Below are 57,524 nucleotides of genomic sequence, written 5' to 3' on the forward strand. Positions count from 1 at the left end.
GACTCTGTCGGGGATCTTGGTGTTCGGCTGCGGGTGATCATGGTGGTGCGCCAGTCTCGCGGGTGCATGATGATCGCGAGATGTCCGAGGAGTGCGAGATGTCGGTCCGTCCCCGTCCGGGTGCCGAGGTCCCGGATTTGACAGCGAGGATGGCGCGGGCCAGCAACCCCGTTGGTACGACGGCGATGTGGGTGCGTGACCGTCTCGACGGCCTGTGGCGGGACGAGGACTTCGCCGACTGGTACCCGCGCGACGGCAGGCCCGGGCTGTCGCCGGCCCAGTTGGCCACGGTGAGCGTGCTGCAGTTCGTGCTGGGCCTGTCCGACCGCGATGCCGCCGAGGCCGTGCGCTGCCGCATCGACTTCAAATACGCCCTTGGCCTCGAACTGGACGACCCCGGCTTCCACCACAGCGTGCTGACCGACTTCCGCGACCGCCTGCTCCAGGACGGCCGGGCGGACCGCCTCCTCGACCTCGCCCTGGCACGACTGAAAGGGGCTGGCCTGGTCCGAGAGCGCACCACCCAGCGCACGGACTCCACCCACGTCCTGGCCACCGTCCGCGACCTGACCCGCCTCGAACTGGTCACCGAGGCCGTGCGCGCGGCCCTGGAAGAACTCGCCCGCACCGCCGACCACGCGCTGGACGGCCTGGTCGGCGAGGACTGGGGCCGCCGCTACGGCCGACCGGTGCGCCTGGGCAAGAACCCCACCCGGCCCAAGACCCGGATCAACACCACCGGCGACGACGCCCGCCGCCTGCTCGAACACCTCGGCCGCAACCACCCCTCCCTGCTCGGCAGGCCCCAAGTCCAGGTCCTGCGGCAGATCCTGGTGCAGAACTACTACTGGGACCCCGTCGGGCGCCTGCGCTGGCGCGACGATGACGACGCCAGCGGCCTGCCGCCCTCGGCCCAGCGGATCGTCTCGCCCTACGACCCGACGGCCCGCTACGCACGCCGCGGGCAGGTCACCCGCTGGACGGGGTTCCTCGCCCATGTGACCGAGACCTGCTCCGACGACGGACCCAATGTGATCACTGACGTGGCCACTATGCCGGCGACCAGCGCCGACACCGAGGTCCTGCCCGGCATCCACAGCCGGCTGGAGCGGCGGAGCCTGCTGCCCGACGAGCATCTGGTCGACGGCGGCTACACCTCCCTGCCCCACCTGGAACAGGCCCAGCGTGGACACCGTGTCACCGTCGTCGGGCCACTGCCGGGCAACCCCACCCGCCAGCACCGCCGCGGCGAGGGCTTCGCCCGCGACGACTTCCGGATCGACTTCGACCGCAAGGAGGTCACCTGCCCGCAGGGCCAGGTCAGCGCCGGCTGGCACGGCCCCTACCCGACCTCCTCACCGACCGCCGCTCCACTGATCATCGCCCGCTTCACCAAGAGCCAGTGCCAGCCCTGCCCGGTCCGGGCCAAGTGCACCAGTTCCCGCGACGCCCACCGCTCCGTGGGCTTCCCTCCGCGCGAGCTGCTCGAACTGCAGTTGCGCAACCGCGCCGACCAGCAGGATCCGGCCTGGCACAAGCGATATGCGGTCCGCTCCGGAATCGAGGGCACCATCTGCGAGTTCGCCCACGGCCATGGCATGCGCCACTGCCGCTACCGCGGGCAGGCCAAGGCACACCTACAGCACGTACTCACCGCCATCGCCGTCAACGTCGAACGCCTCAGCAAGCAGGCCCCCGGCGAAAGCGCGCCCCCACGACCGCCGACAGCCTTCCAGGACCACCTCGACCAGCAAGGCATCCCGCGCCTACGTTCCTGGCGAGCCGTCAGCTGAGAGGACGGCAACCAAGATCCCCGACAGAGTCAAGCTGAGTACTCGTACGGATACCCACCGCCACCATACCCGCTAAGCTGCTGAGCCGCCTGACACGGACAAGCGACAAAGGGGGCACGGGGTCATGGGTGGGGGGACGGATCGGTGGGCGGCGCTGGCGGGGGCGGGGGCGGCGGATCTGAGGGTGGTGGACGCGGGGTTGCGGGCCGCGTCGCGGGTGGCGGAGGAGTTGGGGCAGGGGACGGCGCACGCGCGGGAGAGGCTGGCGGAGGCGCATCGAGGGGTGGCCGCGGCGGCCGAGGGGTTCGCGTTCGTCGCCGCCCTCGGCGAGGCGCACCGGTCCTGGCACGACCGCCTCGGCAGGATCCGTGACGACTGCCACGACATCGCCGGCCGCATCAGCGCCACCGCCGACGCCCACACGCACAACGACGCCGCCACCGCCTCCTCGTTCGGCGCCGGCGTGGCGGGGCGGTGAGCCGCGCGTGGTGACGAGGCAGCAGCTCCAGCGGCTCCGGCTCGCCGAGCTGACCACCGCCGCCGACGGCTGGGGCGCGCTGATGGGCGCGATGGACGCCGCCCGTACGCGGACGGACCACGGCATCGCCGCACCGGTCAGGGCGGAGCAGAAGGGAGAGGCCGCCGACGCCATGGCCGCCCGGCTCGACCGGCTTGGCCGCAACTACCAGTACGTGTACCAGGAGAGCGGCTACCTGCGGTCGATCCTCGCCGCGCTGGCCGACGAACTGGCGCCGTACCAGCGGGCGTTGAACGCCGCGCTGGACGAGGCACACGAGGCCGGCTTCACCGTCGGCGACGACGGCAGCGTCAGCTATCCCGCGGCCACCACACCGGCCCCCGGTTCCAGCGGCGCCGGCACTGCGCGCGGCGGCGACCTCCAGGCGCCCTACCTTCCCGGCCACACCCCGCAGGACCAGCTCAACCCCAACCGCGCCAAGGCCCAGGAGATCGCCGACCGCATCGCCGGCGCCGTCCGCGCCGCCACCGAGACCGACGAACGCTACGCCCGCCTGCTGACCAAGGTCACCGCCCAGCCCGACTACGCCGTCACCGACGCCACCTGGGCCGATGTCGCCGCCGACGCCACCGCCACCCGCGCCCTCACCGCCCGCGCCCTCCACCTCGACGCCATCCCCTCCACCAACGACCCGAAGGCCAACGCCCAGTGGTGGAACGACCTCGGCCCCGAACGACAGCAGGAATACCTCGCCCTGTACCCCGACCGCATCGGCGCCCTGGACGGCCTCCCGGCGGCGGTACGGGACCGGGCGAACCGGGTGGTGCTGGCGGAACAGCGCGGACTCGTCGAGCAACAGCTCGCCGAACTCGGCCCGTTGGGCCCGGAACCGCCCTTCGGCGACCCGCGTATCCCCGCCACGACGGCCGCCTGGCGCCACTGGGAGGAACGCCGGAAGGCCCGCGAACCACTGGAGGGCCGGCTCAAGGGCATGCAGGCGTTGCAGGACCGGTTGGATGCGGGCGACCGCGGCGAGAGCGCCGACGCGTATCTGCTGCTTTTCGACCTGAAAGGCAACGGGCACTCCGCGGTCTCCTTCGGAAATCCGGACGCGGCGGACAACGTGGTGACCTACGTTCCGGGCACGGGGAGCAAGCTGAGCGACATCGATGGTCACCTGAAGCGCGCCGCTGATCTCCAGAACGCGGCTCAGCGGGCGGACCCCCAGAGGAGAACGGCGTCGATCGTGTGGCAGGGGTACGACGCTCCGCAGGGCGTTTTCAGTGATGCCATGGAGGCGAAATTCGCCGATTCGGCGGCTCCCTCCCTCGACCGTTTCCTGGGTGGCGTGCGCGTCGCTCACGAGGACGCGCCGTTCACCTCCACCTTGCTGGGGCACAGTTACGGCACGCTGGTGGCGGGGAAGGCGATGACGGTGGAGTCGACGCCGCCGGTGGATCAGGTGATCTTCGTGGCGAGTCCGGGGGTGGGTGTCGATCACGCCCGTGACCTGGGCCTGCCGCCGGAGAAGGTCTGGTCGGCCACCGCTCGGAACGACCTGATCAACCTCGCGCCTCCGGACCCCGGACCGTTGGCTCCGCTCAACCCGAACGCGTACGCTCGCTGGTTCGACGACCACAGCATTCTCTACGGCAACGACCCGACGTCCAGCGCTTTCGGCGGACGGATTTTCCAGGTTCCGCCCGGAAAAGCCCCGGGAAGCGATGGGTTCATGCCCGCGCATTCCCAATACTGGGAGGGTGATTCCCTGCAGAGTCTCGCACGCATCGTCACCAAGGGGAAGCCCAACTGATGGCTCGTTTCGCGAAGGCAGCCGCGGTCGTCTGCTTGATATTGCTCGTGGGTTCGTGCGGCGTCATCTCCGGGAAGAACGAGAAGAATCTGAAGATGAACGAGAAACAGGCGGCGGCACGTGCTGAGGAAATCGTGCTTCAGGCCGTCGAGGGTATGCGTCCGAAGCCGCGCCTGGAACCGCAGATGTCCATGACCGGAAAATGCCTGGACCCCATGGACGGCGGTTCCGAGGACCGGGTGCAGGTCGAGCGTTCCTACTGGCTCAAGGACGTTCCCGGATCCGTCGCTGCCGACCTGGTCAAACAGGCGCGGGACGCGTGGGTCGCGCACGGATACAAGGTGCAGAATGAGCGGGAATGGGACGAACCGTTCCCCGCTGTCAACATGCGAACGGTTCCCGACGACTTCTGGATGAGCGCCGAGGCCGGTCCGTTGCACAAGACCGGGCGGGACGGTCTGGCGTCGATCACCGTGACCTCGCCGTGCTTCTGGCCGGAGCCGTCCCCTGGTGCTTCCGCCCGGTCGGCCGCCGCCCGCAGGCATGACGTGCTGGACTGCTCCAGCCGCGTCTACGACGCCCTGCGGGCCACCGCCGTCTCCCGGGGGGAGGACGTCCTCCAGGAACGGCCCGATCCCGACCGGCCCGGCACCCTCGTGCACCACGCCTGGCAGGTGGACCGGGTGTGCCTGCCCGAACCCGGCTCGGCCGTGCCGCGCGTCGCCGGCGCGCTTCGCGATCTCGCCTTCCAGGTCCGCACTCTCGGCCCCGACCCGGCCGCCCCCTCCGGCCTCCTCGCCCGGCACCCGCAACGGGGCCTGGCGGTAAGGGCGTTGTGGAGCGGCGACCGCCAGGTGCTGAAGGTCGGCGTGACCGGCGCGTAACCGCGTGCCGGCTACTCCGCCAACTCGTCCTCCGGCACCGTGATCACCCAATGCGTCCTGGCCCGGGGGCGCAGGTAGGCGAGCCAGTAGAGGGCGGCGACGGCGGTGATGGCGGCGGTGATGAGGAGGTCGCGGGTGGTCTGCTGGGTGAGGACCCAGATGAGGGCGACGAGGAGGAGGGCGGGGAGGACGGGCCACAGCGGCATGCGCCAGACGCCGGCGCGTTGCTTGTGGGGGCCGCGGCGGGCGGCGAGGGCGGCCAGGGCGACGAAGGCGTAGAGCGCGGCGACGGCGACGCCGGTGACGCCGTTGAGGGTGTCCACCGGGACGAAGCAGAGCACGGCGCCGGGGACGCCCACCGCGAGGGTGGCGATCCACGGGGAGCCGAAGCGCTTGCTGAGGTTGCCGAAGGCGCGGTTGACCGGGGTGGGCCAGGCGGCGTCCCGGGCGGAGGCGTAGAGCACGCGGGAGTTCTGGATCACCATCACGATGGCGGCGTTGATGATGGCCAGCGCGATGCACAGGCTGATGAAGGTGCCGACGCCGGAGTTGCTCCACTTCTGCACCATGCCGGCGATGTCCCCGGCCGCCAGGGTGTCGAGGTCCGGGGCGCCCAGGGTGATGGCGACCACCGGGACGAGGACGACCGCGGCGCCGATGCCCAGCGTCCACAGCACCGTACGGGAGACGGTGCGCCGCGGGTTCTCCATCTCCTCCGACAGGTACACCGCGGTGGAGAAGCCCTGCAGGATGAAGAGCGCGGCGGCGAGTCCGGTGACGATCACGCCGCCGGTGACCGCGGTGGAGGCGCCGTGCGGGCCGGCCATCACCGGGTGGATCAGCACCGAGGCGGAGCGGTGGGCGTGGCCGAAGCCGAGCCCGGCGACGACCGCGGAGGCCACCACCTCCAGGACGAGGAAGACGCCGGTGATCCACGCGTTGGCGCGCAGGTCGAGCAGGCCCATCACGGTGGCCAGCAGCATCACCGAGGCGCCCATCACCTTGGGGTCCACATGGACGACGGGGGCCAGGTAGTCGGCGGTGCCCAGCGCGATGATGGGCGGCACGATCATGACGACGATCAGCGCCTGGACGAAGACCAGCCACCCGGAGAACCGGCCCGTGAGCGTGGCGACCATGGCGTACTCGCCGCCCGCGCTCGGGATCAGGGTGCCCAGCTCCGAGTAGCAGAACGCCACCGCCACGCAGATGACCACGGCGATCACCAGGGTGAGCGCGGTGCCGGTGCCCAGCGAGGCGAACGAGCCGGGGACGATGACGAAGAGGGAGGACGCCGGGGTCAGGCAGGACAGGGTGAGCAGGGTGCCGCCGACCACGCCGATGGAGCGGGTCAGCTTCCGGGGCTGGTCGCCCGGCGTGGTGATGAAGGGCGCGACGGCGTCGGTGCCCGCGTCGTCGGCCGGGCGCAGCATCTCGGTCATGGGCGTCCCAATCGGGCATCGGAAAGGGTGCGTGGGGGAGCGCTATCGCCTCCGTAAGGCTGGCCTGGGAATGTGCTCTTCCGCTCCCGGGAGGACATGAGACAGCCGCCGTTAAGAACACGTCAACCCCCATCTCACAACGGAATCCGTCGTCTTCACGGTGATCCGCAACCGATACTGAGGTCCGGTCCGGCGTCGACTGCCAGGAGCGGCAGGCCACCGGGAGTCCCGGCCCGGCGCTGCGGATCGCGCTGCGGACACCGGCCGAGCGCCCGGATTTTTTCCGCCGCCGGTCAGCGAGGCCGGTCCGGGGCCCCCGCGTCGTGGGGCTGGTGGGGCGGTGGAACGCTGCTGAGGCGCTGGATGCGTTGAGTGATCCCATGGCCCAGGCTTGCGGCCGGACACGATGAGTTGCCAAGCTGTTGCAGCCGGTCAACGCCCAGTGGAGGGTCACGTGCCTTTTGGTGAGCAGCCCGCGTACCTCCGGGTCGCCGACGACCTCCGGAGCAAGATCCTCGACGGCGTGCTCGCCCCGCACACCCGGCTGCCCTCACAAGCACGTATCCGCCGCGACTACGGCGTCTCGGACACCGTGGCGCTGGAGGCCCGCAAGGTCCTGATGGCCGAGGGGTTCGTGGAGGGGCGCTCCGGCTCCGGCACCTACGTCAAGGAACGGCCCCGCCCGCGGCGCGTCTCCCGCTCCGGCTACCGCCCCGGGTACGGGGCCAGCACCTTCCGCCAGGAGCAGGCGGACGAGAACGTCAAGGGCACCTGGGAGGCGGTCTCCACCCAGGAGGGCGCCAGCGCCGCGGTGGCCGCCCGGCTGCGGATCGAACCCGGCGACCGGGTCATGCGCACCCGCTACCTGTTCCGCACCGAGGGTGAGCCCGCCATGCTCTCCACCTCCTGGGAGCCGCTCGCCATCACCGGCCGCACCCCGGTCATGCTCCCCGAGGAAGGGCCGCTCGGCGGCAAGGGCGTCGTCGAGCGGATGGCCGCGATCGACATCGTGGTCGACAACGTGGTCGAGGAGGTCTCCGCCCGCCCCGGCCTCGCCACCGAGACCGGCGAACTCGGCGGCGTCCCCGGCCACGCCGTCCTCGTCGTCTCCCGCACCTTCTACGCCTCCGGCCGGCCGGTGGAGACCGCCGACGTGGTGATCCCGGCCGAACGCTTCCGCGTCGCCTACCACCTCCCGGTGAAGTGACCCCGCCCGGACGGTAGGAGGGCGCCCGACGTCCGTGCGCGCCCGGCCCCGTACCGTCCGCTCCCGCGCGCCCCGGCCCGTTCCCGCGGTGGCTGCTCGGGCAGTCCCGTACGTCCTTCCGGGCGGTTCCGGTGGTCCGTGGGCCGGGCCTGACGGACAGCGCCGCCGGGGCGGGCGGGAAGTGGCGGCCAGCCGCGATCCGCCGCGCGGCGGTGGAAGCCGCCCGTCGGCACCCCGGATCGGCGGGGTGCGGGCCCGCCCGCCGGGGCCCCGGGGAGCCGCCGGGCCGCCGGGACAGGCCCGCGCGGCGGGGATTTGGCCGCCCGGCCTCCGGTGTTGTAAGAATCACAGATCTCCGATTATCGGAACTGGATCTCGGTTTTCCCTTACGATGCCGGAGTTTGTGCAAGGCGACGGGGAAAGAAAGGGGAACCAACGTTTTGTCGGGTTCCAACTACCGCCGGTCACTCGGCACCGTCTCGCTGACGGCCGTCGGCCTCGGATCGATCATCGGCTCCGGCTGGCTCTTCGGTGCCGCCAAGGCGTCCCATCTGGCCGGCCCCGCCGCCGTGCTGGCCTGGGTGATCGGTGCCGTCGTCGCGCTGACCATTGCCCTGACCTACACCGAGCTGGGCTCGATGTTCCCCAAGGCCGGCGGCATGGTCCGCTACGGCCAGTACTCGCACGGCTCGCTCGCCGGCTACCTGGCCGCCTGGGCCAACTGGATCGCCATCGTCTCGGTGATCCCCGGTGAGGCCACCGCCTCCGTGCAGTACATGAGCTCCTGGAAGTGGGCCTGGGCGCAGGGCCTCTACAACGGCAAGGAGCTGACCGGCTCCGGCGTCGCCCTCGCCAGCGTGCTGCTGATCATCTACTTCGTGCTCAACTGGTTCGCGATCACGCTCTTCGCCAAGACCAACACCGCGATCACCGTCTTCAAGATCGTGGTGCCCACGCTGACCGCCGCCACCTTGATGCTGGCGCACTTCGACACCCACAACCTGCACAGCGCGGGCGGCTTCGCCCCGCACGGCTGGAACGCGGTGTTCAACGCGGTCGCGGTCTCCGGCATCGTGTGGGCGTACAACGGCTTCCAGTCGCCGCTGAACATGGCGGCCGAGGCGCGCAACCCGCGCCGTTCGCTGCCCAAGGCGGTCATCAGCTCGATCCTCATCGCGCTGGTGATCTACGTGGCGCTGCAGATCGCCTTCCTGATGGCGGTGCCCTCGCAGGATCTGGCCAAGCACGGCTGGTCCGGGCTGACCTTCAACTCCCCGCTGGCCGACCTGGCCATCGCCTGGGGTGTCAACTGGCTGGCCATCCTGCTCTACGCGGACGCCTTCATCTCGCCCTCCGGCACCGGCATGATCTACGCGGCCACCACCTCCCGCATGATCCACGGCGTCCAGGAGAACGGCCACCTGCCGGGCATCTTCGGCAAGGTCGACCCCAAGACCGGCGTGCCGCGCCCGGCGCTGCTGCTCAACCTGGTGGTCGCCTTCATCTTCCTGGCCGTCTTCCGCGGCTGGGGCTCGCTGGCCGAGATCGTCTCGGTGGCCACGGTGATCTCCTACATCACCGGCCCGGTGGCCGTGATGTCGCTGCGCCGGGTCGCCCCGGACCTGCCGCGTCCGGTGATGCTCAAAGCGATGCCGGTGATCGCGCCGCTGGCCATGGTCTTCGGTTCGCTGGTGCTCTACTGGGCCAAGTGGCCGCTGACCGGCAAGGTCATCCTGATCATGGCGATCGGTCTGCCGGTGTGGGCCTGGTACGAGCTGCGCAAGCCGTGGGCCGAGCTCAAGCCGCACCTGAAGGCCGGCGTGTGGATGGTGGCCTACCTGTTCGTGATGGCCTTCACCTCCTTCGTCGGCAGCACCCAGTACGGCGGTCGCGGCTGGCTGCCGGAGGGCTGGGACCTGCTGGTGGTCGTGGTGATCGGCCTGGTCTTCTACTTCTGGGGCGTCCGCAGCGCCTGGGTGAACCCGTCGCTGACGCAGGCCCGCGCCGAGGCCGAGGCCGCGGCGGCTGCCGCCGACGGCGACACCGCCGTCGCCACCTCCGCCTGACGGCCGGTACGAGTCCACCACCGGTGGCCCGGGTCCTGTACGGACCCGGGCCACCGGCTTTTCCGCGTGCGGAGTGCGCCCGGTGTGCGCCCGGTGGACGTTCGCGGCGTGAACCGTTCGCTCCGGGCGAGCGGATCATCACGATTCGTGTGCGGCCGGTTCCCCCGTACGGGGAGCGGCGTAGGCTCCGGCATATGCGGATCGCCGTTTCCTCGGACATGGATGAACCGGTCGCCCGGGTGCTCGTCTACGAGCTGCGCAAGCGCGGCCACGACGGCGACGGCCACGGGGCGCTGCGTGGCGCGGGCCCCGAGGGCGCCGGCCGGCCGGACTGGGCCTGGTCCGCCGAGTCCGCCGCCCGTGAGGTCGCCGAGGGCCGCGCCGATTCCGCCGTCGTCTGCCGCTGGACGGGCACCGGGAACAAGGTGCCAGGCGTCCGCGCCGCCCTGTGCGCCGACGCCCGCACCGCCGAGGGCGCCCGCCGGTGGAACGACGCCAACGTCCTGGCGCAGAGCCTGCGGCTGACCTCCGAGCCGCTGCTCAAGGAGATCCTCGACGTCTGGTTCGCCGCCGTGCCCGACCCCGACGCCCGGACCGCCGCCAACCTCGCCCACCTGCGCGAACTGGACGGTGACGCCTGATGGAGGAACTGCGCTGGGCCGTCATACGCCAGGACGACCACGGCAACCGCTACCGCGTCGGCCGCTACGCCACCCGTGAGGAGGCCGAACGCATCACCGCCCGCTTCGCCCCCCGAGGCGGCGGCGACCACTACCTGATCGAGCCGATAGACCCCCGCCAAGCGACCTGACCCGAGGCGGTCCCGGTTCCCCGGCGCGCTCGGGCCGTGCGCTCGGGGGTTTTGCCTGGTTCCGCGGCGTGTGGTGCGCGTCCGCCATGTGGTCGGTCGTCGGGGGATGTGGCTGGGCCCGGTCGCCGGGTGCCGTTCCCGGTGCGCCCGTGGCGCGGGCCGGGCTCGCCCGTCGGTTTTCCGCCCGCCCCGTGGCGTGCGGCGCCCCCACCTGCTGATCCGCCGCGTGGCGGGCCCGTTCCCCGGTGCGCCGGTGTCGGCATCCGGGCCTCGCCCGTCGGCGTTCCGCCCGCCCCGCGACGCGCGCACCCGTGCCCAGCCACGCCCCGCGGCGCCCCCGCCTCCCCACCCGCCCGCGGGCGGGTCCCGTTCCCCGGTGCGTCCGGGCCCGGGGCGGCGCCTAGGGTGGCCGGCATGACGATGACGCGTGTGGTGGTGGGGGCGGCCGTGGTGCGGGGCGGGAGGTTGCTGGCGGCACGGCGGAGTGCGCCGGCGGAGTTGGCGGGGCGGTGGGAGTTGCCCGGGGGGAAGGTGGAGGCGGGGGAGACGCCGCGGCAGGCGCTCGTGCGGGAGTTGCGGGAGGAGCTGGGGGTCGAGGCGGAGCCGCTGGCGCGGGTGCCGGGGGAGTGGCCGGTGGGTTCCGGACTGGTGCTGCGGGTGTGGACCGCCCGGCTGCTCTCCGGCGAGCCGACCGCCCTGGAGGACCACGACCGGCTGTGCTGGGTCACCCCCCAGGAGGCCGGCGCGCTGGACTGGCTCGACCAGGACCGTCCCGCCGTCGACCACGTGGTGCGGGAGCTGTCCGGCTGACCCGGGGCGCCCGGACGGAGCAGCGCGGCGCGAGCGCGGGCGGATGGCGCACCGATCATGGGGGTAGGGGCAGTCCGCCCCGGTTCGACCGAGTCCTCGGGAGGTGCGCCGGATGAGCACCGCACCCGAGGGCTCCCCGGCCTCCGAGGACGGGCCGCAGTGGGTGCCGGACAACCGGACGCCGACCGGCGGGCTGCTGGACACCCTGCGGGTCGGCGTCGTCATGCTGGACACCCGCGGCCGGGTGGTGCTGTGGTCCCCGTTCGCCGAGGAGATGCTCGGCTGGGCCGGCGAGCACATCGTGGGGCGCCGGATGGACACCGTCATCAGCCCGTGGAACGTCGGCGCCGGAGGACGCCGTTCCCGCCGGGTCCCCGGCCCCGGCCCGGCCGAGCAGGTGCTGGCCGAGCTGCTGCGCACCGGACGCTGGGCCGGGGTGCTGCCGCTGCGCCACCGCGACGGCCACGTGGTCCGCTCCGACGTCCGCGCCTCCCTGCTGGTGGACGGCGACGGACGCCCGTTCATCCTGGTCTCCCTCGCCGAGACCCGGCTGCTGCGCACCCTCGAACGCGATCTGGCCATCTCCGACGCCGTCTTCGACACCTCCGCGCTGGGCATCGCGGTCTTCGACACCGACCTGCGCTTCGTGCGCGTCAACGAGGCGTTGGCCAGGATGAACGCCCGGCCGCGCGAGGACCACATCGGCCGCACCGTCGAGGAGCTGTTCCCCGGCCCCACCGGGGTGGAGCTGGCCCGGGTGCAGCGCGAGGTGCTGGCCACCGGCCGCACCGCGGTCGACCGGCTCAACGAGGCGCCGCCGGGCGCCACCGGCTTCCGTTCCGCCTCCTACGCCCGGGTCACCGACCGGGGCGGCCGGGTGCTCGGCATCTCCTGCGTCGTCATGGACGTCACCGACCGCTTCCTCGCCTCCGAGAAGGTGGAACGGGCCCGGGTCCGGCTCGCCGTGCTCAACGACGTCGGCGGGGTGCTGGCGGAGATGATGGACGTCGACCACCGGGCCCGCGCCCTCGCCGAGGCGCTGGTGCCGGGGTTCTGCGACTACGCGGGGATGCTGGTGGTGGAGGACATCGCGGACGGCGGCGAACTCCCCCGGCAGCCGCTGCCGCCCGGCACCGATCTGGTCATCCTCGGGGTGGCCACCGCGCCCGGCCAGGAACGGGTGGGCGCGCTGCTGCGGCAGGGCGGCCGGCTGAGCTTCCCGGAGGGGTCACCCCTGTCGGACGTGCTGGCCGGCGGCCCGGCCTGGTTCGCCGAGAGCCCCGAGGACCTGCGGGCCGGTGCCGAGGTACGGGTGCTCGACCGGCGCATCGCCGCCGCGCTGGAACTGGGCGTCGGCTCGCTGCTGGCGGTGCCGCTGCGGGCCCGGGAGGAGGTGCTGGGGCTGCTGGTGGTGGGGCGTTCCGCCGACCGCCAGCCGTTCGACCGGGACGACCTCTCGCTCGCCCACGAACTCGCCGGACGGGCCGGCGGCGCGCTCGACAACGCCCGGCTCTACGCCCGGCAGCGGGAGGACGCCCTGATGCTCCAGCGCAGCCTGCTCCCGCAGTCCCTGCCCGACCTGCCCGGCGTCCAGATCGCCTACCGCTACCTGCCCGGGAGCACCGGCTCGGCGGCCGGCGGCGACTGGTTCGACGTGGTGCCGCTGGCCGGCGGCCGGGTCGCCTTCGTGGTCGGCGACGTGATGGGCCACGAACTGCGCGCCGCCGCCACCATGGGCCGGCTGCGCACCGCCGTCCGCACCCTCGCCGCGCTCGACCTGGCCCCCGACGAACTGCTGCGCCGGGTCAACGACATCTCCGACGACTTCGCGGCCGGCCCCGACGAGCCGATGATGGCCACCTGCGTCTACTGCGTCTACGACCCCTCCACCCACACCTGCGTCCTGGCCAAGGCCGGGCACCTGCCGCCGCTGCTGATCGCCACCGGGGTCACCGGCGAGCACACCGTGCGCCCGGTGGAGCTGCCCTCCGGGGCGCCGATCGGGGTGGGCGGCGTGGAGTTCGAGTCCGTCGAGGTGCCGGTGGCGGACGGCGCCGTGCTGGTCCTCTACACCGACGGCCTGGTGGAACACCGCGGCGAGGACATCGGCCACGGCCTGGACCGCCTCGTCGAGGTGCTGCGGCACCCCTTCGACTCGCTGGAGGACGCCTGCGACGCGGTCCTCGACGAGCTGGTGACCGACCGTGAGCTGGACGACGTGGCGCTGCTGATGACCCGGCTCGGCGCGCTGCCGGAGGGCAGTTCGGCCTCCTGGGTCTTCCCCGCCGAGGCGGGCGCGGTGCGCCAGGCCCGGGCCCGGGTGCGGGACACCCTGGCCGCCTGGCGGTTGAACGCCCTGTGCGACGAGACCGTACTCCTGGTCAGTGAGCTGGTCACCAACTCGCTGCGGTACGCGCACGGGCCGATCGGGGTGCGCATGGTCCGCGGGCCGTCGCTGCTGGTGGAGGTCTCCGACCCGCTGCCGGATCCGCCCCGCGCCCGCACCGCCTCGCACGACGACGAGGGAGGCCGCGGGATGCAACTGGTGGCCCGGGCGTCGCGGCGCTGGGGCACCCGGCAGGGTCCGCTGGGCAAGACGGTGTGGTTCGAACTGGCACTCCCGGGTAGCGGATCCGGTTGAGGCCGAGATGATGCTGTGATCGACAAGACCATGTCGTTGGAGGTGGGCATGCCCAATACTGCGAATGTGCTGAATACTCGGACCGGGTCGGTCCGGGTGCCTCGGGTCCTGTAGTTTCCCGGGGGGAGACCCCGGACCCACGAACTGGAGGGGTCGTGCGCTGCATACGCTTGAGCGGGTCGCACTCCGCCGTGCCCCGGGGCGGGGGCCGGTTCCGCCACTCGCGGACCGGGCGGACAGGGGCGGTACATGGCTGAGCCGCTCTACCCGGACGACGCCGCGGCCGGTGCCCCCGGCGGGCCCCGCCCGGAGCCCGCGGACCGGCCCGACCACCCCCGCCGGTCGGTGATGAACGCCGACCCCGACCGGTGGGACGCCGGGGAGCAGGTCTCCCTCGCCGCCTTCGAAGCGCTCTTCCGCCACTCCCCGATGGGCCTCTTCCTGGCCGGCCCCGATCTGAGGCTGCTGCGGGTCAACGAGCGCTTCGCCCGGGTGTACGGGCGCCCCGCCGAGGAGTACCCGGGGCGCGCCCCGCACGACTTCCTCGCCCGCGTCGAGGCCGACCGCCTCACCGCCGCCCTGCGCCAGGTGCTCACCACCGGCGAACCCGTCACCGACATGCAGGTCGTCGGCACCAGCCCGGCCGTCACCGGACGCCGCCGCTGGGCCATCTCCCTGTACCGGCTGCTCGCCGGGAACGGCCGGCCGATCGGCGTGGCCGGGGTCGCCACCGATGTGACGACCCGTCAGCGCGCGGAACGCGAAGCCGCGCACACCCGCCGCGACCTCGACCTGCTCAACGAGGCCGGCGCGCGCATCGGCAACTCCCTGGACCTGGAGACCACCGCCCGCCAACTCCTCGACGTGGCCGTGCCGCACTTCTGCGACCTGGCCGCCGTCGACCTCTACCAGGCGCTGCTCACCGGCGACGAGGACCCGGCGGCCAACCCCGACGGCAGCGCCGAGATGCGCCGGGTCGCCGGGGCCAGCGCGGTCTCCGGCGCCCCCGACACCCCCGAGCGGGTGCTCGGCGAGAACGCGGTCGCCATCGGCGCCGTCCACCGCTACCCGTTCAACTCCACCGCGGCCAAGGCGCTGCGCACCGCCCGGGTGCAGACCATGGGCACCCGCGAGCGGGACCAGCCCGAGCCGGACGGCGAGCGCCCGGCCGCCCCCACCGGGGTGGTCCACTCCACCCTGGTGGTGCCGATGGTCGCCCGCGACACCGTGCTCGGCCTGGTGCACTTCTCCCGCGCCAAGGGGAGCGAGCCCTTCGGCGAACGGGACATCGCGCTCGCCGCGGAACTCGCCGCCCGCGCCGCCGTCTGCATCGACAACGCCCGCCTCTACCGCCGCGAGCACGAGCGCGCCCTGCTGCTCCAGCGCAGCCTGCTGCCGCCCGGCAACCCCGAGGCCGCCGGGCTCGACATCGCCTGCCGCTACCTGCCCGGCAGCACCGCCGCCGAGGTCGGCGGCGACTGGTTCGACGTCATCGAACTCCCCGGCCACCGCACCGCGCTGGTCGTCGGCGACGTGATGGGACGAGGGCTGCGCGCCGCCGCCGCCATGGGCGAACTGCGCACCGCCGTGCGCACGTTGGCGCTGCTCGACCTCGAACCGGCCGACGTGCTCAGCCAGTTGGACGAGATCGCCCGCGGCCTGTCCGGCCCCACCGCGGGGTCGCGGCGGGTCAAGGACCGCGACGACCCCGACCTGGCCGAGGTCTACCTCGCCACCTGCGTCTACGCGGTCTACGACGCCGTCACCCGGCGCTGCACCATCGCCAACGCCGGCCATCTGCCGCCCGTCCTGCTCCAGCCCGGCGACCCGGCGCTGATGCTGGACGTGCCGCCGGGGATGCCGCTGGGGGTGGGCGGCGAGCCGTTCGAGGAGGTGGAGATCGAGCTGCCGGACGGCGCGCTGCTCGCGCTCTACACCGACGGCCTGGTCGAATCCCGGCACCACCCGCTCGACCAGGGGCTGGAGGCGCTGCGGGACGCGCTGGACGAGGTGCCGCTGCCGCTGGAGGACACCTGCGACCACGTACTGGCGAGCCTGCACACCCAGCACGGCGAGGACGACGTGGCGCTGCTGATGGCCCGGGTACGGGCGCTGCCCGCGGACGCGGTCGGCGACTGGACGCTGCCGCCGCAGGGCCAGTCGGTGGCCCAGGCCCGCGAACTGGCCCGCGGCCGGCTGCTCGCCTGGGGCCTGGAGGACCTGCTGGACACCACCGAGCTGCTGGTCAGCGAGTTGGTCACCAACGCGCTGCGGCACGGCAAGGGCGACATACGGCTGCGCCTGCTGCTCGACCGCACGCTGGTGTGCGAGGTGTGGGACGCCGACCTCGTCCAGCCGCGCCGACGCCGCGCCCGCGACACCGACGAGGGCGGCCGGGGGCTGCAACTGGTCAGCCTGCTCAGCCAGAGCTGGGGCAGCAGACGCACCCCGTACGGCAAGACCGTCTGGTTCGAACTGGCCCTGCCGGACGGGGAGGCCAAGGCACCCGACCTGGCCGAGGCGCTGCTCAGCATGTTCTGAGGCGCCTCACCGGCGGCGCCGGATCACCGAGCCGAGCCACACCAGCGGGTCGTACTTGCGGTCCGCGACCCGTTCCTTCAGCGGGATCAGGGCGTTGTCGGTGATCCGGATGTTCTCCGGGCACACGTCGGTGCAGCACTTGGTGATGTTGCAGTAGCCCAGGCCGTGGTCGTCCTGGGCGGTGGCCCTGCGGTCGAGCCCGGTGGCGGCGGCGGAGTCCAGCGGGTGCATGTCCAGTTCGGCGACGCGCATCAGGAACCGGGGCCCGGCGAACGCCGCCTTGTTCTCCTCGTGGTCGCGGACCACATGGCAGGTGTTCTGGCACAGGAAGCACTCGATGCACTTGCGGAACTCCTGCGAACGCCCCACGTCCTCCTGGCTCATCCGGTACTCCCCGGGGGCGAGCCCGGCGGGCGGGACGAAGGAGGGGATCTCGCGGGCCTTGGCGTAGTTGAACGACACGTCGGTGACCAGGTCGCGCACGACCGGGAAGGTACGCATCGGGGTGATGGTGACCGTCTCGTCCTCGGCGAAGACCGACATCCGGGTCATGCACATCAGCCGGGGGCGCCCGTTGATCTCCGCGCTGCACGAACCGCACTTGCCCGCCTTGCAGTTCCAGCGCACCGCCAGGTCGTGGGCCTGGGTGGCCTGGAGCCGGTGGACGACGTCGAGCACCACCTCGCCCTCGTTGACCTCCACCTGGTACTCCTGGAGCGACCCGCCGCCGGCGTCGCCGCGCCAGACGCGGAACCGGCCGGTGTAGGTGCCGGTGCCGGTCGCCGGGGCCCGGGAGCCGGACGCGGAGGGCCGGGAAGGCGCGGTGGTCATCAGGCGAGCTCCTCGTCGGTGAGGTACTTCAGCAGTTCGTCCTTCTCGAACAGGGCCAGCAGATCGGGGCGGATCGGCGGCATGTCGCGGCGGGTGAGCCGGATCTGGCCCACCAGCGGATCGGCCGCCGCCAACTCGCCCGTGGGATCGGCCAGTTGGCACACCAGGTTGGACCTGCGCCAGCGGCGGTCCATCTCCGGGTAGTCGTCCCGGGTGTGGCCGCCGCGGGACTCGGTGCGCTCCAGCGCGGCCCGGGCCACGCACTCGCTGACCAGCAGCATGTTGCGCAGGTCCAGCGCCAGGTGCCAGCCGGGGTTGAACTGGCGGTGCCCCTCCACCCCGACGCTGCGCGACCGGGTCCGCAGCGCCGCCAGCCGGTGCAGCGCCTCCCGCATCTCCGCGTCCCGGCGGATGATCCCCACCAGGTCGTTCATGGTCTGCTGCAACTCCTGGTGGAGCGCGTACGGGTTCTCCGGACGACCCCCCGCGTCACCGGCCTGCGCCTCGGCGCTGAACGGGCGCAGCGCCTCCGCCGCCGCCAGGTCGATCTGCTCGTCGGTGACCCGGGGGCGTTGCCCGGTGGTGAGCGCGGCGGCGTACCGGGCCGCGTGCAGCCCCGCGCGGCGGCCGAAGACCAGCAGGTCGGACAGGGAGTTGCCGCCGAGCCGGTTGGAGCCGTGCATCCCGCCGGCCACCTCGCCGGCCGCGAAGAGCCCGGGGACGGCGGTGGCCGCCGCGGTGTCCGGGTCCACGTCCACCCCGCCCATCACGTAGTGGCAGGTGGGGCCGACCTCCATCGGCTCGGCGGTGATGTCGACGTCGGCCAGCTCCTTGAACTGGTGGTACATCGACGGCAGCCGGCGTTTGATCTCCTCGGCCGGCATCCGGCTGGAGACGTCCAGGAAGACGCCGCCGTGCGGTGAGCCGCGGCCCGCCTTCACCTCGGCGTTGATGGCCCGGGCGACCTCGTCGCGGGGGAGCAGCTCGGGCGGGCGGCGGTGGCGCTCCGGGTCGGTGTACCAGCCGTCCGCCTCTTCCTCGCTCTGCGCGTACTTCTCCTTGAAGACGTCCGGGACGTACCCGAACATGAACCGCTTCCCCTCGGAGTTGCGCAGCACCCCGCCGTCACCGCGGACCGACTCGGTGACCAGGATTCCCTTGACCGACAGCGGCCAGACCATGCCGGTGGGGTGGAACTGCACGAACTCCATGTTGATCAGCGGCGCCCCGGCCAGCAGCGCCAGCGCGTGGCCGTCCCCGGTGTACTCCCAGGAGTTGGAGGTCACCTTGAACGACTTGCCGATGCCGCCGGTGGCCAGCACCACCGCGGGGGCCTCGATCAGGAAGAAGCGCCCGCTCTCCCGGACGTAACCGAAGACCCCGGCGACCTTCTCGCCGTCCTTGACGATCCGGGTGACCGTGCACTCCTGGAAGACCTTCAGCCGGGCCTCGTAGTCGCCGGTGGCGCGGTGGTCCTCCTGCTGGAGGGAGACCACCTTCTGCTGGAGGGTGCGGATCAGCTCCAGGCCGGTGCGGTCGCCGACGTGGGCCAGGCGCGGGTATTCGTGGCCGCCGAAGTTGCGCTGCGAGATGCGGCCGTCCGGCGTGCGGTCGAACAACGCGCCCCAGGTCTCCAGCTCCCAGACCCGGTCGGGGGCCTCCTGGGCGTGGAGTTCGGCCATCCGCCAGTGGTTGAGGAACTTGCCGCCGCGCATGGTGTCGCGGAAGTGGACCCGCCAGTCGTCGTGCGGGTTGGCGTTGCCCATGCTGGCCGCGATGCCGCCCTCGGCCATCACGGTGTGCGCCTTGCCGAAGAGCGACTTGCAGATCACGGCGGTGCGCAGGCCCTGTTCCCGGGCCTCGACGGCGGCCCGCAACCCGGCCCCGCCCGCGCCGACCACCACCACGTCGTAGGTGTGACGTTCGACTTGCGTCATGCTGAGGCCGCATCCCCTTCTAGAAGAACCTCGGGTCGGCGAAGGTGCCGCCGGCCACCAGATAGACGTAGAAATCGGCGACCGCCACGCTCACCAGCGACGCCCAGGCCAGCGCCATGTGGTGGGCGTTGAGGCGGCTGACCGCCGTCCACATCCGGTAGCGCACCGGATGCTTGGAGAAGGTGCGCAGCCGGCCGCCGACGATGTGCCGGCACGAGTGGCACGAGAGGGTGTACGCCCAGATCAGCGCGATGTTGGCGAGCAGCACCAGGGTGCCAAGGCCCATGTGCCCCCAGGCGCCGCCCGGGTCCCGGAAGGCGAGCACCGCGTCGTAGGTGAGCACCCCGGCCACCAGCACCGCGAAGTAGAAGAAGTAGCGGTGGAGGTTCTGCAGGATCAGCGGCAGCCGGGTCTCGCCGGTGTACTTGGCGTGCGGTTCGGCCACCGCGCAGGCGGGCGGCGAGGCCCAGAACCCGCGGTAGTACGCCTTGCGGTAGTAGTAGCAGGTCAGCCGGAAGCCCAGCGGGAAGATCAGCACGATCAGGGCCGGCGAGATGGACCACCACGGCCCGAACAGCGGCCAGTCGGCGCCGCCCTTCATGGGCACGCAGTCGTGGGCCAGGCACGGCGAGTAGAACGGCGAGACGTAGGGCGCCGCGTAGTAGTCGGCGCCGGCGAAGGCGCGCCAGGTGGAGTAGGCGACGAACGCCGTCAGCGCCGCGACCGTGGCGGCCGGGGCCAGCCACCACCGGTCGGTACGCAGATGGCGGCCCGGGACGGCGGCGCGCCCGGGGGCGTGGACACCGCCGCCCGGGCCGGGGGACGGTTGGGAGGACTCGATGGTGGCCAAGGGGACTCCGTGGGCGGTCGGGGGGCGGTCCGTTTCCCGGGGCAGGCCCCGGGCGGCACGCCGGCCGGGGCCGACGGAGGTCAGGGTGCGCGCCGGTCCCGGGCGCCCAGCCCCTCCTCCTCGGCGTCCACCCACAGCGAGCGGTCGTAGGGGGCGTCCGGCACGGTGATCATGGTGTCCACGGCCGGGTCGGCGGCGCGGCCGGCGGTGCCGGAGCGGCCGGCCGGGGCCGATTCGCCCAGCAGCGCCAGGTCCTCGCGCAGGTGGGCCGCGTCGGAGCGGACCCGCCGCATGTCGAGGCTGGGGCCGACGTGGGATTCGAGCGAGGCCAGGCAGCGGTCGAGTTCGTCGAGCCGCCGTCGGGTCGCCGTCAGTTCGTCCTGGAGAGACATGGCTTAGGCACCTCCGCGGGGGCGTGCGGGTGGCGACAGTCGCGCCCAGAGAGTGTTGCGCGTCACATGTGCGTTTGGGAAGAGAGTAGCCCGGATCCGGACGCATTGGCCGGTTCCGGGCGCGCTGCCTGCGGTGACGCGCGCCCCCGGGGCCCATGGGGCGCCCGGGACGGCGCGCGGTGGGGTACGGAGGCGGGCGCGGCGCGCCGCGTCGGCCGGGCGGGTGGCCCGGTGGCGGCAACCGGGTGGCGCGGCGCCCGGTGACCGACGTGTCGCCGCCGGGCACGCGAGGGGGTCACCTTCAGTAGATGCGATAAGCCGCAAATACCGCGATCAGTGCAGATCCCCGGCCGATGCGCAGCGCAGGCGGGGGCAGTTCCGGAGGCTGGTTCCCTTGCACCCCACCCCTGACCCGGCGCCGTACGCCGCGACCGGCCCCGGGCTGCCGCCGCCCCCGCGCACCCGACGGGCCGGTACGCCCGAGGACCGGGCGCCCCGTTCACGCGCCCCGTTCCGCCGCGCGCCCCGCGTCCGCCTCCAGCGCCGGCCGCGCGCCCTCGCCACGGCCGCCGCCGGGGCCTGCGCCCTGCTGCCCGCGCTGGCCGGCTGCAACCCGCCCACCGGCGCCCCCGACCGCACCCCGGCCGCCGTCGACATCGCCACCGTCCCGCGCTCCTCGGTACGCGACGGCGGCACGCTGCGCTGGGCGGTGGACGCGCTGCCGGCCACCCTCAACACCTTCCAGGCCGCCGCCGACGCCCAGACCACCCAGGTCGCCACCGCCGTACTGCCCACGCTGTTCACCGTCGACGGCCACGGCCGGCCGCAGCGCGACCCCGACTACCTGCTCTCCGCCGACGTCGTCCAGCGCACCCCGCAGCAGGTCGTGGTCTACAAGCTCAACCCCAAGGCGGTCTGGAGCGACGGCCGCCCCGTCGGCGCCGACGACTTCGCCGCCCAGTGGCGGGCGCTCAACGGCGACGACGCCTCCTACTGGAGCGCCCACAACGACGGCTACGACCGGATCGCCGCCGTCACCCGGGGCGCCGACGCCCACCAGGTGAAGGTCACCTTCCAGCGCCCCTACGCCGCCTGGCAGTCGCTGTTCACCCCGCTGTACCCCGCCTCGGTCACCGGCAGCCCCGAGGCGTTCAACACCCGCTCCCGCGACCGGCTGCCGGTCAGCGGCGGCCCGTTCCGCCTGGCCCGTACGGGGGGTGGGGAGCACGGCGTCACCCTGGTCCGCAACGAACGCTGGTGGGGCGCCCCGGCCAAGCTCGACCGGCTGGTGCTGGTCGCCGTCGACCGCGACCGGCGGGTCGCCGCGCTCTCCGCGGGCCGCGCCGACGTCGCCGAGGTCGACCCCGCCGCCCTGCCCGAGGTGGTCAAGGACCGCTCGCTCACCGTGCACCGGGCGCCCGAGGCCGGGTACACCCAGCTCACCCTCAACGGCGGCAGCGGGCCGCTCGCCGACGAACGGGTCCGCCGCGCCATCGCCCGGGCCATCGACCGGCAGGCCCTCGCCGACCTGGTGCTGCGCCCCGCCGGACTGCCCGCCCGGCCGCTCGGCAACCACTTCGTCATGGCCTCGCAGACCGGCTACCAGGACAACAGCGCGGCCATCGGCAAGCCCGACGTGAAGTCCGCCCAGGCGCTCCTCGGCGACGCCGGATGGCAGCCCGGCAAGGCCGCCGCCGCGGCCTCCGCGGCGGCCAAGGCGGCCCCCGGCCCCCGCCGCCCCTCCGGCCCGCCCGGCGGCGACGAGGACACCGCCGCCGGCTCCCGGCGCGACGCCGAACGGCTGGCCGGCCGGGACGCCGTCGTCGAGCCCGACGCGGTCCGCACCGACCGCGCCGGCCACCCGCTGGCCCTGCGGTTCGTGCTCCCCGCCGACGACCCGACGCTGCTGAGGGTGGGCGACCGGATCGCCCACATGCTGGCCGGGATCGGGGTACGCACCCGGATCGACCGCGTCGACGGCGAGGGGTTCTTCAAGGACCACGTCGCGGCCGGCGACTTCGACCTGGCGCTGTACTCCTGGCCGGGCAGCGCCTACCCGGTCAACGACGCGCGGCCGGTCTACGCCAAGCCGGTGCCCGGCGCCGACGGGTCGCTCACCGTCCAGCAGAACTACGCCCGGGTCGGCACCGACCAGATCGACCACCTGCTCGACCAGGCCGGCGCCGAGCTCGACCCTGTCAAGGCCCGCTCGCTGGCCCGCCGCGCCGACGCCCGGCTGTGGGCGGTGGCCGGCTCCCTCCCGCTCTACCAGCGGCCCCAGCTGGTGGTGGAGAACAAGGCGGTCGCCAACGCCGGCGCCTTCGGCTTCGCCACCCCGCGCTACCAGGACATCGGCTTCCGCAAGGGCGTCCCGCTGCACGCCGCGGGCGGCCCCTCCGGCGCCCCGTCCGGCACCCCGGAACCCGGCGCCGGCCCCGAACCCGAGGGCGCCGCCGACCAGGCCCCCGGCGACTTTGCCCGGCACGGCGGCCACCCCGCCTCCGGCCGCCCCCACGGCCATCCGCACGGCCACCGCCACCCGCTGCGCCACCAGGGCGAGTGACCAGGGCAACACCGCAGTTCACGGCCGGGGCCCGGCTCGGCGCCCCGGCCCCGTACCATGGAGGCAGGCCGTGGCGTGACTGAGCCCGGCAGGTGAGCGCGCGTCGCCCAGGAACGCGCCGCCGTCCATGAATCCGGGAGAAGCGCCGCAGTATGCCCACGCGCCACGACATCCGTAACGTAGCCATCGTCGCCCACGTCGACCACGGCAAGACGACCATCGTCGATGCCATGCTCAAGCAGGCCGGCGCCTTCGCCGCCCACCAGCTCGACACCGTCGACGACCGGGTCATGGACTCCAACGACCTGGAGCGCGAGAAGGGCATCACGATCCTCGCCAAGAACACGGCGGTGAAGTACCACCCCAAGGGCGGCGGCGAGCCGATCACCATCAACATCATCGACACCCCCGGCCACGCCGACTTCGGCGGTGAGGTCGAGCGCGGTCTGTCCATGGTCGACGGCGTCGTGCTGCTGGTGGACGCCTCCGAGGGCCCGCTGCCGCAGACCCGTTTCGTGCTGCGCAAGGCGCTCGCCAAGCGGATGCCGGTCATCCTGTGCATCAACAAGACCGACCGCCCCGACTCGCGCATCGACGAGGTCGTCAACGAGACCTACGACCTCTTCCTCGACCTCGACGCCGACGAGGACCAGATCGAGTTCCCCATCGTCTACGCCTGCGGCCGGGACGGCATCGCCTCGCTGACCAAGCCGGAGGACGGCACCGTCCCCGCCGACTCCACCAGCCTGGAGCCGTTCTTCTCCACCATCCTGGAGCACATCCCGGCCCCGGTGTACGAGGAGGACGCGCCGCTCCAGGCGCACGTCACCAACCTCGACGCCGACAACTTCCTCGGCCGCATCGCGCTGCTCCGCGTCGAGCAGGGCGAGCTGCGCAAGGGGCAGACCGTCGCCTGGATCAAGCGTGACGGCTCGGTCCAGAACGTCCGCATCAGCGAGCTGATGATGACCGAGGCGCTCACCCGCAAGCCCGCCGAGAAGGCCGGCCCGGGCGACATCTGCGCCGTCGCGGGCATCCCGGACATCATGATCGGCGAGACGCTGGCCGACCCGGAGAACCCGGTCGCCCTGCCGCTGATCACCGTGGACGAGCCGGCCATCTCGATGACCATCGGCACCAACACCTCGCCGCTGGTCGGCCGGGGCGCCAGCGGCAAGGGCGCCGACAACAAGGCCGCGGTCAAGGACCGCAAGGTCACCGCCCGCCAGGTCAAGGACCGCCTCGACCGCGAGCTGATCGGCAACGTCTCGCTGCGCGTGCTGGACACCGACCGCCCGGACGCCTGGGAGGTCCAGGGCCGCGGCGAGCTGGCGCTGGCCATCCTGGTGGAGACCATGCGCCGCGAGGGCTACGAGCTGACCGTCGGCAAGCCGCAGGTGGTCACCCGGGAGATCGACGGCAAGGTGCACGAGCCCGTCGAGCGCCTCACCATCGACGTCCCCGAGGAGCACATGGGCGCCGTCACCCAGCTGATGGGCGTCCGCAAGGGCCGCATGGACAACATGTCCAACCACGGCTCCGGCTGGGTGCGCATGGAGTTCGTCGTCCCCTCCCGCGGTCTGATCGGCTTCCGTACCGAGTTCCTGACCCAGACCCGCGGCACCGGCATCGCCCACTCCATCCACGAGGGCCACGAGCCCTGGTTCGGCCAGCTGACCACCCGCAACAACGGCTCCCTGGTCGCCGACCGGGCCGGCGTGGTCACCGCGTTCGCCATGACCAACCTCCAGGAACGCGGCGTGCTCTTCGTCGAGCCGGGCACCGAGGTGTACGAGGGCATGATCGTCGGGGAGAACTCCCGCTCCGACGACATGGACGTCAACATCACCAAGGAGAAGAAGCTCACCAACATGCGGTCGTCCACGGCCGATGTGACCGAGTCGATCGTGCCGCCGCGCAAGCTGTCGCTGGAGCAGTCCCTGGAGTTCTGCCGCGACGACGAGTGCGTCGAGGTCACCCCGGAGACGGTGCGCATCCGCAAGGTCGTCCTGGACCAGAAGGAGCGTGGGCGCGCCGCCGCCCGCGCCAAGCGGTGACGCTGCGCTCGGCCTGAGCCGTGTTCCGCCCCGACGGGGGCGCCCTTCATGAAGGGGCGCCCCGTCGGGCGTTTTTCGAGCCGGTGAGATCCGGCAGGCCGCCGTGGGCGAGCCGACGCAGGAACGGGGCGGCGTTCGCGCCGTGCGACCGCGTCAATCCCGCGCCCCCGCCATCCGGAACCACACCGACTTCCCGTCGCCGCCGTACGTCCGCACCCCCCAGGCATCCGCACACGCCGCCACCAACGGCAGCCCCCGCCCCGACTCCGCGAGCCCGTCCCCGTGGCGTTCGGCCACCCCTCGCAGGGGCCCGGTGTCGAAGACGTGCACCTCCAACTGGTGCGGCACCCAGTCCATCGCCACGTACACGTCCGCCGTGCTGTACCGGTACGCGTTGGTGACCACCTCCGACAGCAGCAACTCCGCGGTGTCCGTGAGGCGTTCGAGGCGCGCCGTCCCGAGCACGCACCGGATCGTCGCCCGTGCCACCCGCACCGCCCGCGGGTCGTGCGGGATGTACAGGCCGTACGACCAGGATTCGGGGAGGGGTTCGTGGTGATCGGGTGGCATGGCGGCCTCCGGCTGCGCTAGAGCGTTATGTGACTGGCGCCATACGTAACGGAGCGCGCTGCTCTGTATATGTACAACCTCTTTGGATGAACGAGGAGTTGTGGCACACTGCACGCTCACTGGGAGGGTGATGCATGGGGCTGAGGGTGAATCCCACGTACCGGCAACGCAGGTTCGGGGCCGAGGTTCGGCGACTGAGGGAACGTGCAGGTATGTCGGTCGCCGAGGCGGCAGCACTGATGGGGATGCGGCAGCCGCACCTGAGCAACGCCGAGGCGGCTCGAACCGGTCTTTCGCCGGATCGAGTCCGATTGCTGGCTACGACAGTAGGTGGCATAAGTACCACGTACATTGAGGCGTTGATCGAACTGGGTCAGAGCTCCGGCAAGGGCTGGTGGAGTACGTACCGTGGCCTGCTGGACGATCCCCACCTCGACTTGGCGGAGTTGGAGTCAGGCGCCACCGGGCTCGACAACTATGAGCCCATGTTCATCCCCGGACTGTTGCAGACTCGTGGCTATGCGGAAGCCATCTACCGGGACGGCTACGCCAACCTCTCCGAGGAAGACAAGGAGGCGGCTGTCCGGTTTCGGATCGATCGACAGGACGTGCTCAGGAGTGAGGCTCCGCCGGAATTCCACGCCATCGTCCACGAAGCTGCGCTTCACCTGGGGCTGCGGGACCGGACGGTCATGCGCGACCAGTTGATCCACCTGATCGAGGTGTCCAGGCTGCCCAACGTGACGATCCAGGTGCTTCCCTTCGAGGGGCGTGTTGGGTTCGGGTCCGGCTTCATGGTGATCAGGCCGATTGTCCCCGAGCTGGCGACGGCGGTGGTGTCCCATATCGAGCGGGATCTGTACCTGGAGGGGACGCAGGCGGTCGGCAAGTACCAGGGCTGGTTCGGTAAGTTGAGCGAACAAGCGCTGCCGCCGATCGACGCGAGCGTTCCGCCGGATGCCCGCCTCGGAAAGAACTCACTCGGGCTGGTGCAGCGGCTCCTGTACCCGTTGCTCTAGGAAGGTACCCATGTCGCAGCTCGTGTGGCAGAAGTCGAGCTTCAGCGAAGCAGGCGCGACGAACTGCCTCGAAGTCGCCTCCTCCACCCCCGACACCACCCACCTCCGCGAGAGCGACGACCCCCACACCGTCCTCACGACCACCCCTGCGGGGCTGGGGGCGTTGATACGGGCGATCAAGGCGGGGGCCTACGACGACGGCATCGGCACATGACCGCCGTGCTGGATGCCGGGCGCTCCGCGAGCACGCAGCGGTGGACATAGACTCCGGAGCGCGAGGAATGTCAGTGGAGCCGAGGGGTGAGGACGCATGAGCAGCCAGCCGGTGACCAAGGGTGATGGCCCGCTGATTCCCATGCCTGAGCTGGATGCGGAATCCCTGCGTGCCGCCGTGGAAATGATCGTTCCGATGCGCCGGCCGGAGTTCGACCGGCACATGGCACGCGCCATGCACCAGGCAAGGGATACCGAGAGCTTGGATCCGCTACGCCTGTTTTCGCTGCACTGGGGCATGATCATCGCTATCGAACGATGGCCGGAACGGGCTGCCAGACTCAGGGAGTGCGAGCGCATCGCCGCTGAAGCCACCGACGAAGAACGGATGCGCGAAGCGCTCGCGGAGATCAGGGGAATTCTGGATGCAGCCGAGCGCGAGGCTAGGCGTCGGTGAGTGATAGCTGGACCTGGGAGTACGACCCGGGACGCGAGAATGTGGTGGGTGGCCTCCCACCCCATGTGGTGGCTGCCGTTGAGCACGCGGCCAGTCAGTTGACGGAACTCGGGCGGGACGCCCATGAGGTGGGCACCGGAGGGCGTTTGCGTGTGGTGCCGGTCGACGCCGGAGCCATGGTGTGGTTCCTCCCGGTGGAGACGCAGCGCCTGATCGTCATCGTTCGCGTGGTGTGGGCGGGCTGACGCCCCCCTACCTCCGCCCCCGGCGTTTGAACGCCACGTCCGCCGGGGCGGCCGGCCCCGGTTCCGGCGGCCGGGGACGGCCCTGGAGGCGGGCGGCTCGCTCGCGGATCGCCGGGAGGGCGGCGTAGAGCGCTTCGCCGGGGCACAGGGTGCAGAAGGCGTCGCGGTGGCCGGAGACGGCCGGGAAGACGTGCCGGGTCCCGGCCCGGAAGCGGCTGGCGTCGTTGGTGGAGGTCAGTTCGGCGGTGCCGCGCGGATCGACCCCGTACCGGCCCAGCTTCCACGCGGCGATGGCGGCGATGGCGTCCACCACCGGCCACGGCACCGGCTCCCCCGTCCGGTAGGTGCCGATGGCGGCGATGCCGACCGTCTCGTGGTTGAAGCCCAGGGTGTGGGCGCCGACCACCGGGCGGTCGACGCCGCCGTGCCGGCCCTCGTAGATGGTGCCGTTCCGGTCGACCAGGAAGTTGTAGCCGATGTCGTCCCAGTCGCGGCCGTCGTGGTGGTCGCCGTAGATGCCGCGGATGATGGCGGGGACGTCGGTGTGGCGGTAGCCGTTGCCGCCGTCGGTGTGGTGGATGAAGACCGCGCGGACCCCGCGGGTGTACTGCGCGGGCGGCGGAGGCGGCCGGCCGTCGGTCTGCCACTGGGCCCGCGGCACTATCGGCGGGGGCGGGGCGTACCACCCGACGGCCGGCGCGGCGGCGGCCACGGTACGGGCCGACACCCCGGCGGCGGTCGGCGGGAGCGGCGCCGGGCGCACCGGAGGCGGGGCGGGACGGCGCCCGGGGCCGGTCGCGGCGAGGGCACCGCAGGCCGTCACCGCGGCGGCCTGGCTTATGCGCCGGAGCAGCCGGCGGCGGTCCATCTCCATGGCGCCGACGCTAGGAGCACCGCGCCCGGCGCGCATGCCACGGCCGCCACCCGGACCGCCATCCGGGGCAATTGCCCCCGCACAGGACGTTACGTCGGGGATACGACAGCAACGCGGTGTTATCAAAGGGTTTGCGTCATGATCCGGGACGGCTCCGAGGAGGCACCCGATGCGGCAACCCAGGCGGCGGGGCGTCGGGCCGGCGGTGTGCGTCCTCGGGGCGGTCGCGCTGGCCACCGGCTGCGGGGGCGGCGGTGACGACGGCGGCGGCCCGGGCGGCATCGTCCGCGCCTCCTGGGGGGACCCCCAGCACCCGCTGGAGCCGGCCAACACCAACGAGGTGCAGGGCGGCAAGGTCCTCGACATGCTCTTCCGGGGCCTGAAGAAGTACGACCCGAAGACCGGCGCCGCGCGCGACTGGGTCGCCGACTCCGTCACCAGCGCCGACCAGCAGACCTTCACCGTCAAGCTCAAACGCGGCTGGACGTTCTCCAACGGCGAGCCGGTCACCGCGCACTCCTTCACCGACGCCTGGAACTACGCCGCGCTGGTCACCAACAAGCAGCTCAACGCCCCGTTCTTCGCCTACATCGACGGCTACGACAAGGTGCACCCGGCCTCCGGCGTCCCCACCGCCCGGACCATGTCGGGGCTGACCGTCAAGGACGACACCACGTTCACCGTCCGGCTCAGCCAGAAGTTCTCCACCTGGCCGGACATCCTGGGGTACGCGGCGTTCTACCCGCTGCCCACCCTGTTCTTCCGCGACCACGACGCCTGGCTGCGCAAACCCGTCGGCGACGGGCCCTACACCGTCAACTCCTACACCCGCGGCTCGGTGATGAAGCTGCGCCGCTGGGACGGGTACCCCGGGCCCGACAAGGCCCGCAACGGCGGGGTCGACCTGCGGGTCTACACCGACAACAACACCGCCTACACCGACCTCCAGGCCGGCAACGTCGACCTGGTCGACGACATCCCGGTCACCCAGCTGAAGAACGTCAAGCGCGACCTGGGCTCCCGTTACCTCAACCAGCCGGCCGGCGTCATCCAGACCATCGCCTTCCCGATGTACGACCCGAGGTGGGGCGGCGCCACCATGGACAAGGTCCGCCGCGGCATCTCCATGGCGATCGACCGCGCCTCCATCGCCGAGCACATCTTCCACGGCACCCGCACCCCGGCCACCGACTGGACCTCCCCGGTCCTGGGCGCCAAGGGCGGCTACACCAAGGGCCTCTGCGGCGACGCGTGCACCTACGACCCGGCCCGGGCGAGGCAACTGGTGCGCGAGGGCGGCGGGTTGCCCGGCGGGCAGGTACGCATCAGCTACAACGCCGACACCGGATCCCACAAGGAATGGGTGGACGCGATCTGCAACAGCGTCAACAACGCGCTCGGCAACGACCACGCCTGCGTGGGCAGCCCGGTCGGCACCTTCGCCGACTTCCGCAACCGGATCAGCGGCAAGTCGATGACCCAGCCGTTCCGGGCCGGCTGGCAGATGGACTACCCGCTCATCCAGGACTTCCTCCAGCCGCTGTACTACACCGGCGGCTCCTCCAACGACACCCACTTCTCCAACGCCGACTTCGACAAGGACGTCGACCGGGCCAACGCCGAGTCCGACCCGGCGGCGGCCGTCGCCCGCTTCCAGGACGCCGAACGCATCCTCGCCCGGCAGATGCCCGCGATCCCGCTGTGGTACCAGAACGGCAACGCCGGCTACACCTCCCGGCTGTCCAACGTGGCCCTCAACCAGTTCAGCGTGCCCGTCTACGACCAGCTCACCCTCGGCTGACCCCCGCCACCGCTACCCCGGAGCCCGCCCATGGGACGTTACGTGATCCGGCGTCTGCTCCAGATGATCCCGGTCTTCGTCGGCAGCACGCTGCTGATCTTCTTCATGGTCTACGCGCTCGGCGACCCGGTGGCCGCGCTCTTCGGCGACCGGGCGCCGGACCCGGCCACCGCCGCCCAGATCCGCAAGGACCTCTACCTCGACCACCCGCTGTGGCAGCAGTACCTGCACTACATGGGGCAGATCTTCCGGGGCGACTTCGGCACCGCCTTCACCGGCCAGCCGGTGCTGGAGCTGATGGCGTCGGCCTGGCCGCTGACCATCCGGCTGACGATCATCGCGGTGGTCGCCGAGACCGCCGTCGGCGTCGTCCTCGGGGTGGCCGCCGGGATGCGCCGGGGCCGCCCGCTCGACACCGGGGTGCTGGTCTTCACCCTGGTGGTCGTCTCCGTCCCCACCTTCGTCAGCGGCTACGTGCTCCAGTACCTGTTCGGCGTCGACTGGGGCGTGGTCAACCCGTCGGTGTCGCTGGAGGCCCCGCTGGACGAGATGATCCTGCCCGGCGTCGTCCTCGCCCTGGTCTCGCTGGCCTACGTCACCCGGCTGACCCGTACCTCGCTGGCCGAGAACACCCGCGCCGACTACGTACGCACCGCCATCGCCAAGGGGCTGCCCCGGCGCCGGGTCATCTGGCGCCACCTGCTGCGCAACTCGCTGATCCCGGTGGTCACCTTCATCGGCACCGACATCGGGGCGCTGATGGGCGGCGCCATCGTCACCGAGCGCATCTTCAACGTGCACGGCGTCGGCTACCAGCTCTACCAGGGCATCCTGCGGCAGAACTCACCCACTGTGGTCGGCTTCGTGACCATCCTGGTCATCGTCTTCCTGGTGGCCAACCTGCTGGTCGACCTGATCTACGCGGTGCTCGACCCGAGGATCCGCTATGACTGAACCCCCCACCACGCCCTACGGGCCGCGTGACGCCGTCGGCGCGGCGGGCGCGGGCGGCGCCATGGACCTGGCCGGTGAGGAGGCCGGCACGCTGACCCCGGCCCCCCGGGGCGGCCCCGCCGGCCCCGCCGGCCCCGCCGGCCCCGCCGCCCGGCCGCGCAGCCTGTGGTCGGACGCCTGGCACGACCTGCGGCGCAACCCGGTCTTCATCGTCTCCGCGCTGCTCATCGTCTTCCTGGCGCTGATCGCCGTCTGGCCCTCCCTGATCGCCCCCGGCAACCCGCTGGCCTGCGACATCAACCGGTCCCAGGACGGCCCGGCCCCCGGCCACCCGTTCGGCTTCGACACGCAAGGGTGCGACGTGTACACCCGCACCGTGCACGGCGCCCGGGCCTCGGTGACCGTCGGGGTGTGCGCCACCGCCGGGGCCGCCCTGCTCGGCAGCGTCCTCGGCGGGCTGGCCGGCTTCTTCGGCGGCTGGTGGGACGCGCTGCTCTCCCGGATCAGCGACGTCTTCTTCGGCATCCCCATCATTCTGGGCGGCCTGGTCTTCCTGTCGGTGATCACCAACACCACGGTGTGGCCGGTGGTCGGCTTCATCGTGCTGCTCGGCTGGCCGCAGATCGGCCGCATCGCCCGCGGCGCGGTGATCACCGCCAAGCAGCACGACTACGTCCAGGCCGCCCGGGCGCTGGGCGCCGGACCCGGCCGGATCCTGCTGCGGCACATCGCGCCCAACGCGGTCGCCCCGGTCATCGTGGTGGCCACCATCGCGCTGGGCACCTACATCGCGCTGGAGGCCACCTTGTCCTTCCTCGGCGTGGGGCTGCGCCCGCCCACGGTCTCCTGGGGGATCGACATCTCCCAGGCGTCCGTCCAGATCCGCGACGCCCCGCACATGCTGCTGTGGCCGGCCGGCGCGCTCAGCCTGACCGTGCTCGCCTTCATCATGCTCGGCGACGCCGTCCGCGACGCCCTCGACCCCAAGTTGCGCTGAGGAGACGCCCGTTGAGCACCCTGCTGGACGTACGCGATCTGCACGTGGAGTTCCGCACCCGGGACGGCGTCGCCAAGGCCGTCAACGGGGTGAGCTACACCGTCCACGCCGGCGAGACCCTGGCGGTGCTCGGCGAGTCGGGCTCCGGCAAGTCGGTGACCGCCCAGGCGATCATGGGCATCCTGGACTCTCCGCCCGGCCGGGTCACCGGCGGCGAGATCCTCTTCCGCGGCACCGACCTGCTCACCATGGGCCGGCCGGAACGGCGCAGGGTACGCGGCGACCGGATGGCGATGATCTTCCAGGACGCGCTCTCCGCCCTCAACCCGGTGCTCACCGTCGGCCGGCAGCTCGCCGAGATGTTCACCGTCCACCGCGGCATGTCCCGCAAGGACGCCCTGGGCAAGGCGGTCGAGCTGATGGAACGGGTCCGCATCCCGGCCGCCCGGCAGCGGGCCGGGGACTACCCGCACCAGTTCTCCGGCGGCATGCGGCAACGCATCATGATCGCCATGGCGATGGCGCTCGGCCCCGAACTGATCATCGCCGACGAGCCGACCACCGCCCTCGACGTCACCGTCCAGGCCCAGGTGATGGAGCTGCTCGCCGAGCTCCAGCGCGAACTGCGGATGGGCCTGATCCTCATCACCCACGACCTCGGGGTGGTCGCCGACGTCGCCGACACCATCGCGGTGATGTACGCGGGCCGGATCGTGGAGCACGCCCCGGTGCACGAGATCTACCGGCGCCCGGCCCACCCGTACACCAAGGGGCTGCTGGAGTCGATCCCACGGCTGGACCGCAAGGGGCGCGAGCTGTACGCGATCAAGGGGCTGCCGCCCAGCCTGCTCGCGGTGCCGTCCGGCTGCGCCTTCCACCCGCGCTGCCCGCTGGCCCGCCCGGTGTGCGCCACCGACGAGCCGCCGCTGTACCAGGTGGGGCCGGGCCGGGGGAGCGCCTGCCACTTCTGGAAGGAGTGCCTGGGTGAGCGGTGAGCCGATCCTGCGGGTGCGGGGCCTGGTCAAGCACTTCCCGCTGACCCGCGGCATCCTGTTCAAACGGCAGATCGGCGCGGTCAAGGCGGTGGACGGCGTCGACTTCGAACTGCGCCCGGGGGAGACCCTGGGCATCGTGGGCGAGTCCGGCTGCGGCAAGTCCACCGTGGCCCGGCTGGTGATGAACCTGGAGAAGCCCACGGCCGGGGAGGTCCGCTACCGGGGGCAGGACATCACCCGGCTGACCGGACGCGACCTGAAGGCGGTGCGCCGCGACATCCAGATGGTCTTCCAGGACCCGTACACCTCGCTCAACCCCCGCATGACCGTGGGCGACATCGTCGGCGAGCCCTTCGCCATCCACCCCGAGGCGGCGCCCCGGGGCGAGCGGCGCCGCCGGGTCCAGGAACTGCTGGAGGTCGTCGGACTGAGCCCCGAGTACGTCAACCGCTACCCGCACCAGTTCTCCGGCGGCCAGCGGCAGCGCATCGGCATCGCCCGCGGCCTCGCCCTCAACCCGCGCGTCATCATCTGCGACGAGCCGGTCTCCGCCCTCGACGTCTCCGTCCAGGCCCAGGTGGTCAACCTGATGGAGCGGCTGCAACGGGAGTTCGGCCTGAGCTACGTCTTCATCGCGCACGACCTGTCGGTGGTGCGCCACATCTCCGACCGGGTGGCCGTGATGTACCTGGGGCGGATCGTGGAGACCGGGGACGAGGAGCAGATCTACGAGCACCCCACGCACCCGTACACCCAGGCGCTGCTCTCCGCGGTGCCGGTGCCCGATCCGGACGCGCGCCAGGGGCGGGGCCGGATCATCCTCCACGGCGACGTGCCCTCACCGGCCGCGGTGCCCTCCGGCTGCCGCTTCCGCACCCGCTGCTGGAAGGCGCGGGAGAAGTGCGCCCGCGAGGTGCCCCCGCTCGCCGTCCCCGGGACCTTCCACGGCACCGGCTCCCCGGCCGAGCACCCCAGCGCCTGCCACTTCGCCGAGGAGGCACGGCCCGACCCCGAGCGCCCGCAACAGCCGAGCCGCCCGCGGCCGTGACGGCACGCGGGCGGCTCGGGGCAAGCGGCGGCTCACTCGGCGGCGGCGCCGCCCTCCTCCAGCGCGGCCAGCGCCGGGTCGAGGACGACGTCCTCGGTGCGCGCGGTGACCGACGGCTCCTCCGGGAAGTGGCAGGCCGTCAGGTGTCCCGCTTCGCTGCCGGAGATCTGCACCAGCGGCGGCGCCTCGGCGGCGCACTTGTCCTGCGCCTTCCAGCACCGGGTGCGGAACCGGCAGCCGGACGGCGGGTTGATCGGCGACGGGACGTCACCGGCGAGCCGGATCCGCTCCCGCTCGTCGTCCGGGTCGGCCTCCGGCGCCGCCGACAGCAGCGCGTGGGTGTACGGGTGCCGGGGGCGCTGATAGATCTCGTCCCGGGTGCCGATCTCCACGATCTTGCCCAGGTACATCACCGCCACCCGCTGCGAGAAGTGACGCACGATCGCCAGGTCGTGGGCGATGAACAGGAACGCGATGCCCATCTCCCGCTGGAGTTCCTGGAGCAGGTTGACCACCTGCGCCTGGATGGAGACGTCCAGCGCCGAGACCGGCTCGTCGGCCACGATCAGCTTGGGCTCCAGGGCGAGCGCCCGGGCCACCCCGATGCGCTGCCGCTGGCCGCCGGAGAACTCGTGCGGGAAGCGGTTGTAGTGCTCGGGGTTGAGACCCACCGTCTCCAGCAGCTCGCGGACCTTCTTCTCCCGGCCGCCGGGCGGGTTGATCCCGTTGATCTCCATCGGCCCGGAGATGATGTTGCCGACCGTCTGCCGCGGGTTGAGCGAGGCGTACGGGTCCTGGAAGATCATCTGGATCTCGGAGCGGACCGGGGCCAGCTCCTTGCGGTTGGCGTGCGAGATGTCCTGGCCGCGGTAGGAGATCTTGCCGGCCGTCGGCTCGTACAGCCGGGTCACCAGCCGGCCGGTGGTCGACTTGCCGCAGCCGGACTCGCCCACCAGACCCAGCGACTCGCCCGGGTGCACGGTGAAGTTGACGTCGTCCACCGCCTGCACCGCGCCCACCTGCCGCTTGAACAGGAAGCCGTCCATCACCGGGAAGTGCTTGGTGAGGCCGGAGACCTCCAGCAGCGGCTCGCCGGAACGCTGTTCGGGCACCGGCTTGTCCAGGGTCGTCTGGTTGTCGCTCATCGGTCTTTCCTCGACTCCTGTCAGCCTTCTCGGCCCAGCATCGGCTGGATCCGCTCGGCGAAGATGGACTGCTTCTGCTCAGCCGTCAGATGACAGGCCGACCCCCGGCCGTTCTCGATGGTCAGCAGCGGACGCTCCTCGACGCACCGGTTGCCGGGCACCTCGTCGCGGAAGGCGCAGCGCGGGTGGAACGGGCACCCGCTCGGCGGGTTGAGCAGGCTCGGCGGGGAGCCCTTGATCGGCTGGAGCGGCACGTCCACCGAGGCCGTCAGGCGCGGGATGGAGCTGAGCAGCCCCCAGGCGTACGGGTGGTGCGGCTTGCCCAGGATCTCCCGTACCGTGCCGCGCTCGACGCACCGGCCGGCGTACATCACCAGCACGTCGTCGCAGACGTCGGCGACCACGCCGAGGTCGTGGGTGATGAAGATGATCGAGGTGCCGGTCTCCTGCTGGAGGTCCTTGAGCAGGTCGAGGATCTGCGCCTGGACGGTGACGTCCAGCGCGGTCGTCGGCTCGTCGGCGATCAGCAGTTCGGGGTCGCAGACCAGGGCCAGCGCGATCATGGCGCGCTGGCGCATACCGCCGGAGAACTGGTGCGGGTAGTCGTCCACCCGGGTCTGCGGCTGCGGGATGCCGACCCGGCGCAGCATCTCGATGGCCCGGTCCCGGGCCTCCTTCTTGCTGGCCCCGGTGTGCTTGCGGAACGGCTCGGCGATCTGCCGGCCCACCGTGTAGTACGGGGAGAGCGCGGTCAGCGAGTCCTGGAAGATCATCGCCATCTTGTTGCCGCGCAGCTTCTCCAGCGTCCGCTTGGGGGCGCCGGTCAGCTCCTGGCCGTCGAGGGTGATCTCGCCGGTGATGGTGGTGTTGCGCGGGTTGTGCAGGCCCAGGACGGCCAGGTTGGTCACCGACTTGCCGGAGCCCGACTCGCCGACGATGCCCAGCGTCTTGCCGCGTTCCAGGTCGAAGGAGAGCCCGTCGACCGCCTTGACGATCCCGTCCTCGGTGGCGAACCGCACGTACAGGTCGCGCACGGACAGGAAGGGAGCGCCCGCGTCCTGGGGCGACGCCTGCCCTTCGGGCTTGGTGAGGGTGGTCACTTGAGGGGTCTCCTCGGATGCGGTGCGTGGAGCGGCTTTGCGAACGGTTCGGGCACGGGCCGGCCGGTCATGCGAGCCGGATCCGCGGGTCGATGAAGGCGTAGCTGGCGTCGATGATCACGTTGAAGATCACGATGGAGGTGGCCGAGAAGAGCATCACGCCCATCTCCAGCGGCAGGTCGGTGCCGAGCACCGCCTGCACCGCCAGCTGGCCGATGCCGTGCAGACCGAAGGTGGACTCGGTGATGATCGCGCCACCGAAGACCGAACCGAGGTCGATGCCGAAGATGGTGATGATCGGGCCCATGGCGCCGCGCAGCGCGTACCGGAAGAAGACGTATCGAGAGCCCATGCCCTTCGCCCGCGCGGTGCGGACGTGCTCCTCCTGGAGCTGCTCGACCATCAGCGACCGGGTCTGCCGGCTGTAGTTCGACCAGAAGATGACCGACATCACCAGCGCCGGAAGCAGCATGCCGGTGATCGAACCGACCGGGTCGCCCGACCAGTTGACGTCCTGGCCGTGCGGCAGCCAGCCGAGGGTGTCGGCGAAGAGGTAGATGGCGATCGGGCCGATGAAGTAGATCTGCACCGACTGGCCGGTCAGCGAGATCGCGCTGGCCACCTTGTCGAAGACGCCGCCCTGCTTGGCGGCGGAGATCAGGCCCAGGCCGACACCGATGATCAGGAAGATCGCGGCACCCATGACGGCCAGCGTCAGGGTGTCGGGGTAGCGGTCCTTGATGATGTCCCACACCGGCTGCTGGCTGGCGAAGGAGAAGCCCAGGCAGGGCGCCGAGCAGTGACCGGAGGTCATGTCACGGCCGGCGAAGATGCCCACCATGTAGTGCCAGTACTGCTCCCAGATCGGCTGATCCAGGCCCATGTTGTGGCGGATCAGCGACAACTGGGTCGGGGTGCAGACCTTGCCGCACGACAGGCGTGCCGGGTCGGAGGGCAGGGCGAAGAAGAGGAAGTAGGTGACGGCACTGATCAGGATCAGGATGACGATGGCGCCGAGCACCCGGCGAACAAGGAAACGGAGCATGGACGGGCTCTTCCGTGGATGCGCCGTCGGCGTCGGCGGCACTGGTAGGGGGAGCGGTCGGGCGGCCGGTCCGCGGGGTCGGCCCCGCCCGGGTCAGGGGCGGGGCCGACCGGCGGAGCCGGGGTGGGGCGGGGTTACTTCACGAAGATGGTGTTGGCGTTGATGACGCCGATCTCCTGGTTGAAGGTGACACCACCCAGACCCGAGCCGTACAGCTGGAAGAACTTGTCGTAGGCGAAGGGCACCGCCGGAACGTCGTTCTGCATGATGGTGTCGGACAGCTTCTGCCACTCGGCCTGCTGCGACTTCAGGTCCGGGATCGCGTTGATGCGGTCGATCTCCGAGTTGACCTTCGGGTCGTTGAGGAACGAGTAGTTCTCCTGGCCGTCACCGATGAGCCGACCGTCCATGATCGGCTGGATGGCGGTGGAGCCGTTGGGCCAGTCGGCCGCCCAGCCGGTGCGGTACATGTCGTACTCGTTGTTGACCTTGCCGATCAGGGTGTACGCGGCGGTGGCGTCGATCGGCTGGAGCTGGAGGTCGATGCCGGCCTTGGAGAAGGCGTTCTTCAGCGTGTTGGCGAAGTTCGACCACTTCGGGGTGTTGGCGTAGGCGATGGTGAGCTTGAGCGGGGTGGTGACCCCGGCCTCCTTCAGCAGCTCCTTGGCCTTCTCCGGGTCACCGGCCGGCTTCTTCAGCTTGTCGAACGGGTCGAAGTCGCGGGAGCCGGTGATGGTCGGGGACATCAGGCTGGTCGCCATGTCGCCCTGGGCCGACCCACCGGTGGCCTGCTGGGCGGCGGCCATCGGGAAGGCGTACATGATCGCCTTGCGGACCCGGACGTCCTTCACACGCTTGGTGTTGATGTTCAGCATGTCGACGAACGGCTGGTACTGGTTGATGATCCGCGACTTGTACTTGGAGTCGCCCAGGATCGTCGTCATCTGGCTCGGGTCGGCCGACTGCGACAGCGAGGTCGCGTACTTGTCGTTGCCGGACCCGGCCATCAGGCGCTGGGTCAGGCCCGGGTTGGGGATGTTGACCGAGATCGACCACTTGTCCGGATACTGCTGCCGGATCGGGTCGGTCTTCGGGTCCCAGTTGGTGTTGCGGACCAGCGTCAGCGACTTGCCCGGCTTGTAGTCCTCGATCTTGTACGGACCGGTGGAGACCGGGTGCAGGTCGTACTTCTGCTGGGTGTCCTTGGCCTTCGGGATCGGTGAGACGTCCGGCATCGCCATCGCGTAGGGCGCGTCGGCGTGCGGGTCCTTGAAGTGGAAGACGATGGTCTTGCTGTCCGGCGTCGCGACCAGCGAGTCCGGCAGGTCCTTGCCGTCGAACGGGCCCGAGTAGGTCTTCTGGTACGAGGTGCCCGACATCCAGATCTGGACGTAGGAGGCGCCCTCGGTCTCCCAGGGGGCGTAGGTGCGCTCGATGCCGTACTTGATGTCCTGCGCGGTGACGGGGGAGCCGTCCTCGTACTTCAGGCCGTCCTTGAGGTGGTACGTCCAGGTCTTGCCGCCGTCGGACATCTGGCCGGTGTCGGTGGCCAGGTCGCCGACGAGCTTCATGTCGCCGGTCTTGGGGTCGATCTTGTAGCCGGTCAGCGTGCGGGCGTAGAGGGTGGATATCGCCTGCTGGTTGCTGACGTACAGGTGACCCGGGTCCAGGTGGTTGAAGTCGGTCTGCTCCAGGTCGTAGACCGTGCCGCCCTTCTTGGCGCCGGGGACGTCGGCGGCCGGGCCCTGGGAGTCGGCCGCGGTGCCCAGCGTGACCTTCTGCACCTTCGGCTTGGCGGTGTCGGCCAGCTGGCCGCCACCGCCCCCGCCCGCCGCCGCTGCACGCGCTGAGGGACAGCGCACCCACCGCCACGACGGCGGCGTAATGAGCCTTACGCATTCTCATGGATTCCTGCCTGTCACTGATCTACGACTTGCCTTGGGAAGTCGGCCTGCCCGGGACCCGGTGCCGGCCACTTGGACACTCAGCGGATGGTCTTGGGATCGAGAGCGTCCCGGACCGAGTCCCCGAGCAGGTTGAAGGCGATGACAAACAGGGCCATCGCGATGCCGGGGAAGAACATGAAGGTGATGTCGGACTGGTAGAAGTTGGCGGCCTTCTGGAACATCAGGCCCCAGTCCGGCGTCGGGTCCTGCATGCCGACGCCGAGGTACGACAGACCCGCCTCGGCGGTGACGTTGACCGGCAGCAGCAGGGTGGCCTGCACCAGGATGGTGCTCCACACGTTGGGCAGCACCTCCTTGCGGATGATCCGCCAGGTCGAGGCGCCGCTCAACTTGGCGGCCTCGATGTACTCGCGTTCCCGCAGGGAGAGCACCTGGGCGCGGACCAGACGGCCCATGGACATCCAGCCCAGCGCGAACTGCACCAGCACCAGCGCGGTGAACCGGATGAAGGTCGACTCCTGGGCGCCGGGACGCACGAAGATCGCCGCGATGACCGGCGCGAAGGCGATGAAGAACAGCTGCTGCGGGAAGGACATCATCAGGTCGGAGAAGCGGCCGGCGAAGTAGTCGGTCCGGCCGCCCATGTACCCCTGGATCAGACCGACGAGCACACCCGCGACCACCGACAGGATGGTTACGCACAGCGCGACCCCCAGCGAGGTGCGGATGCCGTAGACCAGCAGCGCGAAGATGTCGCGGCCCAGCTGGGGCTCGATGCCGAACCAGTGGCTGCCGTCGATGCCGCCGTTGGGCTTGATCGGGTAGCCGTAGGAGTTCAGCAGGCCGTCGTCCTGCCCGTAGAACTTGTACGGGCTCTTGCCGGTGAGCCCGGTGATCACCGGGGCGAAGATCGCGACCAGGAGGAAGACGCCCACGATGCAGGCGCAGATGATGCCGGTCTTGTCGCGCTTGAAGCGCGCCCAGGCCAGCTGCCGGGGTGAGCGGCCGACGAGCTCTGGGGCGGCCGGGGAGCCGGCGTTCGCCGGGGCCTCCTCAGGGGCCGGCTCGGGCTCGGTAGCTGCCTGAGTAGGACTGGTCATTACGTTTCCATCCCGCACCGTGGGTCAGACGCGGCGAATGCCGCGGGTTGAGCGGACTTTCGCAATGTATTCAGCGTTTAGTCAAGAGGTTGCGGCCTGAAGAAGGGCCGATCAGCCGCATCTTGAGCGAAGGTTTGGCGGATTGCTGCACATACGTGCTTGACAGGTCCACAACGAATCGGGCATACTGTCTCAAACAGACACCAAATGCGTTTACATGCTGGCAACTTGTCCGCAGCATCACCGATATACGGACGCCGCACGCTGAACAACGTACGGCCGTGCGGGTGCCGTAGGCCGACCGGGGTGATCCGTTTCGCCCCGGTCGGTCCACCGCCCTTCGCCTGCCCCGGCGGCCCCCCGAATTCCCGGCGGCTGGTGACACCACCCGCAGTGGTGGCCTATTATCAAGAATTCGGGGTTGCCTTGGGCTTGCTTGCTTCGGCTCCGCTTCCGTTGTGCGAAGCGCGCTTTCCGGAACGGTTACGAGATGGCCAGCGCGCGCCGGAGGAAGTCGACCTGGAGCAGCAGCAGGTTCTCCGCCACCTGCTCCTGCGGCGTGATGTGGGTCACCCCCGACAGCGGCAGCACCTCGTGCGCACGCCCCGCCGCCAGCAAAGCGGAGGACAGCCGCAGGGTGTGGGCGGCCACCACGTTGTCGTCGGCGAGCCCGTGCACGACCATCAGCGGCCGGGCCGGTTCCGCGGAATACGTCAGACCGGCGTCGGTCACCAGGGAGTTGGCCGCGTACCCCGCCGCCTCCTTCGCCGGGTCGCCCAGGTACCGCTCGGTGTAGTGGGTGTCGTACAGCCGCCAGTCGGTGGGCGGCGCCCCCGCGATGCCCGCGTGGAAGACGTCCGGGCGGCGCAGCACCGCCAACGCCGCCAGGTAACCCCCGTACGACCAGCCCCGGATCGCCACCCGGTCCAGGTCCAGCGGGAAGTCGCCGGCCAGCGCCCGTACCGCGGCCACCTGGTCGTCCAGGGTGACCCCGGCGAAGTCCCCGGCCACCGACTTCTCCCAGCCCGGCGAGTGCCCCGGGGTGCCCCGGCCGTCCGCGACCACCACCGCGAACCCCTGGTCCGCGAACCACTGCGAGGTCAGATGGGCGTTGTGGGCGGCGACCACCCGCTGGCCGTGCGGACCGCCGTACGGGTCGAGCAGCACCGGCAGCAGGCCGTCGCCCTCCCGGTAGCCGGCCGGCAGCAGCACCGCCGCCGGGATCCGCCGCTCGCCCGCCTCGGTGAGCACCGGGCGCGCGGTGAGCACCGGCCGCTGCGCGAACGAGGTGACCACCAGCGGATCCGCGCCCTCCCGCAGCACCCGGCAGACCGCGCCGGGCTCCTCCAGGGTGGCCGAGACGAGCACCGTCAACCCGCCGCCTCGCACCGCGGAGTGAACCCCGGGCACCTCGGACACCCGGGTCACCCCCCGCTCGCCGACCCGGTAGACGTGGATCTCGCCGGTCTCCGGCGCCTCGGCCAGCGGGCCGGCCGACGCCGTCACCAGCACGTCGGACCCGTCCACGTCGAGCACGGAGCGCACGTGCAGCCGGGCGTCGGTCAGCCGCCGGTCGCCGGCGACCAGCACCCGGGCCCCGCCGCCGTCCGCCCCGCCCTCGGCGACGTCGGCGATCCGCAGCAGCCGCCCGTCCGGCGTCCAGCACGGCACCCCGTCGAACAGCTCCAGCCACACCGGGTCCCGCTCCTCGTGGACCACCTCGGTGCGCCCGGTGTCCGGGTCCACCGACAGATACAGCTGTGAACGCTGGTCACGTGCCTGTACGAGAAGAAGGGGTGCGCCCGCCGCCGACCAGTGCACCCGCGCCAGGTACGGATGGGCCGCCCGGTCCCAGGAGACCTCGGTCCGCGTACCGTCCAGGGCGATCAGGAAGAGGGTGACCTCGGCGTTGGGGGTGCCCGCCGCCGGGTAGGCCACCTCGGCCGGCTCGCGGTCCGGGTTGGCCGGGTCCGCGATCCACCACCGGCGCACCGGGGCCTCGTCCACCCGGGCGGCCAGCAGCCGGTCGCTCTCCGGCGACCACCAGAACCCGCGCGAGCGGCTCATCTCCTCCGCCGCGACGAACTCCGCGAGCCCCCAGGTCACCCCGTCCCGCTCCGGCTCGGCGAGCACCCGGTCACCGGTGCCGTCCGCGCCGACCACCCGCAGCGCGCCGTCGGCCACATAGGCGACCAGCCGGCCGTCCGGCGACGGACGCGGGTCCAACACCGGCCCCGGAACGGGGAGTTCCCGCGTCGTACCGGCCCGCAGCTCCGCGGTGAACAGCCGCCCGGAAAGGGCGAAGGCGGCCAGCTCCACCGCCCCGTCCACCGCGTACCCGACCACCCCGGCCGACCCCTCGCGGCTGCGCTCCCGGCGCGCCCGCTCCTCGGCGGTCAACTCCTCCTCGGCACCGGAGAGCAGGGCCCGCGCGTCGGCCGCGAGCCGTTCGGCACCGGAGGCGGCGTCGAGCACCCACAGCGAGTTGGACCGGTCGGTGCCGGCCGCCGAACGCAGGAAGACCACGCGTTCCCCGTCCGGGGAGGCGGTGAACGTACGCGGCGCGCCGAGCGTGAACCGCTGGGTCACGGCATGCTGGCGCGGGAAGGAGAGGTGATCGTTCATGGCCGAAGAGTAGGGCCACCACGCCCGCCGCGGAGCCGGATCGCCGCGGTGATCCGGGTGTGCCCGGCCGCCCCGGCCCGTCCGGCCTCCCCGGCGCCACCGCGGTCGCGGTGTGTACGGCGACGGCCGGTGCGTACAAGCGTGCGCCCCGCGTGCTTCCATGCACCGAGGTATGCGGACTCACGGAAAGTTATGATCAGTTGCCGAGGGTTCCCTCGCCGCGAGGCGCAGGGAGAGCAAGAACGAGTTGGCGATGTCCCCGACCGCGCGTCCCTGGAGGTGAGCCGCTGTGGCACTCTCGATTTCGGCGGTGGTGCTGCTGCTGATCATCGTGCTGCTGCTGGTGCGGAAGTCCGGGCTCAAGATCGGGCACGCCATCGTCTGCGCGCTGCTCGGCTTCTACCTCGCCAGCTCCTCCATCGGCCCCACCATCCACCAGCTGACCACCAACGTGGCGGGGATGATCGGCAACTTCAAGTTCTGAGCGCGGCCTGTTCGGCCTGCCGGGGCGGGCCGCACGACGGGTCCGTCCCGGCCGGTAATACGCTGCCGGGTATGACCGAACCGCCCGTCCTGCCCGGCGACCCCGTCCGACGCCTGCTGCTGGTGCACGCGCACCCGGACGACGAGTCGATCAACAACGGCGCGACCATGGCCAAGTACGCCGCCGAGGGCGCCCGGGTCACCCTGGTGACCTGCACCCTGGGCGAGGAGGGCGAGGTCGTCCCGGCCGAGCTGGCCCACCTCGCCGCCGACCGGGACGACGCGCTCGGCCCCTACCGCACCGGCGAACTCGCCGCCGCCATGGCCGAACTGGGCGTCACCGACCACCGCTTCCTCGGCGGCCCGGGACGCTACCGCGACTCCGGCATGATGGGCGCCCCGCAGAACGACCGCCCCGGCGCCTTCTGGCGGGCCGACGTGGACGAGGCCGCCGCCCACCTGGTCGCCGTCGTCCGCGAGGTACGCCCCCAGGTGCTGGTCACCTACGACCCCGACGGCGGCTACGGCCACCCCGACCACATCCAGGCCCACCGGGTCGCCACCCGCGCCGCCGAACTCGCCGCCGACCCCGCCTTCCGCCCCGGCCTCGGCGCCGCCCACCGCATCGCCCGCACCTACTGGAACTGCGTGCCGGCGACCGCCGCCGAGGACGCCTTCGCCGAACTGCGCGCCGCCGCGCACGCGCTGCCGTTCCCCGGCGTCGCCGCCCTCGACGACGTCCCCGGCGTGGTCCCCGACGGCCGGGCCGCGGTGGCGGTCGACGGCACGGCGTACGCCGGACGCAAGGCCGCGGCGATGCGCGCCCACGCCACCCAGATCACCGTGCACGGCGGGTACTTCGCGCTCTCCAACGGGCTGGGCCAGCCGCTGTTCACCACCGAGTGGTACCGCACCCCGGACGGCTCGGCGCCCGACCGGCCGGCCGGCGACCTGTTCGCGGGGGTGGAGCTGTGAGCGCCGCGGACAGCGGGACCCGGCCGCCCCGGGGCCCTCTGGCCGGGGTGCCGCTGGCGCTGGTGTACGTGGGGCTGGGGCTGCTCGGGGTGCTGGTGGCGGTGGCCGGTTCGCTGGTGCAGGGCGGCTGGTTCCCCGGCGGCCTCGTCCTCGCGCTGGCGGGCAGCGCCGGCCTCTTCCACGGCGGCGGGCGGCTCACCGGCAACCGGCTCGGCTCGGCGGTCCCCACCGTGCTGTGGTTCCTCACCGTGATGTACCTCAGCGTCACCCGGCCCGAGGGCGACTTCATGTTCACCGCGGGCGCCGGACCCTACGTCTACCTGCTGGGCGGCATGGCGATCGGAGTGATCTGCGCCACGCTGCCGCACCGCACGCCCCCGCCCGGCGGGCCCGGCCGGCGCTGAGCCCGCCGCCGCGCGCGGTCCGCCGGCGCCGTCCGCGCCCGCCGCGCGCGACCCGGCCGGCGGCACATCCGCCGAGGTCGTCCCCGGTCGCGGGGGCGGAACGGGGGTTGGCCCGCCGCCGACCGGCGCTTGTGTGACGTTCCGACGGGCTGACGTTCCGTCCGGTCGCCGGGTACGGGGCCCCGCCTGACGTCGGCCAGTATGGTGGTGCGCGCCGGCGAGCCGCCCGCGAATGGCCGTGCGGTGGCGAAGCTAACCGGGAGAACCTGCTTTGAGCCGTGAAACTGACAGTTCGTCCTCAGGACCCCAGGGTCGCGGCGGCGCCGCGTACCCGTCCGGGACACCGCCGTACGGAACGGGCCAGTATCCGTCGCAGCGCCCGCAGGAGGAGCCGCTGACCGGCGGGTCCGCGGAGGCCGCGGCCGAGGAGCGCAAGACCGAGACGACGCTGACCACCCGGATCCGGATCAACATCCCCGGCTCCCGGCCGATCCCGCCGGTGGTCGTGCGTACCCCGGTGGGCGAGGAGGAGGCCGCATCCGGTGCCGCCGGGCGGGACGAGAACGGCGGCGGCCACGCCAGGACGGCCGACGGGGCGCCCGGCGCCGCGTCGGCGCGGGTACCGGGCGCCGCGACGACCCTCCAGGGCGCGGCCGGTGAGCCGTCTCCCGGCGCCGCGGCGACCGGCGGTACGGCCACCGGCGGCGGCGCCCCGGGCGGCGAGAAGAAGACCAGCGACTGGTTCGCGCCGCGCAAGCCGGTGGCGACGCCGGGCGCGGGCGGCCCCGGCACCGGTGCCACGGGGACCGCGGGCCCGGTGGTGCAGGCCGCCCCGGCCGCGCCGCGTACCGGCGACCCGTTCGGCGCCCCGGCGGCGCCCGGCGCCTCGGTGCCGCGCCAGCCGGAGGTCCCGTACTTCGGCGGCGGCGCCCCGGCTGGTCCGGCGGTGCCGGAACCGGACGCCGGTGCCGTGCCGCCGGCGGGGAGCGTGCCGTTCCCCGGCGGTCCGCAGGCCCCGGGCGCCCCCGGCACCGGCTTCGACGGCGCCGTGGGCGGTGCGGTGCCGCAGGCCCCGGCCGGGCCGACGACGGGACCGGTGACGGGCACCATGCGCACGCCGGCCGCCGCCGGACCGGTGACCGGCGTGGACGCGCCCGCCGGGGGCCCCGGCGGCGCCAAGGGCAAGGGCCGCACCGGCAGCGGCCTGCGCGGCGGCTCGCCCAGCGCGGTCGGGGACACCCTGGTCGGCGGCATCCCGGCGGTTCCGGCCGCCGACGACAAGCCCGCGCCGCAGTTCACCGCGCCCCGGCCGCCGGAGGGCGGCAGGACGGCGTCCGCGCAGCCCGGCAAGACCGCCCCGAGCGGCGGCACCCCCGCCAAGGCGGCCAAGGGCGGCAAGGGGCGCAACAAGCTGGCGCTGGCCGGCGGCGGCGTCCTGGTGCTCGCCGCGGTGGCCTACGGCGCCGGGCTGCTGATGGACCACGCCGACGTACCCAACGGCACCGTGGTCCTCGGCACCGACATCGGCGGCAAGACCAAGGAGGACGCGCTCAAGGCGCTCGACCCGGCGGTCGGCAGCCGGGCCACCGCGCCGCTGCGGATCCGCGTCGGCGACCAGGACAAGGAGCTCAAGCCGGCCCTCGCCGGGCTCGCCGTGGACCCGCAGGAGACGGTGCGGCGGCTGGCCCACCGCGACTACAACCCGGTCTCCGTGGTCCGTTCGCTCTTCGGCGGCACCCGCCAGGCGCAGCCCGCGGTCACCGTCGACCAGGAGAAGCTGCGCAGCCAGGTGCAGACGCTGACGGCGGGCACGGGCACGGGTGGCGGCGCCGACGGCATGGTGAAGTTCGTGGCCGGCAAGCCCGTCGTGGTGCCCGGCACCCCGCACCAGGCGGTGGACCTCGCCGCCGCGGTGCGCACGATCACCGACGCCTACGAACACCGGGTGACCACCGGGTCCGACGCCCCGGTGGTGCTGCCGGTCACCACGCAGCAGTCCAAGGTCACCAAGGAGGCGCTCGACAAGGCCGTCCGGGAGATCGGCGCCCCGGCCATGTCCGGCCGCGTCGTCGTGGTGGCCGGGACCCGGTCGGTGCCGTTCAGCCCGGAGAAGTCGCTGAGCAAGATCCTGACCATCGTCCCGGCCGGGGACAGCGGCCAGCTCACCCTCCACATCGACCTGGCGGTCCTGAAGGACCTGTACGGCACCGCCTTCGACGGCGTGCTGCTGGAACGCGGCACCGGTGCCCGCACGCCGGTCACCCCGCAGGACGTGGCCTCGGCGATGATGGCGCAGCTGGGCCGCACGGCCGCGGTGAAGACCGCGGTCATCCCCAACGTGGCCCCCTGACCGGCGGCTCCACGCTGTCGCACCGCCCCGGGGGCCGCCGCCCCGGGGGCGGTTGTCATGGGGGCACCCATGACATCTGTCATCCGCAGGTCACGACGGGGGACACTGCCGCGCCCCGCCCGCCGCACGGCAAGCTGGTCACCATGAGCGTTACAGCCGCACCGACGACATCGCGCCGGGAGCCGACGGGGGCACCCGCCGTCAGCTTCACCGATGTGACCAAGAGCTACGGCCAGGTCAAGGCCGTGGACCGCATCAACCTCACGCTGCACCCCGGGGAGACCGTGGCCCTGCTCGGGCCCAACGGCGCCGGCAAGTCCTCCACCCTGGACCTGCTGCTCGGGCTGCGCCGCCCCGACTCCGGCAGCGTCGAGGTCTTCGGCGGCACCCCGGCCCGGGCAATAGCCAAGGGCCAGGTCGGCGCGATGCTGCAGAGCGGCGGCCTCATGGAGGACGTCAAGGTCCGCGAGCTGGTCAAGCTCGCCTGCGACCTGCACCCCCGGGCCTACCCGGTCCAGCAGGTCCTGGAGAACGCCGGGATCACCGAGATCGCCGACCGCATGGTCAACAAGCTCTCCGGCGGTCAGGAGCAGCGCGTCCGCTTCGCCCTGGCCACCGCCGGCGCCAACGACCTGATCATCCTCGACGAGCCCACCACCGGCATGGACGTCACCGTCCGCCAGGCGTTCTGGGCCACCATGCGCCGCCAGGCCGAGCAGGGGCGCACGGTGCTCTTCGCCACCCACTACCTGGAGGAGGCCGACGCGATCGCCGACCGGGTGATCGTGCTCCACCGCGGCCGGGTCCTCGCCGACGGCTCCGCGGCCGAGATCAAGGCCAAGGCCGGCGCCCGCCGCATCGTCTTCGACCTCGACGGCCGCATTGACGAGACGGCCCTGCGCGGCCTGCCGTTCCTGACCGCGCTCACCGTCAGCGGCCAGACCGTCCGCATCCAGTCCACCGACGCCGACGCCACCACCCACGCGCTCTACGGGCTCGGGCTCTACCCGCGCAACCTGGAGGTCTCCGGGCTCGGCCTGGAGCAGGCGTTCATAGCGATCACCACCGCGTCCGACGCCACGACGGCCGCGACCGCCGAGGAGACGGCCCGATGAACACCCTGGCATCCCGATCCCTGATCAAGCTGGAGATCACCCGCACGTTGCGCAACAAGCGCTTCATGTTCTTCTCGGTGATCTACCCGGCTGGCCTCTTCCTGCTGATCTCCGGCTCCGCCGGCAGCCAGAAGATCGGCGACACCGGCCTTTCCATGCAGCTGTACTTCATGGTCTCCATGGCCTCCTTCGGCGTGCTCACCGCCGTCCTGATGGGCAACAGCGAGCGCATCTCCAAGGAACGGGAGAAGGGCTGGGTGCGCCAGCTGCGGCTGACCGCGCTCCCCGGCCACGGCTACGTGCTCGCCAAGATCGCCTCGGCGGCCACCGTCACCCTGCCGGCGATCGTGGTAGTCGAGCTGGTCGCGGCGATATTCAAGGGCGTCCGGCTGGAGGCGTGGCAGTGGATAGCGCTCTCCGTCGCCATCTGGGCCGGCTCGCTGGTCTTCGCCGCACTCGGGGTGGCCATCGGCTACCTGGTCAACGGTGACGCGGTCCGCCCGGTCACCATGCTGATCTACTTCGGGCTGTCGATCCTCGGCGGGCTGTGGATGCCCGCCACGGTCTTCCCGCAGTGGCTCCAGAACATCGCCAAGTGGCTGCCGACCTCCGCCTACGCCGCGCTCGGCCACGCCATCGAGGCCGGCGGCGCCCCCCACGCCCGCGACCTTGCGGTGCTCGTCGGCTACCTCGTGGTCTTCGGCGGTGGGGCAGCATGGTTGTACCGGAAGGACAGCCTCAAGGCGTGACCCGAAGGGCGGACGCGACCGGAAGGCGGTGAGGTGGACGGGATGAGTGTGGACGAGTGCGACGGCGAGCCGGAGGGCGGCCCGGAGATCGGGATCGGCAAGCCCCCGGAGAACGCCCGGGAGCTGCTGATCAAGCTCTGCTGGACCGGGGCCTACATGCTCTACATGGCCTCCGCCGTCGGCAACCTCGTCGCCGTCCGCCACTCCACCCCGGGGCTGGTGTTCGGCTGGCTGGGGCTGGCCGCCTTCGTCGGCCCCTATCTGTACCTGGTGCTGACGCGCAAGGGGCGCCGCGGCTTCCAGCTCTGGCAGGGGGCCCTGCTGGTCTGGCTCTACGCGCTGGCGACCGGGCTCACCTTCGCCTACGGGTCCGACTGGCTGGTGCTGCTGATCTACGTCGCGATCGCCTCGGGCGCGGTGCTGCCGGTCCGCAAGGCCCTGTGGGCGGTGCCGGGGGTGGCGTTGTCGCTGCTGGGGGTGGGGTTGCTGGTCCACGGCAACGAGGTGATGCTCGCCGGGGAGTTCTTCCCCGCGCTGCTCGGAGGGGCCGCGATGTTCGGGGTGGTGCAGATGCGGCGCACCATGCGGGAGCTGCGGGAGGCCCGGGCGACGGTGGCCCGGCTGGCGGCCACCGAGGAACGGCTGCGGCTCGCCCGTGACCTGCACGACCTGCTCGGCCACTCGCTCTCCCTGATCACCTTGAAGAGCGAGCTGGCCGGCCGGATGCTCCCGGACCGCCCGGACGACGCCGCCAAGCAGGTCGCCGACATCGAGCAGGTCAGCCGGCAGGCGCTGGTGGACGTCCGGGAAGCGGTCAGCGGCTTCCGCCGGCCCACCCTCGGGGTGGAGCTGGCCGGCGCCCGCACCGCGCTGCGCACCGCGGGCGTCGAGGCGTCCATCGCCCCCTCGCTCGACCGGTCGGCGCACCAGCGTCCCCCCGGGCTCGGCCCGGAGGAGGAGGGCGCGCTCGCCTGGGCGCTGCGTGAGGCGGTCACCAACATCGTGCGCCACAGCGGGGCCGGCCACTGCGAACTGCTGCTGGACGAGGTCTGGGAGGCCGACGAGACGCGTTACCTGCGGCTGGAGATATCGGACGACGGCCGCGGTCCCGGCCGCGCCCACCACGCCGGCAACGGACTGGGCGGCCTGGAGGAACGCCTCGCGCTCTCCGGCGGCCGGCTGCGCACCGGCCCCTCCCGCACCGCAGGGTTCTGCCTCCAGGCGTACGTACCGCTGCGCCCGGCCCCGGCCGCCGTGGCCGTCGCCTCCTAGTGACGCGGGTTTTCCACAGGGTTTTCCACAGGGCCGAAAGGATCATGGAGCAGGTCGCTACCCTGCACGCATGAACGACCTCCAGGGCGAGCAGCCCGCCGTCACGATCCGCGTACTCCTCGCCGAGGACCAGTCGATGGTCCGCGAGGCGCTGGCCACGTTGCTGGGCCTGGAGGCCGACATCGACGTGGTTGCCCAAGTGGCGCGCGGTGACGAGGTGGTGGCGGCGGCCCGGGAGCACGCGGTGGACGTGGCCCTGCTCGACATAGAGATGCCGGGGATGACCGGGATCGACGCGGCGACGCTGCTGCGCAAGGAGCTTCCCGGGGTCAAGGTGGTCATCGTCACCACCTTCGGCCGCCCCGGATATCTGCGCCGCGCGATGGAGCAGGGCGCCGACGCCTTCCTGGTCAAGGACGCCCCCGCGGCCCAACTCGCCGACGCGGTACGCCGGGTGCTCGCCGGCGAGAAGGTGATCGACCCCACGCTGGCGGCGCTGGCGCTCTCCGAAGGGGCCGATCCGCTCACCGGACGCGAACGGGAGGTGCTGCGGGCGGCTGCCGACGGGTCGGTCAACGCCGAGATCGCCAAGGCGCTCCACCTGTCCGAGGGCACGGTGCGCAACTACCTGTCCACCGCGATCCAGAAGACCGGCGCGCGCAACCGTTCCGAGGCGGTGCGCATCGCCCGGGAGAAGGGGTGGCTGTGACCCTCGTGCCCGGGGCTGAGGGGGCACGTCAGTTGAGCAGGGCGCGGGCCGCCCGGGCCTGGTGGCGCATGGATTCGGCGGCGCCGGGGTCGAGTTCGGCCAGCAGGTCGGCGTAGCGGTCGAGTTCGGCGGCGCCGGTGAGGAAGTCGCCGCGTTCGACGAGGAGTTGGGCGCGTTCGGCGCGCAGCCGGGCCGGATGGCGGGGGAGCAGCAGCGACAGGTCCACCGCCCACAGCTGGACGGCGCTGTGCTCGGGGCGGGCGGCGGCCCAGGCCCGGATGTTGCCCAGCACGCGGGCGATGACGTCCAGCGGATCGGCCGGGGCCAGCATGTCCGGGGTGGGCGGTCCCCCGGTGGCGCCGGCCACCAGCGTCTCGACGTCCTGCCCGGTCAGCTCCCGGCCGCCGCTGAACGGGTCGGCGAGCACATGGCGCCCCCGGGGATCGCCGACGCCCACCACGAAGTGGCCGGGGAGCGCCACCCCGTACACCGGGGCGCCCACCCGGCGGCCGACCTCGATCCACACCACCGACAGCAGGATCGGCAGCCCGTGTCCGCGCCGCAGCACCTGGTGGAGCAGGGAGGACTCCAGCCGCCGGTAGTCCGCCGGGTCGCCGCGGAAGCCGCAGCGGGTGCCCAGCGCGTCGGCGAGCGCCTCGGCCCAGGCGGACGGGGTGGCGGCGGCGCGGGGCGGCGGGGTGACCACGGCGGCCAGCCGGTCGAGTGCGTCCAGCGCGGCGGCGAGCCCGTCCTCGTCCAGCGCCGGGTCGGCCTCGGCGCCCACCAGCAGGCACAGCAGCGCCAGGTCCGGCCGCTCCCCCCGGACCTCCCGGGCGAACCGCTGCCGCCTGCGGGTGATGTCGTCCATCGCAACCATGGCCACCGCTCAGTCGGTCGTGCTCCGCGGCGCGCGCCGGTAGTGGTAGTGGTGGTGGGGGCCGAAGCCCATCCGTTCGTAGAGCGCCCGCGCGCTGCCATTGTCCTCCTCGACCTGGAGGTAGGCGCCCCGGGCGCCCTCGGCCACCGCGCGCCGCGCCAGCGCCGCCATCACCGCGGTGGCCAGCCCCTGGCGGCGCAGCGCCGGGTCGACCTCCACGGCGGCGAACCCGGCCCACACCCCGTCCACCACGCACCGCCCGATGGCGGCCGGTGGCTCGCCCGGTTCGCCCGGCACGGTGGCGAACCACACCGACGGTCCGCCGCGCAGCACCGCGAGCGCGGTGCCGACGGCGGTGCCGGTGCGCCGGTAGCGGCGCAGCCAGGCGTCGTCCGGTTCCCGGGCGGTCACCACGCGTTCGGCGCCGGGGGCGTCGGCGACCGGGTCGAGCGGCGCGGTGAGCAGCAGCGTGGCCCCCTCACGCGTCCAGCCCCGGTCGTCCAGCGCCGCCGCCAGCCGTTCGTCACCGTCCGGCGAACCGGTGGCGACCTGCACGTAGGGGACGAGGCCGCGGGCGCCGTACCACCCGGTGACCCGCTCCAGCGCGGCGTCCAGCGGCAGCCCGGGATCGCCCAGCGGCAGAACGGAGTTGGCCCGCCGGGTGAAGCCGCGCGGCCCGGCGGGGTCGCCCGGCGCGGCGGGCACCACGGCGGCGCGCAGCGTCCAGCCGCCGAGCCGCTCGCTCTCCGGCGCCGGCCATCCCCGGGCGGCCACGGTCTGGAGTTCTCGGACCCCGGCGGCGGGCGCGGCCGGACCGCGGCGGACGGCCGGGGCGCCGGGCACGGCCTTCCCGGCGACCAGCGAGGATTCCGTGATGCGGACGACCTCGCCGGTCCGGCGTGTGATCATCAGCACACCGCCCGACCAGGATGTGAGAACGCCAACGGTGTCGCTGAACACCGGGCGCCCCTGGACGATCTCCGCTACCCTCCGCACGGAAACACGTTTTCCCAAGTCAGCGGGGGTGATTCGGATGTCCAGGCGTCCTCCGCCGGCGAATTCCACAGTTCGGCCGCCCCTCTTGTTCGTCTGCTGCCCGGAACCGGAGATACTAGAGGCGGGCATCGACGACGCCGCGCTCCCGCGCGCCACGCGGCGGAGCCGCATACCGGTCCGCCGGCCCTATCAAGGAGGAACGACAGCGTGACCTACGTCATCGCGCAGCCTTGTGTCGACGTCAAGGACAAGGCATGCATCGAGGAGTGCCCCGTCGACTGCATCTACGAGGGCCAGCGGTCCTTGTACATCCACCCGGACGAGTGTGTCGACTGCGGGGCCTGTGAGCCGGTCTGCCCGGTCGAGGCGATCTTCTACGAGGACGACACCCCGGAGGAGTGGAAGGACTACTACAAGGCGAACGTCGAGTTCTTCGACGAGCTCGGCTCGCCCGGTGGTGCCTCGAAGCTGGGTCTGATCGAGCGCGACCACCCGTTCATCGCGGCCCTGCCGCCGCAGAACGGCTGACGGCCGCGACGGCCGACGGCCGTGGAACGGTTGACATACGACCAGCCATAGCGATCACCGCGGCGGTCCCGTCCGGCGACGTCGACGTGCCGGACGGGGCCGCCGTCGGCGTTGCGCGACAGAAGTTGCACGAGAGAAAGCGAGCACCCGTGCCGCGCGTTTCCGACCGGCTCCCGGTCTTCCCGTGGGACCGCCTGGAGCCCTACAAGACCGCCGCCGCGGCGCACCCGGACGGGATCGTCGACCTGTCGGTCGGCACCCCGGTCGACCCGGTCCCCGAGGTGGTCCGGCAGGCGCTGGCCGCCGCCGCGGACAGCCCCGGTTACCCGCCGACCTACGGCACCCCCGAGCTGCGCGAGTCGATCGCCGGCTGGCTGGCGCGCCGGCACGCGGTGGCCGCCGACCCGGCGCACGTGCTGCCGCTGGTCGGCTCCAAGGAGCTGGTGGGCTGGCTGCCGCTGCTGCTCGGCCTCGACGCCGGTGACCAGGTCGCCTACCCGCGGCTGGCCTACCCGACGTACGAGGTCGGGGCGCTGATGGCGCGCGCGGAGCCGGTGACCTACGACGACCCCGTCACCGACCTGGACCCGGCGCGGGTCAAGCTGGTCTGGCTCAACACCCCGTCCAACCCGACCGGACGCACGCTCGGCGCGGACGAACTGCGCCGGATCGTCGGCTGGGCGCGGGAGCACGGGATCGTGGTGGTCTCCGACGAGTGCTACATCGAGCTGGGCTGGGAGACCGAGCCGGTCTCGGTGCTCCACCCGGACGTGTGCGGCGGCGGCCACACCGGGCTGATCGCGGTCCACTCGCTCTCCAAGCGCTCCAACTGCGCCGGTTACCGGGGGGCGTTCCTCGCCGGTGACCCGGAGCTCGTCGGTGAGCTGCTGGGGGTGCGCAAGCACCTCGGGATGATCGTGCCGGCGCCGGTGCAGGCCGCGATGATCGCCGCCCTGGACGACCAGGCGCACGCCGACGAGCAGTACGCCCGCTACGCCCGGCGGCGCGCCGCGCTGCGCACCGCCTTCGAGGGCGCCGGGTTCCGGATCGAGCACAGCGAGGCCAGCCTCTACCTGTGGGCCACCCGCGACGAACCCTGCTGGGACACCGTGGGCGACCTGTCCAAGCGCGGCATCCTGGTCGCGCCGGGCGACTTCTACGGCCCCGAGGGCGGGCGCTTCGTGCGGATCGCGTTCACCGCGACCGACGAGCGGGTGGAGGCCGCGGTACGCCGCCTGGCCGGCGCGTGACGCCACCCGGCAACCGGTGAGGGGGCCCGGAGAACGCGGTGTTCTCCGGGCCCCCTCATCCGTCGCGGTGCCGGACCGGGTCAGGACGCGGCGGGTCAGCCGAGACCCAGGCCGTGCGTGGCGGAGCCGCCGGACAGGTGGCCGACGTTCTCGGCCAGGTTGCCGACCGGGAGCTGGTCGGCGGCGGGGAGGCCGTGGCCGAGCGAGCGGGTGCTCTTGCCGGCGGCGCTGCCCACCGAGTGGCCGGCGTCGCCGACGACCTTCTCGGCGGCGGGGATCGCGGTCTTCCCGGTGGCGCCGACGACCTTCTCCGCGGCGGGCAGACCGCTCTTGACCACGCTGCTGCCGGTCTGGCTCGCCAGGTCGGCGGTGCTGTGCGCGGCGCCGTCCACCGTGTGGGCGGCACCGGTGGCGGTGTCCGGGCTGGTCAGCCCGCCAAGGCCGGAGTGGGGCAGCTCGACGGCCGACGCCGAGGAGGCGCCCATGCCGACCACGGGGGCGGCAGCGGCGACCAGCAGGGCGGCCCGGGCGATCCGGCGCTTGAGGGGGAGGGACATGATGCTCCTTCTGCGGAGAGACAGAACGGGTGGTGCCCGGCGGGGCGGGACCGTTGGTGCCCCGCGGCTTTCCGGACGCGAGGTGTCCGGCGGGCGGACGTCGTGACTACCGCGTGACCCGCCGTAAAGTTGCGGTCGCAGAAGGTAAAGACTTTGCAATGCGTCGCATAATATCTTTTCGGGAGAATAGGGCATTAGGAACGCTTCGCAGCGGCCTGCCGAAACGTCACACCCCTTGCCTGCCAAGGCCGTCAGCGTCCTGCGGCCACCTCGGGGACGAGCGCCCCGCACCGCCCGGGAAGCCCCCGCCGACCACCCCCAGGGATGAACCCCCGCACTCCTGCCCGGACCGCTGCGCTTACCGCCCGCGACCGCCCACCGGCGCGTTGGGGCACCGCGGACCGGCGGCGAGCCGTCACGCGCTCGCCGCCGGCGCGGGCGGGGTTCAGCCCGTCACGGTGATCGCCACGTCCCCGTAGCGCGCGACGGAGACCGGGGCGGAGGTCCACCCCCGGCCCGAGTCGGCGGCCCGCCAGCGGCGCCCGCGGTAGTCCACCTGGGCGATCCGCAGCTCCGGGGCGTGCGCCACCGCCCACTGGGCCAGCACCCAGCCGTGCGCCGCCGGGTCCTTGACGGCCGGGCCGGCCACGGCGTCCCCGGGCACCACCACCACGCGCCCGTCCCGTGCCCCGTCCCACGCCCCGGGCGGCGACCCGTCGGCCGGCACCGCCACCGGGCCGCCGCCGTCCGCCAGCACCCCGGCGCCGAACTCCCGCGCCAGCCGCTGCCGTACCGCCGCCGCGTCGCCCCTGCGGGGCCGGGACAGCACCGTGCAGCTGAGCGCCGGCGCCCGCCCCGACAGCGCCGCCGCCAGCAGCGCGGCGTCCGCCTCGTGCCGGGCGTACGCCCGCGGATAACCGCTGCGCTGCACCCGCTGCGCGGCCACCGTCAACGGCAGCCGCGAGTAGCCGGGGATCCGCACCAGCTGGTCGAAGAACTCGTTGGCGGAGTACACCGGATCGGCGATCTGCTCGGCGGTACCCCAGCCCTGCGAGGGGCGTTGCTGGAACAGCCCGAGCGAATCGCGGTCGCCGCCGCCCATGTTGCGCAGCTTCGACTCCTGCATCGCGGTGGCCAGGGCTATGGTCAGCGCCCGTTCGGGAAGGTCGCGCGAGGCCGCGACCGCCCCGATCGTCGCCGCGTTGGCCGCCTGCTGCTGCCGCAGGTCCAGCCGCCCGCCGCCGCCGCGCACCGTGCACACCGTGGCCGGCCCGGCCGTCACCGCCCGGAACGTCACGTATCCGGCCACCGCCGCACACGCCAGCAACGCCGCGCCGTACCGCACCCGGCGCCGCCGCCGGGGCATGGAACAGGTGCCCGCACCGGGCCGCAGTGATCGCTGGGACACGCGTCACACGGTACTAGCCGCACCCGGCCGGCCACGGCGCGTGCCACCCCCGCGTCACCGGCACCGGCACCGTCACCGGCGGCGTTCGGCTCGGCGGGGCTCGCGGCGGCGCGGGTAAGGTCGCCCGCATGAGCATCCCCGTACTCGATCTCAGCCAGGACGCGGTGGGCGTGACCGCGCAGCTCGTCGACATCCCCTCGGTCAGCCGCGACGAGCAGGTGCTCGCGGACGCCGTGGAACAGGCGTTGCGCGCCCTGCCACACCTGACCGTGGAACGGGACGGGAACGCGGTGGTGGCCCGCACCGCGCTCGGGCGCGCCGAACGCGTGGTGCTCGCCGGCCACCTGGACACCGTGCCGGTCGCCGGCAACCTGCCGTCCCGGCTGACCGACGGCGTGCTGCACGGCTGCGGCACCTCCGACATGAAGTCCGGGGTCGCCGTCCAGCTCCGGCTGGCCGCCACCGTGCCCGCCCCCAACCGCGACCTGACCTTCGTCTTCTACGACGCCGAGGAGATCGCCGCGGAGTTCAACGGGCTGAAGCGGCTCGCCGAACACCGTCCCGAATGGCTCGCCGGCGACTTCGCGGTGCTGCTGGAGCCCACCTCCGCCCAGGTCGAAGGGGGCTGCCAGGGCACCAT

General features: G+C 72.4%; 50 protein-coding genes (1 of these 50 only partly in view). 33 read left to right on the forward strand and 17 right to left on the reverse strand.

The annotated features are described in order from the left end of the window. The first annotated feature begins 185 nt into the window (after positions 1 to 185). The 4 genes from SCATT_RS18625 (at position 186) to SCATT_RS18640 (ending at position 4,968) form a co-directional block, all read left to right on the forward strand. Positions 186 to 1,793, forward strand: coding sequence for an IS1182 family transposase (locus SCATT_RS18625; RefSeq protein ID WP_231905207.1), 1,608 nt, complete (start codon positions 186 to 188; stop codon positions 1,791 to 1,793). 124 nt (positions 1,794 to 1,917) lie between these two features. Beyond that, positions 1,918 to 2,271, forward strand: coding sequence for a hypothetical protein (locus SCATT_RS38640; RefSeq protein WP_014144659.1), 354 nt, complete (start codon positions 1,918 to 1,920; stop codon positions 2,269 to 2,271). A 7-nt stretch (positions 2,272 to 2,278) separates the two neighbouring features. After that, complete coding sequence (locus tag SCATT_RS18635; protein WP_014144660.1) at positions 2,279 to 4,084, forward strand: alpha/beta hydrolase; 1,806 nt, start codon at positions 2,279 to 2,281, stop codon at positions 4,082 to 4,084. Beyond that, positions 4,084 to 4,968, forward strand: coding sequence for a hypothetical protein (locus tag SCATT_RS18640; RefSeq protein WP_014144661.1), 885 nt, complete (start codon positions 4,084 to 4,086; stop codon positions 4,966 to 4,968). The genes SCATT_RS18635 and SCATT_RS18640 overlap by 1 nt, the downstream gene beginning before the upstream one ends. Positions 4,969 to 4,979: 11 nt before the next feature. On the opposite strand, the gene SCATT_RS18645 is transcribed toward SCATT_RS18640, so the two are convergent. Beyond that, positions 4,980 to 6,410, reverse strand: coding sequence for an APC family permease (locus SCATT_RS18645; protein WP_014144662.1), 1,431 nt, complete (start codon positions 6,408 to 6,410; stop codon positions 4,980 to 4,982). Between the two features lie 454 nt (positions 6,411 to 6,864). On the opposite strand from SCATT_RS18645, the gene SCATT_RS18650 reads away from it, so the two are divergent. From SCATT_RS18650 to SCATT_RS18675, 7 genes are all read left to right on the forward strand, one after another. Next, the gene (locus tag SCATT_RS18650; RefSeq protein ID WP_014144664.1) at positions 6,865 to 7,617 is read left to right on the forward strand and encodes a GntR family transcriptional regulator; all 753 of its coding nucleotides are present in this window, start codon (positions 6,865 to 6,867) and stop codon (positions 7,615 to 7,617) included. Positions 7,618 to 8,057: 440 nt separating this feature from the next. Further along, positions 8,058 to 9,683 (forward strand): APC family permease, encoded by a 1,626-nt coding sequence (locus SCATT_RS18655; RefSeq protein ID WP_014144665.1) that lies wholly within the window; start codon positions 8,058 to 8,060, stop codon positions 9,681 to 9,683. A gap of 194 nt (positions 9,684 to 9,877) precedes the next feature. Beyond that, entirely contained in the window at positions 9,878 to 10,324 is a 447-nt protein-coding gene (locus SCATT_RS18660; protein ID WP_014144666.1) for an RpiB/LacA/LacB family sugar-phosphate isomerase, read from the forward strand. Further along, positions 10,324 to 10,494, forward strand: coding sequence for an SPOR domain-containing protein (locus tag SCATT_RS37730; protein WP_014144667.1), 171 nt, complete (start codon positions 10,324 to 10,326; stop codon positions 10,492 to 10,494). Before SCATT_RS18660 ends, SCATT_RS37730 begins: the two co-directional genes overlap by 1 nt. A gap of 414 nt (positions 10,495 to 10,908) precedes the next feature. After that, positions 10,909 to 11,304 (forward strand): (deoxy)nucleoside triphosphate pyrophosphohydrolase, encoded by a 396-nt coding sequence (locus SCATT_RS18665; RefSeq protein WP_014144668.1) that lies wholly within the window; start codon positions 10,909 to 10,911, stop codon positions 11,302 to 11,304. Positions 11,305 to 11,416: 112 nt separating this feature from the next. Then, positions 11,417 to 13,945: a SpoIIE family protein phosphatase gene (locus tag SCATT_RS18670; RefSeq protein WP_014144669.1), complete on the forward strand. Its 2,529-nt coding sequence runs from the start codon at positions 11,417 to 11,419 to the stop codon at positions 13,943 to 13,945. A 249-nt stretch (positions 13,946 to 14,194) separates the two neighbouring features. Then, a complete protein-coding gene (locus SCATT_RS18675) occupies positions 14,195 to 16,486 on the forward strand; it encodes a SpoIIE family protein phosphatase (RefSeq protein WP_014144670.1) in 2,292 nt (763 codons plus the stop codon). Between the two features lie 6 nt (positions 16,487 to 16,492). Here the strand turns inward: SCATT_RS18675 and SCATT_RS18680 are convergent, their stop codons facing one another. The 4 genes from SCATT_RS18680 to SCATT_RS18695 all read right to left on the reverse strand — a co-directional run bounded on the left by SCATT_RS18680 (position 16,493) and on the right by SCATT_RS18695 (position 20,496). Next, entirely contained in the window at positions 16,493 to 17,317 is an 825-nt protein-coding gene (locus SCATT_RS18680; protein ID WP_014144671.1) for a succinate dehydrogenase/fumarate reductase iron-sulfur subunit, read from the reverse strand. Then, positions 17,317 to 19,254: a fumarate reductase/succinate dehydrogenase flavoprotein subunit gene (locus SCATT_RS18685; protein ID WP_014144672.1), complete on the reverse strand. Its 1,938-nt coding sequence runs from the start codon at positions 19,252 to 19,254 to the stop codon at positions 17,317 to 17,319. Before SCATT_RS18685 ends, SCATT_RS18680 begins: the two co-directional genes overlap by 1 nt. A 19-nt stretch (positions 19,255 to 19,273) precedes the next feature. Then, positions 19,274 to 20,104 (reverse strand): hypothetical protein, encoded by an 831-nt coding sequence (locus tag SCATT_RS18690; RefSeq protein WP_014144673.1) that lies wholly within the window; start codon positions 20,102 to 20,104, stop codon positions 19,274 to 19,276. Positions 20,105 to 20,184: 80 nt separating this feature from the next. Further along, on the reverse strand, positions 20,185 to 20,496 hold the full coding sequence (locus SCATT_RS18695; RefSeq protein ID WP_014144674.1) for a hypothetical protein: 312 nt from the start codon (positions 20,494 to 20,496) through the stop codon (positions 20,185 to 20,187). 394 nt (positions 20,497 to 20,890) lie between these two features. On the opposite strand from SCATT_RS18695, the gene SCATT_RS18700 reads away from it, so the two are divergent. Beyond that, a complete protein-coding gene (locus SCATT_RS18700) occupies positions 20,891 to 23,059 on the forward strand; it encodes an ABC transporter family substrate-binding protein (protein WP_014144675.1) in 2,169 nt (722 codons plus the stop codon). A gap of 152 nt (positions 23,060 to 23,211) precedes the next feature. Next, positions 23,212 to 25,116: a translational GTPase TypA gene (typA, locus tag SCATT_RS18705; RefSeq protein ID WP_014144676.1), complete on the forward strand. Its 1,905-nt coding sequence runs from the start codon at positions 23,212 to 23,214 to the stop codon at positions 25,114 to 25,116. Positions 25,117 to 25,269: 153 nt separating this feature from the next. Here typA and SCATT_RS18710 read toward each other — a convergent pair whose 3' ends face one another. After that, positions 25,270 to 25,686: an ATP-binding protein gene (locus tag SCATT_RS18710; RefSeq protein ID WP_014144677.1), complete on the reverse strand. Its 417-nt coding sequence runs from the start codon at positions 25,684 to 25,686 to the stop codon at positions 25,270 to 25,272. A 134-nt stretch (positions 25,687 to 25,820) separates the two neighbouring features. Between SCATT_RS18710 and SCATT_RS18715 the strand changes: the two genes are divergently transcribed. The 4 genes from SCATT_RS18715 to SCATT_RS18730 all read left to right on the forward strand — a co-directional run bounded on the left by SCATT_RS18715 (position 25,821) and on the right by SCATT_RS18730 (position 27,620). Continuing rightward, on the forward strand, positions 25,821 to 26,705 hold the full coding sequence (locus SCATT_RS18715; RefSeq protein WP_078590787.1) for a helix-turn-helix domain-containing protein: 885 nt from the start codon (positions 25,821 to 25,823) through the stop codon (positions 26,703 to 26,705). A 10-nt stretch (positions 26,706 to 26,715) separates the two neighbouring features. Beyond that, positions 26,716 to 26,919, forward strand: a complete 204-nt coding sequence (locus SCATT_RS18720; protein ID WP_014144680.1) for a DUF397 domain-containing protein — start codon at positions 26,716 to 26,718, stop codon at positions 26,917 to 26,919. Positions 26,920 to 27,015: 96 nt separating this feature from the next. Further along, a complete protein-coding gene (locus tag SCATT_RS18725; RefSeq protein WP_014144681.1) occupies positions 27,016 to 27,375 on the forward strand; it encodes a DUF6247 family protein in 360 nt (119 codons plus the stop codon). Beyond that, on the forward strand, positions 27,372 to 27,620 hold the full coding sequence (locus tag SCATT_RS18730) for a hypothetical protein (protein WP_106433141.1): 249 nt from the start codon (positions 27,372 to 27,374) through the stop codon (positions 27,618 to 27,620). The genes SCATT_RS18725 and SCATT_RS18730 overlap by 4 nt, the downstream gene beginning before the upstream one ends. A 7-nt stretch (positions 27,621 to 27,627) precedes the next feature. On the opposite strand, the gene SCATT_RS18735 is transcribed toward SCATT_RS18730, so the two are convergent. After that, positions 27,628 to 28,494: a peptidoglycan recognition protein family protein gene (locus tag SCATT_RS18735; protein ID WP_014144683.1), complete on the reverse strand. Its 867-nt coding sequence runs from the start codon at positions 28,492 to 28,494 to the stop codon at positions 27,628 to 27,630. Between the two features lie 169 nt (positions 28,495 to 28,663). Between SCATT_RS18735 and SCATT_RS18740 the strand changes: the two genes are divergently transcribed. From SCATT_RS18740 to SCATT_RS18760, 5 genes are read left to right on the forward strand one after another with little or no spacing between them, the layout of a single operon-like run. After that, positions 28,664 to 30,295, forward strand: coding sequence for a peptide ABC transporter substrate-binding protein (locus tag SCATT_RS18740; protein ID WP_014144684.1), 1,632 nt, complete (start codon positions 28,664 to 28,666; stop codon positions 30,293 to 30,295). Positions 30,296 to 30,325: 30 nt separating this feature from the next. Beyond that, positions 30,326 to 31,249 (forward strand): ABC transporter permease, encoded by a 924-nt coding sequence (locus SCATT_RS18745; RefSeq protein WP_014144685.1) that lies wholly within the window; start codon positions 30,326 to 30,328, stop codon positions 31,247 to 31,249. Continuing rightward, entirely contained in the window at positions 31,242 to 32,246 is a 1,005-nt protein-coding gene (locus SCATT_RS18750) for an ABC transporter permease (protein WP_014144686.1), read from the forward strand. Before SCATT_RS18745 ends, SCATT_RS18750 begins: the two co-directional genes overlap by 8 nt. 11 nt (positions 32,247 to 32,257) lie before the next feature. Further along, on the forward strand, positions 32,258 to 33,241 hold the full coding sequence (locus tag SCATT_RS18755; RefSeq protein ID WP_014144687.1) for an ABC transporter ATP-binding protein: 984 nt from the start codon (positions 32,258 to 32,260) through the stop codon (positions 33,239 to 33,241). Next, the gene (locus SCATT_RS18760) at positions 33,231 to 34,289 is read left to right on the forward strand and encodes an ABC transporter ATP-binding protein (RefSeq protein ID WP_014144688.1); all 1,059 of its coding nucleotides are present in this window, start codon (positions 33,231 to 33,233) and stop codon (positions 34,287 to 34,289) included. Before SCATT_RS18755 ends, SCATT_RS18760 begins: the two co-directional genes overlap by 11 nt. 32 nt (positions 34,290 to 34,321) lie before the next feature. Here the strand turns inward: SCATT_RS18760 and SCATT_RS18765 are convergent, their stop codons facing one another. The 6 genes from SCATT_RS18765 to SCATT_RS18790 form a co-directional block, all read right to left on the reverse strand. After that, entirely contained in the window at positions 34,322 to 35,434 is a 1,113-nt protein-coding gene (locus tag SCATT_RS18765) for an ABC transporter ATP-binding protein (protein WP_014144689.1), read from the reverse strand. Positions 35,435 to 35,454: 20 nt separating this feature from the next. Then, positions 35,455 to 36,534, reverse strand: a complete 1,080-nt coding sequence (locus SCATT_RS18770) for an ABC transporter ATP-binding protein (protein ID WP_014144690.1) — start codon at positions 36,532 to 36,534, stop codon at positions 35,455 to 35,457. Positions 36,535 to 36,601: 67 nt separating this feature from the next. Next, positions 36,602 to 37,579, reverse strand: coding sequence for an ABC transporter permease (locus SCATT_RS18775; RefSeq protein ID WP_014144691.1), 978 nt, complete (start codon positions 37,577 to 37,579; stop codon positions 36,602 to 36,604). 134 nt (positions 37,580 to 37,713) lie between these two features. Further along, entirely contained in the window at positions 37,714 to 39,441 is a 1,728-nt protein-coding gene (locus SCATT_RS18780; protein ID WP_014628314.1) for an ABC transporter substrate-binding protein, read from the reverse strand. Positions 39,442 to 39,563: 122 nt separating this feature from the next. Then, positions 39,564 to 40,586 (reverse strand): ABC transporter permease, encoded by a 1,023-nt coding sequence (locus SCATT_RS18785; RefSeq protein WP_014144693.1) that lies wholly within the window; start codon positions 40,584 to 40,586, stop codon positions 39,564 to 39,566. 483 nt (positions 40,587 to 41,069) lie between these two features. Continuing rightward, the gene (locus SCATT_RS18790; RefSeq protein WP_014144694.1) at positions 41,070 to 43,211 is read right to left on the reverse strand and encodes a S9 family peptidase; all 2,142 of its coding nucleotides are present in this window, start codon (positions 43,209 to 43,211) and stop codon (positions 41,070 to 41,072) included. A 289-nt stretch (positions 43,212 to 43,500) separates the two neighbouring features. Between SCATT_RS18790 and SCATT_RS18795 the strand changes: the two genes are divergently transcribed. The 8 genes from SCATT_RS18795 to SCATT_RS18830 all read left to right on the forward strand — a co-directional run bounded on the left by SCATT_RS18795 (position 43,501) and on the right by SCATT_RS18830 (position 51,268). Continuing rightward, a complete protein-coding gene (locus SCATT_RS18795; protein ID WP_014144695.1) occupies positions 43,501 to 43,695 on the forward strand; it encodes a hypothetical protein in 195 nt (64 codons plus the stop codon). Positions 43,696 to 43,766: 71 nt separating this feature from the next. Next, positions 43,767 to 44,669 (forward strand): N-acetyl-1-D-myo-inositol-2-amino-2-deoxy-alpha-D-glucopyranoside deacetylase, encoded by a 903-nt coding sequence (gene mshB / locus SCATT_RS18800; RefSeq protein WP_014144696.1) that lies wholly within the window; start codon positions 43,767 to 43,769, stop codon positions 44,667 to 44,669. Next, positions 44,666 to 45,073: a DUF6113 family protein gene (locus SCATT_RS18805; protein WP_014144697.1), complete on the forward strand. Its 408-nt coding sequence runs from the start codon at positions 44,666 to 44,668 to the stop codon at positions 45,071 to 45,073. The genes mshB and SCATT_RS18805 overlap by 4 nt, the downstream gene beginning before the upstream one ends. Before the next feature lie 271 nt (positions 45,074 to 45,344). Further along, a complete protein-coding gene (locus SCATT_RS18810) occupies positions 45,345 to 47,423 on the forward strand; it encodes a hypothetical protein (RefSeq protein ID WP_014144698.1) in 2,079 nt (692 codons plus the stop codon). A 143-nt stretch (positions 47,424 to 47,566) separates the two neighbouring features. Continuing rightward, positions 47,567 to 48,538: an ABC transporter ATP-binding protein gene (locus SCATT_RS18815; protein WP_014144699.1), complete on the forward strand. Its 972-nt coding sequence runs from the start codon at positions 47,567 to 47,569 to the stop codon at positions 48,536 to 48,538. Beyond that, positions 48,535 to 49,287 carry an ABC transporter permease gene (locus SCATT_RS18820; protein ID WP_014144700.1) on the forward strand — a complete coding sequence of 251 codons (753 nt, stop codon included), beginning with the start codon at positions 48,535 to 48,537 and terminating at the stop codon, positions 49,285 to 49,287. The genes SCATT_RS18815 and SCATT_RS18820 overlap by 4 nt, the downstream gene beginning before the upstream one ends. Before the next feature lie 42 nt (positions 49,288 to 49,329). Then, positions 49,330 to 50,559 carry a sensor histidine kinase gene (locus SCATT_RS18825; RefSeq protein ID WP_014144701.1) on the forward strand — a complete coding sequence of 410 codons (1,230 nt, stop codon included), beginning with the start codon at positions 49,330 to 49,332 and terminating at the stop codon, positions 50,557 to 50,559. A gap of 70 nt (positions 50,560 to 50,629) precedes the next feature. Further along, positions 50,630 to 51,268, forward strand: a complete 639-nt coding sequence (locus SCATT_RS18830; protein WP_014144702.1) for a response regulator transcription factor — start codon at positions 50,630 to 50,632, stop codon at positions 51,266 to 51,268. Between the two features lie 28 nt (positions 51,269 to 51,296). On the opposite strand, the gene SCATT_RS18835 is transcribed toward SCATT_RS18830, so the two are convergent. Together SCATT_RS18835 and SCATT_RS18840 are read right to left on the reverse strand one after the other, a co-directional pair. Continuing rightward, on the reverse strand, positions 51,297 to 52,136 hold the full coding sequence (locus SCATT_RS18835) for a transglutaminase family protein (protein ID WP_014144703.1): 840 nt from the start codon (positions 52,134 to 52,136) through the stop codon (positions 51,297 to 51,299). Between the two features lie 18 nt (positions 52,137 to 52,154). Next, positions 52,155 to 53,210, reverse strand: a complete 1,056-nt coding sequence (locus tag SCATT_RS18840; RefSeq protein WP_173405646.1) for a GNAT family N-acetyltransferase — start codon at positions 53,208 to 53,210, stop codon at positions 52,155 to 52,157. Between the two features lie 138 nt (positions 53,211 to 53,348). Here SCATT_RS18840 and fdxA point away from each other — a divergent pair, with 138 nt between their 5' ends. After that, positions 53,349 to 53,669 (forward strand): ferredoxin, encoded by a 321-nt coding sequence (gene fdxA / locus SCATT_RS18845; protein WP_010474859.1) that lies wholly within the window; start codon positions 53,349 to 53,351, stop codon positions 53,667 to 53,669. A gap of 149 nt (positions 53,670 to 53,818) precedes the next feature. Beyond that, complete coding sequence (gene dapC / locus SCATT_RS18850) at positions 53,819 to 54,919, forward strand: succinyldiaminopimelate transaminase (RefSeq protein ID WP_014144705.1); 1,101 nt, start codon at positions 53,819 to 53,821, stop codon at positions 54,917 to 54,919. Positions 54,920 to 55,014: 95 nt separating this feature from the next. Here the strand turns inward: dapC and SCATT_RS18855 are convergent, their stop codons facing one another. Continuing rightward, positions 55,015 to 55,476 (reverse strand): hypothetical protein, encoded by a 462-nt coding sequence (locus SCATT_RS18855; protein ID WP_014144706.1) that lies wholly within the window; start codon positions 55,474 to 55,476, stop codon positions 55,015 to 55,017. Positions 55,477 to 55,921: 445 nt separating this feature from the next. After that, complete coding sequence (locus SCATT_RS18860; RefSeq protein ID WP_014144707.1) at positions 55,922 to 56,842, reverse strand: hypothetical protein; 921 nt, start codon at positions 56,840 to 56,842, stop codon at positions 55,922 to 55,924. A 170-nt stretch (positions 56,843 to 57,012) separates the two neighbouring features. Between SCATT_RS18860 and dapE the strand changes: the two genes are divergently transcribed. Further along, positions 57,013 to 57,524, forward strand: partial view of a succinyl-diaminopimelate desuccinylase gene (gene dapE / locus SCATT_RS18865; protein WP_014144709.1) — the start only. It continues 556 nt past the right edge of the window; the window shows 512 of its 1,068 coding nt (coding positions 1-512); it begins with the start codon at positions 57,013 to 57,015; its stop codon lies off the right edge, out of view.

Source organism: Streptantibioticus cattleyicolor NRRL 8057 = DSM 46488, assembly GCF_000240165.1.
Classification (GTDB): Bacteria; Actinomycetota; Actinomycetes; order Streptomycetales; family Streptomycetaceae; genus Streptantibioticus; species Streptantibioticus cattleyicolor.

Excerpts from the sequence above, each read along its gene's own strand:
- SCATT_RS18625 (WP_231905207.1), top strand. The coding sequence starts at position 186 with ATGTGGGTGCGTGACCGTCTCGACGGCCTGTGGCGGGACGAGGACTTC.
- SCATT_RS38640 (WP_014144659.1), top strand. The coding sequence starts at position 1,918 with ATGGGTGGGGGGACGGATCGGTGGGCGGCGCTGGCGGGGGCGGGGGCG.
- SCATT_RS18640 (WP_014144661.1), top strand. The coding sequence starts at position 4,084 with ATGGCTCGTTTCGCGAAGGCAGCCGCGGTCGTCTGCTTGATATTGCTC.
- SCATT_RS18645 (WP_014144662.1), bottom strand. The coding sequence starts at position 6,410 with ATGACCGAGATGCTGCGCCCGGCCGACGACGCGGGCACCGACGCCGTC.
- SCATT_RS18660 (WP_014144666.1), top strand. The coding sequence starts at position 9,878 with ATGCGGATCGCCGTTTCCTCGGACATGGATGAACCGGTCGCCCGGGTG.
- SCATT_RS37730 (WP_014144667.1), top strand. The coding sequence starts at position 10,324 with ATGGAGGAACTGCGCTGGGCCGTCATACGCCAGGACGACCACGGCAAC.
- SCATT_RS18665 (WP_014144668.1), top strand. The coding sequence starts at position 10,909 with ATGACGATGACGCGTGTGGTGGTGGGGGCGGCCGTGGTGCGGGGCGGG.
- SCATT_RS18670 (WP_014144669.1), top strand. The coding sequence starts at position 11,417 with ATGAGCACCGCACCCGAGGGCTCCCCGGCCTCCGAGGACGGGCCGCAG.
- SCATT_RS18675 (WP_014144670.1), top strand. The coding sequence starts at position 14,195 with ATGGCTGAGCCGCTCTACCCGGACGACGCCGCGGCCGGTGCCCCCGGC.
- SCATT_RS18680 (WP_014144671.1), bottom strand. The coding sequence starts at position 17,317 with ATGACCACCGCGCCTTCCCGGCCCTCCGCGTCCGGCTCCCGGGCCCCG.
- SCATT_RS18685 (WP_014144672.1), bottom strand. The coding sequence starts at position 19,254 with ATGACGCAAGTCGAACGTCACACCTACGACGTGGTGGTGGTCGGCGCG.
- SCATT_RS18695 (WP_014144674.1), bottom strand. The coding sequence starts at position 20,496 with ATGTCTCTCCAGGACGAACTGACGGCGACCCGACGGCGGCTCGACGAA.
- typA (WP_014144676.1), top strand. The coding sequence starts at position 23,212 with ATGCCCACGCGCCACGACATCCGTAACGTAGCCATCGTCGCCCACGTC.
- SCATT_RS18710 (WP_014144677.1), bottom strand. The coding sequence starts at position 25,686 with ATGCCACCCGATCACCACGAACCCCTCCCCGAATCCTGGTCGTACGGC.
- SCATT_RS18715 (WP_078590787.1), top strand. The coding sequence starts at position 25,821 with ATGGGGCTGAGGGTGAATCCCACGTACCGGCAACGCAGGTTCGGGGCC.
- SCATT_RS18720 (WP_014144680.1), top strand. The coding sequence starts at position 26,716 with ATGTCGCAGCTCGTGTGGCAGAAGTCGAGCTTCAGCGAAGCAGGCGCG.
- SCATT_RS18725 (WP_014144681.1), top strand. The coding sequence starts at position 27,016 with ATGAGCAGCCAGCCGGTGACCAAGGGTGATGGCCCGCTGATTCCCATG.
- SCATT_RS18735 (WP_014144683.1), bottom strand. The coding sequence starts at position 28,494 with ATGGAGATGGACCGCCGCCGGCTGCTCCGGCGCATAAGCCAGGCCGCC.
- SCATT_RS18740 (WP_014144684.1), top strand. The coding sequence starts at position 28,664 with ATGCGGCAACCCAGGCGGCGGGGCGTCGGGCCGGCGGTGTGCGTCCTC.
- SCATT_RS18745 (WP_014144685.1), top strand. The coding sequence starts at position 30,326 with ATGGGACGTTACGTGATCCGGCGTCTGCTCCAGATGATCCCGGTCTTC.
- SCATT_RS18750 (WP_014144686.1), top strand. The coding sequence starts at position 31,242 with ATGACTGAACCCCCCACCACGCCCTACGGGCCGCGTGACGCCGTCGGC.
- SCATT_RS18765 (WP_014144689.1), bottom strand. The coding sequence starts at position 35,434 with ATGAGCGACAACCAGACGACCCTGGACAAGCCGGTGCCCGAACAGCGT.
- SCATT_RS18775 (WP_014144691.1), bottom strand. The coding sequence starts at position 37,579 with ATGCTCCGTTTCCTTGTTCGCCGGGTGCTCGGCGCCATCGTCATCCTG.
- SCATT_RS18785 (WP_014144693.1), bottom strand. The coding sequence starts at position 40,586 with ATGACCAGTCCTACTCAGGCAGCTACCGAGCCCGAGCCGGCCCCTGAG.
- SCATT_RS18790 (WP_014144694.1), bottom strand. The coding sequence starts at position 43,211 with ATGAACGATCACCTCTCCTTCCCGCGCCAGCATGCCGTGACCCAGCGG.
- mshB (WP_014144696.1), top strand. The coding sequence starts at position 43,767 with ATGACCGAACCGCCCGTCCTGCCCGGCGACCCCGTCCGACGCCTGCTG.
- SCATT_RS18815 (WP_014144699.1), top strand. The coding sequence starts at position 47,567 with ATGAGCGTTACAGCCGCACCGACGACATCGCGCCGGGAGCCGACGGGG.
- SCATT_RS18820 (WP_014144700.1), top strand. The coding sequence starts at position 48,535 with ATGAACACCCTGGCATCCCGATCCCTGATCAAGCTGGAGATCACCCGC.
- SCATT_RS18825 (WP_014144701.1), top strand. The coding sequence starts at position 49,330 with ATGAGTGTGGACGAGTGCGACGGCGAGCCGGAGGGCGGCCCGGAGATC.
- SCATT_RS18830 (WP_014144702.1), top strand. The coding sequence starts at position 50,630 with ATGAACGACCTCCAGGGCGAGCAGCCCGCCGTCACGATCCGCGTACTC.
- SCATT_RS18835 (WP_014144703.1), bottom strand. The coding sequence starts at position 52,136 with ATGGACGACATCACCCGCAGGCGGCAGCGGTTCGCCCGGGAGGTCCGG.
- SCATT_RS18855 (WP_014144706.1), bottom strand. The coding sequence starts at position 55,476 with ATGTCCCTCCCCCTCAAGCGCCGGATCGCCCGGGCCGCCCTGCTGGTC.
- SCATT_RS18860 (WP_014144707.1), bottom strand. The coding sequence starts at position 56,842 with ATGCCCCGGCGGCGGCGCCGGGTGCGGTACGGCGCGGCGTTGCTGGCG.